Origin of the sequence: Mariniphaga sp. (genome assembly GCF_041687215.1) — a bacterium.
Taxonomy (GTDB): domain Bacteria; phylum Bacteroidota; class Bacteroidia; order Bacteroidales; family Prolixibacteraceae; genus Mariniphaga.
Genome location: NZ_JAWLCI010000001.1, coordinates 228,849 through 283,460, shown reverse-complemented (window position 1 = coordinate 283,460; position 54,612 = coordinate 228,849). Strand labels below are relative to the sequence as shown.

Sequence of the window (54,612 nt, the reverse complement as noted above, 5' to 3'; positions counted from 1 at the left end):
GAAGTGTAATTTTTTATCTTTATTCAAAGATAACGTTTTGATCAGGAACCGGAAAGAAACTCCTGGCTTTGAATTTCCCGAAAATTCTGTATAAAAAACAATAACTTTTCATTTTAATTGAGGCAACTTATTATATTTACGTTTTTTAACAGTAAAATAGACTATTAAAATGAATTGGATTAAATACCGGATTATAATTGTCTTGTTTTTATTTTATTCCGCAGTTTTCCAGCAGGTGGGTGCACAATCTGTTAATATGGTTGAAGTGAATGTGGACGAGGAATACCAGACCATTACGGGTTTTGGCGCCTCTCTGGCTTTTTACGAAGGCTGGTTACCCGCCCATCCCAACCGTGCCGAAATTTACGATGTGATTTTTAAAGAGCTGAGCCTCGACATTCTTAGGGTTAGAAATGCTTACGGTTACGATAATAACATGATTGGCTATGTGAAACAGTTTGCTTCGGCGGCACAAAAATCATTGGGGCACCCCATAGATATTATGGTGACTTCGTGGGGTCCTCCCGGGTACCTGAAAAGTAACAACGACAAAAGTAACGGGGGAACGTTGAGATATAGTGTAAACGACGGGAAAGTTGAGTTTGATTATGCCGGGTTCGCCCAATGGTGGAATGCGTCGCTTGACAACTACAATTCCAACGGTATTTTTCCGAAATACATCAGCATTCAAAACGAACCCGACTGGTCAGCCTTTTACGAAAGCTGCCTGATGCGGCCTTCGGAAGTGGTGAATTCCAATGATACTCTGGCTGGCTACAACAAAGCGCTGGATGCGGTTTACGATACTGTAAAACAACGCGAAAACTCTCCTCTGTTTCTGGGGCCCGAGTGTATTGGAATTGGTTACAATGCGGTTGAAAATTACGTCAATCCGCTCGATCTTTCGAAACTGCATGGCATTGCTTACCACCTTTACCATGGTGCCGAAAGTGGAACTGTGGAGCATGATCCGTTTACTTCGACAAACTATAAAAAAGTTGGGAACTTTCATCCTGAAGTTCCTCATTTTCAAACCGAATATTCACGAGAGGGCTGGTTTACGGTTGCCGGAATGATGTTTCAGTCGCTTACACAGGGCAATGTTACAGCATGGCTTTACTGGGATTTGGCATGGGAAAACGGGGGGCTGGTAAACCTGCATTTTCCGTGGGACCGCAACCGGTGGACTAACTCCAAAGGCTACAATCGCACCAAAGATTTTTATGTGTTTAAACACTATTCCGCTTTTATCCATCCGGGCTGGAAAAGGATTGGTACATCTGGCAACAGCGAAATGCTAAAAACCGCGGCTTTTATAAGTTTAAGTGGAGATTCGGCTGCATTTGTGGCGATTAACCGTTCGGCAACTGATACGCTAAAAGTCAGGTTTCAGCTTCCGGGTTTTACCATGGAAACAGCTTCTGCATATTCAACCACCGAGGATCATGATTTTGTTTCTTCCGATTATCTGAATGATACAATACTTGTGCTCCCACCCCGCTCCATTAACACGGTTGATTTACGTTTGTCATCGGTTAATTCCGCAGCAGAAATTCTTGTTTCCCGGCAGTCTTTTTCAGCAGTTACTGTTTTTCCCAACCCGTTTTCTCATTCGGCACAAATCAGGTTTGTTTCCGAAAAAAATGCAGATTACTATCTGGAGGTTTTTGATTTAACGGGTAAAAAGCTGAACAAAAAAGAATTGGGATTTTTTCCTTCGGGGAGCCATCAGGTAATCCTTAACCGCGACGGGTTAACCGCAGGTTCCTATTTATTCAGGATAACGAATTCTGCCGGGCAAACCGCGAGGGGAAAATTTATTGTTACCGACTGAATTTGCTCTCCAATCTTTATAAAATTCAGGAAAACCTGACGAATTTCAGGGAAAACATTTTATTACCCGAAAACAATATCAGATATTAATATCCGAAATATTTGTATGAAACTGTTTAATTTCTTAACTTTTTCACCACAAAATTTAGAGTTATGAAACAAAAAGCTTACTTGTTATTTTTTCTGGCATTTATTATTGCTGGACTTTCTTCGTGCAAAAACAATGATGAAAGTGATGCACCCTGCTCAGTAGCGTGGACTACTGAATTATCAGCTGAAATAAATGCTATGTCTGCTGCAGCACAGGCTTACGCCGCTGATCAATCTGTTGCAAATTGTAATGCTTATAAACAAGCTGCACAGGCTTACCTGAATGCATTAAGACCTTACGGTGATTGCACTATGCTTGCCGGTCAACAGCGTATTGCTTGGGAAAATTCCATTAACGATGCACAGGAAAATGTGAATAACATGAATTGTCAGTGATAGTCATTTCCATTTAAGCTTGTAATAACCGAATGTTGCCATTCTTCCAGTTGAGAAAGCATGGATTCTACCTTTGCAGATTCAATCTCAGCCAAATTATTTTGTTCCAGTGAGTCGTTTTCGAGTTGGTAAAGTTCAAGTTTGATATCGCCTGAATTGTTTTGTATTCGGTGCAGTTTCCATGGCCAGTCGAGCCAGGCAGCATGACCGGGAAAAGAATCTTCCGGATATTGGGCAGAAATATCTCCTGCTTCCAAAACCAGTCGCGATGAATCGGATACCATTTTCCCCTGTTTTTGGGCTTCAAACAATTCCGCCATCCATTGGGCCGAAGGTGTTCTTCTTCCCGGTGCCGGATATTGCCAAAATCCCATGGGTTGAGGCCGGTTTTTCATTTTTTCTTCCATGGCAGGCAGCAAACTAATTCCGTCTAAAACCGGCAGATTTTCAGGGATTACACCTGCAACTTCGAGCAGGGTTGGGAATATGTCGAAGGTATTTGCGGGCAGGCTGGTTGATTTGGGTTTGTCAATTTTTTCTGGCCATTCAATAATTGCCGGTACGCGCAGTCCCCCTTCATAAATCTGTCCCTTATGTCCGCGGCCTCCGGTTGTTCCCACATTGGGCAGGCCGCCATTATCGCTGCAATACCACAGCAGCGTGTTTTTATCCATTCCCAGGTTTTTCAATTCCTGCCTTAGTTTTCCAATGGCACGGTCCATGCCGGTAATTTCGCCGTAAAAATGTTGCCATGCCGGGTCGAGGCCGGGATAAAGTGCACTGTCGGCGGCACTGGCAATGTGAGGTAAGTGCGGCGAGCCAAACCATACCACCGAAAAAACGGGTTTATCAGAATTAACATGCTTCCGAATAAATTCAATGGCGGCATCAACAGTAACTTCGGAACTTTCGCCATTTAACTGAACAGCAGCTCCCTCGCGGCTCAGGATGGGGTCGTTTTCAAAAAAATTGGGTGCCGAAAACCATTCGTCAAATCCGCTGGTTCCCGGGTTCACCGGGCTTCCAACCTGAACTGAACCCAAATGCCACTTTCCGAAATGACCGGTAACATACCCAGCCGATTGCAATACTTCGGCAATGGTAATTTCCTGTGGCCGAAGTGTGTTTCCCCAACTAAAACAGCCGAACCGGTTGGGATGACGACCGGTCATCACACTTCCACGGGTGGGGGAGCACACCGGCGCTGCGGCATAAAACCGGTCGAATCGCAGTCCGCTGGCTGCCAGGTTATCGAAGTTGGGTGTTTTTACAACCGGATGTCCGTTGTGAGCCATGTCGCCCCAGCCCTGGTCATCTGCCATTACCAGTATGATATGAGGTCGGGAGTCCGGTACTTTTTTTTCGCTACAACTGTTAAAAGTTGCTGCAAGAATGAGGGGAATGGCAAATAAAACTGATTTTTTGAACTGTTTCATCGGATTGTGGTTTGTGTAAAAATAAGGAATTGTAGCCGGGCAAAAAAGATTATCCCGGAAAATTGGTGGATAACCTTTTAAATCCTTTTTATCTTTGTCTTGTCAACTAAAAGTGATTGTAATTAACCATATTGATATGAAAAAGTTTACGTTTGTTTTGGTTTCTGCCCTGGTGGTTTTGGGATTTTCCTGTTCACCGGGAACAAAAAAAGACAGTTCAGATCTACCGCGGGTAGCTATTTGCGGCTTGGCCATCGAGTCGAGTACCTTTTCTCCGGCAGTAACACATACAGAAGCTTTTCGTATTCGCCGTGGAGACGAGATTTTTTCCTACTATCCTTTTTTAGATGAAAACTCGGAAAACCGGAAACGGGCTGAATGGTTTCCTGCTTTGCGCGGTCATGCCATTCCCGGCGGAATTGTTACACGCGCAGCTTACGATTCACTGGTAAATGAAACCCTTGCCTTGCTGAAAGAAAACCTGCCTTACGACGGTATCTTTTTCGACATCCATGGGGCCATGAGTGTGGTTGGACTGGATGATCCTGAAGGCGATTTTATTGCCAAAATTCGCGAAGTTGTGGGGAAGGAGCCGGTAATTTCCACCTCCATGGATTTGCACGGCAATGTAACTGAACGGTTGGCCCATCATACCGACCTGATTACCTGCTACCGCCTGGCGCCGCACGAAGATGCGCTGGAGTCGAAACAACGTGCGCTGGAAAATTTGCTTGACAGGCTTGAAAGCGGCAAGGGAAAACCAAAATACAAAGCCTGGATTCCGTTACCCATTTTGCTGCCTGGTGAAAAAACAAGCACCCGTATTGAACCGGGAAAAAGCCTGTATGCCAAAGTTCCCGGAGTTGCCGACCAGGATGGGGTGATTGATGCCGGAATATGGATTGGCTATGCCTGGGCCGATGAACCAAGGAATCGTGGAGTAGTTATGGTTACCGGCGACGACAGGGAAAAAGTGACAAAAGGCGCTGAATACCTGGCACAAAGTTTTTGGGATGTGCGGAATGAATTTGAGTTTGTGGCCCCGGTGGCTCCCCTGGATGAATCTCTCGATATGGCCATTGCCAGCGAAAAACGCCCGTTTATCATTAGCGATATGGGTGATAATCCTACTGCCGGCGGTGCAGGTGACGTTACCTGGACACTGCAGCAAATTCTGAGTCGTCCGGAGTTTAAAACTGAAAACGGCCCTTCACTCATTTATGCTTCGTTACCAGGCCCCGATTTGGTGGAAAAAGCAGTGGCTGCCGGTGTGGGTAATAAGGCGGAAGGTTTTGCGGGAGCTATTGTTGACGACCGTTATTCCCCTCCTATTCAGCTTTCAGGAAAAGTTTTGGCCATCGATACCGAAGACCCGACTGCCGAAATTGCAGTGGTGGTGCAGGTGGGAAGCGTGAAAGTGATTGTGACCAAAAAACGTAAACCTTATCATTACGAAAAAGATTTTACCCGGCTGGGGCTGAATCCGAGGGAAACGGATATTGTTGTGGTAAAAATCGGATACCTGGTGCCCGAACTTTACGACATGCGCGCCGACTGGATTATGGCGCAGACACCCGGTGGCGTAGATCAGGATTTGGATCGGCTTGGCCACAAACGGGTTGTACGTCCCATCTTTCCGCTGGATAAAAACATGCCCGACCCGGATTTGTCTGCCCAGCTGATTCCGGCATCTGACGAAATCTAAACAGAATTATCACAACATTCTGAGATTTTAAAGGTTTCGATAAACCAAAAATGAGTTTATTGGAGGTTGTACATTGAAAAACCCTGATTTAAACATTGGGAACAATCCCTTTTATTTTTCTGATTTTATGTTTACCTTCCACATCAGAAAATCAGACCTATGGTATTTTACTCTGAATTTCAGCAAATTTATCTCTGGCTTCCTCTGGTGGGAATGATTGTTGGATTACTGGCCACTATGATTGGAAGTGGTGGCGGATTTTTTTTCCCGTTGATTTTGATGTTATTTTTTAGAACACCTGCCCACATTGCTGTGGCAACTTCGCTGGCTGCAACGCTGCCATTGTGTATGGTTGGGTCGGTGGGACATTACCGGCAAGGAAATATTCATTTGAGGCTTGTGTTGGTTTTTGGCGCTGCAGGTGTATTGGGCGCTGTTGCCGGTGCCTGGATTACACAACAAATGGATACGCAGCAGTTAAAAATGGCTTTTGGGATTTATTCCCTGGTTTTGGCTGCGGTTATTATTTTGAATAGCCGAAAAAATAAAAAGCAAAATAAGAATAGAGAAAAAGAGGGAAAGAGGTTGAAAAAAAGCCTCTTTGCGCAGGGTTCAGCCTACGGTTTCGCAGGCGGAATCATTAGCGGAACATTTGGTACCAGCGGATCGGCGCCGGTACTGGCCGGGCTGGTTGCCTTAAATGCGCCAATTAAACTGGTTGTCGGTACTTCGCTTACTGTGGTGCTCATCAATACGGTTTCTGCACTGGCGGGTCATGCTTTGATTGGAGAGATTGATCTGACCTTGGTTTTATTGCTTACGACGGGTACTTTAATTGGTGCCGCTGCCGGGCCGCGGTTATTGGGAAAAATAAAGATTGAGCGGTCGGAAGGCCACATCCGGCAATGGTTTGCTCTAATTATTTTTGGTTTTGGTTTGATACTGATTTTTGCCTGATATGATAGTTACGATTTATATTATTATCCTTTCATATTTTTTACTGGGTGCTGTTGCTTTTTATTTCATTAACCGAAAAAAAGATCGCAGCACAGCCCGAAAAAGCTGGATAAAGTACATCACCTACTTTATTATTATTCATGCTTTGTTTTTTGGAATTATTTTCAATCCACTAATTTTCAGAATTATAGCTTTAGTAATCATTTTAGTCGGAATGTTTGAACTGATAAAACTTTTTTGGAATTCAGGATACCGGAAACAAAGCTTTTTTGTGGTTGCTTTTGTTTTATTTGTGATTTTGTCAGCCGGTTTTTTTCGGTTCACCGGGTTGAGCAAAGACCTGGTATTATTTACTTTTCTGGTACTTTCCATTTTCGATGCATTCAGTCAAATTAGCGGGCAGTTGGCGGGCAAACGAAAACTTTTTCCGGCTATCAGCCCCGGAAAAACAGTGGAAGGTTTGGTTGGCGGAGTTTTGATTGCACTTGCCAGCTCATTGTTATTGAAAAGTCTGGTTGAATTTTCAATATCGAAAACTTTGCTGATTGCGGCAGGAATTGTTCTGTTTGCATTTGCAGGCGATTTGGCTGCATCGGTTTACAAACGAAAATATAATGTAAAAGATTTTTCACAGCTACTTCCGGGGCACGGAGGGTTCCTCGACCGATTCGACAGCCTGATTACGGGTGGTGCTTTCGTTGGCGTAATTGAACTTTTAGGATTTTTAAATTGAAAGTTATGGGAAATCAAATCGGATTAACAGTAATTTATATGGTTGCCATTGCGTTACTATTGGTTTTTAACGAATTGGTTTACCGCCGTTTGGGTTTAAAAGGTGAAATTACCCGCAAGTTTGCGCACTTCACCGCCACATTGTCCACCATCACTTTTCCTTACCTTTTTGATAATCATTGGTATGTACTGTTTATGGCAGTTGCATTTTTCATTCTGTTGTTTGTCAGCCGCCACCGCACCTACCTGAAATCGATTCACGACATCCAGCGCATTTCCATAGGCAGTTACCTGCTGCCGGTTTCCATTTACCTTACCTTTCTGGTTTCGCACAAGCTCGATAACAAGTTTCTGTTTATTTTGCCCATTCTGGTACTGGCCATTTGCGATCCGGTGGCCGGAATTCTGGGTATCAATTTGCAGCAATACAACCATAAAATAAAACTGTTTGGGCATGAGCTGCAAAAAACCTGGCTGGGATCGCTTTCGTTTTTTGTTTCCTGTTTTATCATCAGCCTAATTGCGTTATACTTTAATCAGGAACAAATTAATCTGCAGGTTTTTCTGATTGCATTTACGGTGGCTTTTGTAAGTACGATTGCTGAAATGTTAAGCTGGAAGGGGAGTGATAACATGTTCATTCCCATGAGTGTTTTGCTGGTACTGGTTATTTTGTTATAAATGTTGAATCGAAAATCATTAATTATATGAAACTCTTTTTCAAAGCCGAAAATATTTTGAATGTCCCCAATATCATCAGTTTTTACCGGTTAATTATGTTTCCGGTGGTGCTGATTTTGGCGCTACTTGGTGTTGAAAGGTGGTTTGTGATTTTGTTTTGTATTAATCTGATTACCGATATTATTGATGGATTTATCGCCCGAAAATTTAACTTGGTAACAAATTTTGGTGCAGCGCTCGATAACCTCGCTGATATTGGCACTTACGTTCTGGCATTGCTTGGCGTATTTTTGTTTAAATGGCAGGATTTTAAACCACACGCCTGGCTGTTGTATTTGTTTCTTGCCATTTTTATCATCAGCTACCTGGTAGCTTTTATTCGTTTCGGAAAAATTCCCGGTCTGCACCTGTATGGGCCGGTAATTGCCGGCTACCTGCAAGGCGCTTTCTTTTTTGTACTGTTTGTTTGGGGTTTCAATTTGTGGTTTTACTACGTTGCTGTGGGCTGGGGAGCAATGGCCTACATCGATAAAATTCTGGTTTTACTTAAGACAGACGACATCAGGCCGGGACTAAAGGGCATTTACTGGGTGATGAAAGAGAAGAAATAGGTTGTTTGTTTGTGCATTTTTTATAAAATAGATACCTTTCAGAAATAAATCAAAACAACATTTTTAACCAAATAAAAAATACATATTATGACTTATCTTCCAAAAGAATCGCGTTACGATGAAATGACTTACAACCGCTGCGGAAAATGGGGGTTAAAACTACCGGCAGTTTCGCTGGGTTTGTGGCACAATTTCGGTGGAATTGACCATTTTGAGAATGCCCGTGCCATGCTGCGTCGGGCGTTCGATTTGGGCATTACCCATTTCGATTTGGCCAACAATTACGGTCCGCCTCCGGGGTCGGCAGAAGAAAACTTCGGGAAAATTCTGAAACAGGATTTCAAAGCCTATCGCGACGAACTAATCATCTCGTCGAAAGCAGGTTATTTAATGTGGCCCGGACCCTATGGCGAGTGGGGTAGCCGCAAGTATGTGCTGGCCAGCCTCGACCAAAGTCTGAAACGCATGGGGCTCGAATATGTGGATATTTTCTATTCACACCGTCCCGATCCCGACACACCGCTGGAAGAAACCATGATGGCGCTTGATCAGGCGGTGCGCTCGGGGAGAGCTTTGTACGCTGGCATTTCCAATTACCCCGCAGACATGACAAAGGAAGCATCGCAGATTTTAAAAGAACTGGGCACACCCTGTCTCATCCATCAACCCAGGTATTCGATGTTTGAACGTTGGGTGGAAGACGGTCTGCTGGATGTGCTGGAAGACGAAGGAATCGGGTGTATTCCGTTTTCGCCGTTGGCACAGGGACTGCTTACCAACAAGTATTTAAAAGGCATTCCGGAAGGTTCGCGTGCCACCCGCGAGGTTTTCCTGAAAAAAGAGGATGTGGATTCGGCACACGATAAAATTGTGGCCCTAAATGAAATCGCGCAAAACCGGGGGCAGTCGCTGGCACAAATGGCGTTGGCGTGGGTACTGAAAGACAATCGGATTACTTCAGTTTTAATTGGAGCCAGTTCGGTTCAGCAGATTGACGACAACGTGGAAATGCTGAGAAAGAGAGCATTCAGTGCAGAAGAATTACAGAAAATTGAAGCGGTTTTGAAATAGTTGGATAAAAAAATTCCAGATATTCAGGCGATTATACCTGAACGTCCGGAACTTTTTTGCTTCCAGTTTTTTTTAAAGCCGAATTAATTTGAATTCTGCAGTTTAATTTTTACCTGGTTTTCTTTGGCATCAACTTTTAACGTTTCAGTAGTTTTGTTGTACGAAATGTAGTTGGTTACCAGTTTGTATTCACCCGGTTTCATATTTTCAAACGTAAAGTTTCCATCAAAATCGGTGTAGGTTTTCGCAGTGGTACCTTCAATCTGTACCTCAACTCCCACTAAAAGTTCTCCTGAGTTTGAATCGAGAACAGTTCCTGAAAGTGCTACAGTTGCCTTGCTTTCAGTATCGGTACTTGTTTTTTCTCCCTTATCGTTAGCTGAAACAGTAACTGCCAGTAAAAGTGCGAAAACGCCAATCAGTAATTTTTTCATTTTTAATAATTTAAATGATTTTACTTTACAAAAGTACCTTGGTAGAATTACACCCCGGTTAAGGAATTATTACAGTTTTATTACATTTACCATGCATCAGTATTTGCGCTCATTAATCAGGTTCCCGGCGCCATCATAACTTTTCCAGGTGCCTGTTTTTTCTCCGTTTTTATACTGAAGTTCATACAACAAATTTCCATTGTCGTTCCATATTTTCCATTTGCCGTGCTTTTTCCCGTTTTTGTAACGGGCAACTGATACCAGTACATTATTGCTGTTGTACATTTCCCACTTTCCGTGCATCTGGTTTTTTTTGTAGGAACGGATTTCGTTCAGCCTGCCGTTTTCAAAGTAAATTTTTACCTTCCCTTGCTTTTCCCCATTTTTTACTTTCATCTCCATTTTTAGCTGGCCATTATCGAAAAAAGTGGTGTAGGAGCCCGAATAAAGTTTATCGTTTTCGTAAAAAAGGCCGTCTGATTCTTTAATGTTCTGGGCATTTATCCCGGAAATGAGTAAGGTTATAAGTCCTATAAGTAATGTGATTCTTTTCATTTTGTTCCTCTTAAAAAGCGGCGAAATTAGAAAAAATACGCTCGGCAATTCCTGGTAAAAATTCTTTTAATTGAAATTTAATATATTATGATAGATTAATCGTTTTATTTTATCCATCCGGTTGGCTGTTTGCTTTGCAGTGCTTTGTTTCCGCCTTTTTTGGTTTTGTTAATTATTTCTTTTTGAAGCATTTGAATTTGAAAGGGGAAAGTAATTTTTTATTAATTACCGTGTAATCATTTTGTAACAACCCCAAAGTAGTTTTGCCGCAAATTAAAATCAAAAAAAATGATTTGTTATGAAAAAATTTAGATTTTTGTTCAGTTTAACGCTTATTTTGGGATTGTTCTTCACTGCTTGTGATGAAGATGATCCGATTGTTGCTTTTGATAAACCAGTTGTTTCCGCCCCCTCAAACGTGGCTACCATACCATTCGGATCAACTGATCAATCGGTTGATTTTACCGTTTCAATAGATTCGGATCTTACCGCCAATTATACCGCTTCCGGCACCAATGTTTCGGTTTTGAACGCGTCAGGTAGTGTTAGCGGAAATTCAATTACCATTAATTATAGTGCTGGTTCCAGTGCCGGTGCTGCTTCTATCACATTAACAGTGACCGATTCTGAAGGGCAAACCGATGATGCAACGGCTGTTATCAGTATCGACCAGCCGGAATTTGAAGTTAAAGTTACAAGCAATATTACCCAGAACACAACCTGGACTTCTGATAAAGTTTATATTTTGGGAGGAAGGATAACCGTTGTTAACGGAGTTACATTAACCATTGAACCAGGTACCATCATTAAAGGTGAAGCCGGTACCGGAGCAAACGCCACTGCTTTGCTGGTTGCCCGCGGCGGAACACTAATGGCTGAAGGAACTGCCGACGCACCAATTATTTTCACTTCAGTAGCCGACGAAATTTCTATTGAAGATGTTGCTGCCGGTAACTTTGGAAGCCCAAACCTCGACCCGGATATCAACGGACTTTGGGGTGGCGTTATCGTGCTTGGAAAAGCACCCATTTCAGCATCGAACGAATCGGGCGATGTAAGCGAAATTCAGATTGAAGGAATTCCAACTTCTGACCAGAACGGACTTTACGGTGGAAACGAACCCGGTGATAATTCAGGGGTATTGAAATATATTTCCATTCGCCATGGTGGAACAAATATTGGTTCGGGCAACGAAATCAACGGCCTTTCGCTTGGCGGAGTTGGCTCGGGTACCGTAATTGAAAACATTGAAGTAGTAGCCAATCAGGATGACGGAATTGAATGGTTTGGAGGCACCGTAAATGTAAAAAACGTGTTGGTTTGGAATGTGGGCGATGATGGAATTGACACAGACCAGTCGTGGAATGGCACGCTTGACAATTTTATAGTAGTTGCGCCTACAGGCCATGCTTTTGAGCTCGACGGACCGGAAGGTTCAATGGAAGCAGGTCATGTGATTCAGAACGGAACTATTGTTGCAACAGTGGGCGACCGGATTAGCCAGGACCTGATAAATGTGGACAACAATTCAATTGTTGATTTGAAAAACCTGTTTTTTACCGGAATTTCAGAAGGTCAGAAAATTAACCGGGTTACTGCTGCCGGTGTAACGTTTGAAGGAATTGAGATTGATGTTACTGCCGAAGAATTGCCTAACCATGTAAACGGAGATGTTCCTGCAGGTGTTACTGCCGGAACAGGCACCAAGAAAGCAGATGCTTCTGTTTTTGGATGGACATGGGCAGGAAAATCAGGTGCTTTAACAGGACTCTAATAGTTTATTTAAAAAAATATTGTCTGTAAAATTAAACAGGCTTGCAAATAAGAAATTTTGCAAGTCTGTTTCTTTGTTTAATTCAGGAAACATTTCAAAAAAGGTATGAAGAGCTTATTTGTTATTCTTTTAATGCTTGCTTCCATTTTTACCCAGGCGCAGCAAGGCAAAATCAGGGGTACTATTTTCGATGATAAAACAGGCGAAACACTGGTTGGTGTAACGGTTATGATAACGGGAACTGTAACCGGAACGGCAACCGACCTCGATGGACAATTTACACTCGATCTGGCTCCCGGAACCTACGAACTGCAAATTTCCTACATTTCGTATCAAACGCTTAACGTAAAAGACGTTCAGGTTAAAGCTGGCGACGTAACCCTGTTGGAAAACCTGAGATTGCAGGAAAGCACCCTCGAAATTGGTGAGGTAGTTGTAACCGCCGAAGTAATTCGAACTACCGAAGCAGCTTTGAACACTATTAAAAAACAGAGCGCGGTGATTATGGATGGAATTTCTGCTTCAAGAATAAAACTGATAGGCGATAACACAGCGGTGGAAGCGGCCAAAAGGGTAACCGGCGTTACGGTTGAAGACGGCAAATATGTTTATGTTCGCGGCCTGGGCGACCGGTATTCCAAAACCACATTAAACCACATGGACATTCCGGGGCTGGACCCCGACCGGAATAGCCTGCAAATGGACATTTTTCCTACAAACCTGATTGACAATATGCTGGTAAGTAAAAACTTCACTGCCGACATGCCTGCCGACTTTACCGGGGGAATGATGAACGTGGAGACCAAAGATTTTCCGGAAGAAAGAATTATTAGCGTTTCTGCCAGTACCTCTTATAATCCGGATATGCACATTAATTCGAATTACCTCACTTACCCGGGCGGTTCAACCGATTTTCTGGGTTTCGATGACGGAACCCGTGCATTGCCTGCACGTGCCACGCAACCCAACATCCCAACTCCCATAAGCGGCGCCCCCCAGCAGGAAATCAATGAATTTATTAAAAGTTTTAACCCGCATCTTGCTGCCGACCGCCAAACCAGCCCGGTGGATTACAGTGTCAGCTTTTCATTGGGAAACCAGGTCGATCTTTTCAAAAAAAGCAGCAGAAGCCCGAAACTGGGTTATATCTTTTCGCTCTCCTACAAATCGGATTACAAATATTACAACGACGTGGTTTACGGTGAATACCAACGGTATATTGATCCTGACAAATATGAAATGCGCTATGCAACTATTCAGAACGGAGAACTTGGCGAACACAACGTTTTGGTTGGTTTACTCGGCGGCGTGGCTGTAAAAACCAACCTGTCGAAAATCAGGTTAACAGCCATGCGGTTGCAGAATGGTGAAAACCGTGCCGGTAAATTCTCGATTGACAACGATGGCGAAGCAGTTGGTCAATCGGGTTACTTTGCCCTTTCTGATAACCTGGAATACAACCAGCGTTCGCTTACCAATGTTTTGCTCAACGGAACCCATGTATTGAAAAACAGTGGCTGGGAAATTGACTGGCGTTTTTCACCCACTTTTTCCACTTCAGAAGATCCTGATATGAGAAAAACAGCTTTTACAAATATAAACGACAGGTATAGTTTTATGGCGGGAGCCGGCGGAAACCCGGCACGAATATGGCGATCGCTCACCGAGTTGAATGCCATGGGCAAGTTAGATATTACCAAAAAATACCAATTCAAAAATAATGATGCAAAGCTGAAATTTGGGTTTAGCCATGGATTTAAAGAACGCGATTACGAGATTCTCTTTTTCGACATACAGTTTTTTGGAGGCCAGTCGTGGCCCGGTCCCGATCCGTCAATCGTGCTCAATGATGAAAATATTTACCCCAACCGGCCAAACAGTATATATTACCAGTCGGGGAACCCGGAGACCAATCCCAATGCCTACCAGTCGAATGTTAACAATACCGGTTTTTATATTTCCAATGAATTTACCCCTTTTGCAAAACTGAAAACCATCATTGGAGTCAGGGCTGAAAACTTTGTGCAGCGGCACACCGGGCGCGACCAGCGTTATGCCAGTGGCGACACGGAAAATGGAATAAACTTAGATAATGAAAAAGTGCTGGAATCTTTTGATTTGTTCCCTTCGGTGAACCTGATTTACGCGCTTACTGAGGATCAAAATCTTCGTGCGTCTTACTCAAAAACCATTGCCCGTCCTTCTTTTAAAGAGCTGTCGTTTGCACAGATTCTCGACCCCATTTCAAACCGTATTTTTAACGGAACACTGTTTACCTATCCCGGCTGGGACGGAAACTTAACGGAAACACGCATCAACAATATTGATTTGCGCTGGGAACTGTTTATGGAAAGGGGACAGATTTTTTCAGTAAGCACTTTCTTTAAAAGTTTCGATAATCCCATCGAATTGGTGCGAATTCCTGAACAGCAGACAAGTACTGAGTACCAACCAAGAAATGTTGGCGATGGCAGATTGTTTGGTGCTGAAATTGAATTCAGAAAAGATTTGGATTTTATTTCACCTTTCTGGCGCCATTTTAACCTGAATGGAAATTTTACCCTGGTTGAATCACAGATTGATATGACAGAGCTGGAATTCAATTCCCGAAAAACGTATGAAAAAACGGGCCAGAGCATTGAGAAAAATCGCCAGATGGCCGGACAGTCGCCATACGTAATCAATGCAGGATTTTCTTACAGTAATTATGATGCAGGCCTCGATGCCGGATTTTTTTACAATGTGAAAGGTTCTACCTTAACCATAGTTGGAGCGGGTCTTTTCCCCGATATTTACATTGAACCGTTTAACAGCCTGAATTTCAGTTTAAATAAAAAACTGGGTGAAAGCGGAAATACGAGCATCGACTTTAAAGTATCGAACCTTTTAAATGCCAAAACGGAAAGTTATTACCACTCGTACAATGCCGAAAAACAAATTTACAGCAGCATGAGCCCCGGCAGAACGTTTGGATTGGGTGTGAGTTACAAGTTTTAAGAAGCCTACTTTTTTGCCAGCGAAAACAGAAATTCAGTTCCGCCACCGGATTTGTTTCTAACCGAAATTTCGCCTTTGTGCAATTGAATGGCATTTTTAACAATGGCTAATCCAAGGCCGGTTCCGCCTGCTTCGCGGGTACGCCCGTGGTCAACCCTGTAAAAACGCTCGAAAATTCGAGGCAGGTGTTCTTCGGGAATTCCCGAACCGGTATCGGAATAAGAGAAATAGTAGTATTTGTTGTCTTCGTGGTAAACTTTAATATGGATGGAAATTCCTTCTCCACCATAATTAATTGAATTTTCAACAAAATTCTGAAACACCGAAAAAAGAAGCGAATCGTTGCCTTCAATCACCATCCCTGATTTTACTTCGCTACTAAAAGAAATGTTGTTTTCATTCATCCGGTTGGCAAAGTTTTCATAAACCTCATCTATAACCGATTCAAGGTCAACAGGTTTAAATCGGAACAGTTCCCCGGCATCTTCGATGTTGTTAAGCAACGAAATATCATTAATCAAATGAGTAAGTCGTTCCGACTGGAGAAAAGTTTTTTGCAGGAAGTATTTTTGTTTTTCTTCTGCTACCGGCCAGTTGTTTAACATGGTTTCCAGATAACCTTTTATGGAGGAAAGCGGTGTTTTCAACTCGTGTGCAATATTGGAGGTGAGCTGTTGTTTCATCAGCCGGCGTTTTTCAAGGCGTGTAATATCTGTAATTACAACTTCAAAACTGTAGTCGATAAAAATTATGCTTTGAATTTTATAATATTTTTCGCCTGCTGAAATAATGTATTCCAGTTGTGGCAGATTATCGGGCTGAAAAGGAAGGTGGCCGGCCTGGTTTTTTTTCAAAAACTTGTTGAGTTTTTTAAATTCTTTCATCCCAAAAATATCCCCGGTTTCAATAATACTTTTTTGGGAAATAATATTAATGTATTGAATAAAGTTCCGGTTAGTAAGGGTTTTCTTTTTTTCGGGGGTAAAAAAAGCGATGCCTTCGTTCAGGGCATTGAGATGATTCAGGAGTTTTTCCCTCTCGTTTGAAAGTTCGTCTTTGGCTTTTTTCAGCTTGTGGTAAATTCGAATAATCTGCCTGCTTATAATTCCCAGTTCGTTTTCCGGGAAATTCGTATCGGGCCCCACAAGTTCGTTTTTTCCGGCTTTTAAGGAAAAATCCTTCAGTTTGGTAATGGCATCGGCCAGTTTACCGGTGATAAAGTACAGGATGATACCAATGATGGCAAAAACAGTTACAATGAAAGAAATAAATGCCCTTTCTGCTTTTAAAAAGTTTTGAATTTGAACGTTGTAAACAACTGCAGTGCGAACAAAGTAATTGGAATATTTTTTAGCATAATAGTAATATTCTTCCTGTGTGGTTTCTGAATGACGGATATTTGAACCTCTCTGCTCCTGAACTGCCTTTTGAACTTCGGGCCGTTGCAGGTGGTTTTCCATTGTCATGTAATCGGCTGAACTATCGTACAGTACTTCACCGTCAGGGGCAATAACTGTAATTCGAATATTCGACTGAGGAATAATTCGTTGGATTTCACCAATACGGCTTAGTGCGTTTTTTTCTATCAGATTATTTTGCTCAATAAACCGGTAAGTAATTTCGGTAATATTATCGAGTGTGTTTTCCAGTTGTGCCGTACGGTATTTTTTCTCGCGCTGGTACTGAAAGGTGAGAATAGCAGCGGTAAAAAGAATAAATACGATGATAAAGTAGAAAAATATTTCGCCCCTGAAAGATTTTCGTATCACTGATTGAATTTGCTAAAGTTTATATTTGTACAATTACGCTCTCTCATTTGTTTGGGTTTTGGTTTTTGCTTCGGATGTTAATTTATTGTAGGAAATTAGTAAGCCTGAGGCATGGTTTAGCATGTTTTTGGTTTCCGAAAGGATATTCAAAAACAATATGGAGTTCCGGGTATTTACCTGGTTTGATTTTATTCTTTTAATCTGTGCCACTTCCATTCTGTTTAACATTTCGTAAATTTTATTTTGAATTCCGGCCATATTATTCTTCTCGTTCACCTGGTTATTATTAATAATTTCGGCACTTAAAACCAATAAGTTATCTATTTCCTTCTTCAGCAGGCCCAGCTCTTCTCCCTGCACTTTTATAAATGGTTTGTGGCTGTTGCTTAAATGTTCAAACATTGGATCAAGAAAAAGTGAAAGTGAATTAACCATTCTTACCTGATAATCTTTAATATCAATTAAATAATGACCTGAATGCAAGCTGCTTTCAAAATTGGTGGCAATGCTGAAAATGTTTTCTTTAGATTTTTCAACTTTTTTCCTGAGGTTGTCTTTTTCTGCCAATATATTTTTAAATCCGGGCAAATCTTCAGCAATAAAATTTTCAATTCCAAAAGTGTAAACAGAACTGGTTTTGTTCAGGAAATGAATAAGTTGGATTCTGCATTTTTTCAGAATTTTTTCTACTCCGTCATTTTCTGAAACAATTTCTTCAGGATCAAACACCTGGTTTTTTTCATTAAAGCGACTTCGTGTTTGGTAGATAGCCAAGCCGGAAAATCCGAAAAAAGCAAATAATGTAATCATTCCACCGGTGGTTAAAAACCAGGCAGCAATATCTGAAAAAGTAAACACAGAAGGATGAAAAATTGAAAAGATGAAACCTGCATATTCCATTTTATATTTGGTTTTTGGTTTTTCAAATTCCAGTGTATAAAACTATTTCAGTTGTTATTTTTAAAGCAGTAACCGTAACCCGATTTGCCTTTAATATTAGTGCCGTATTTTCCAATTTTTTTTCTGAGCCTGGCGATGTTTACATCCACATTGCGTTCAGTCACAATAACGTCATCGTCCCAAATTCGTTTTAATATTTCATCACGACTGATGTATTGGTCCGTGTTTTTCATCAGCAGCAGCAAAATTTCATACTCTTTTCGGGTGAGGTTAACGTGTTGGCCTCCCACAAAAATTTCTTTCTGTTTTTGATTTACTGTCAGTTCTTTATAAGTAATAACTGTATTTTCGTCGGTCTTTTTCGACCCTCTTTTCAAAATGGCCTTAATGCGTGCAACAACTTCTTTAATGGAAAAAGGTTTGGAAATGTAATCGTCGGCCCCCACGTTAAACCCGGTCAAAACATCATTTTCCTCCCCTTTTGCGGTAAGAAAAATAATGGGTACCTGCAAATTACGTTCTTTGCGAATAATGTTTGCCGTTTTAAATCCGGAGATACCACCCATCATCACATCAAGTAATATTAAATCAAATTCTTCCATTGTTTTTTTCAGGGCTTCTTCGCCCGAGTGGGCCACATCAATGGAAAATCCTTCGCTTTCCAGATTAAACTGCAATATTTCGCACAAATCTTTTTCGTCATCAACAATCAGTATTTTTTGCTTCTCTTCCATTTTTTCCCTTTTGTTCCTGTTCCGGTAAAGTTAATGTAAAATTGTCTGCACCTGAATATTAAAAAGCTGTTAATCCATTTTAAAAATATTTTAAAATAAAGATTTGCAACAACAATATAAGGTTACTGCAGCCTTGTTTCCCTTTTTAAAGGTATAGTTAAAACAAAGTTGTTACAAATCAATTACTAAAATATTAAATGTGATTAATATATATTTGCGCCTGGTTCAGGAAAATTTTTGTTTATGCAATTTAAAAAACTGGTTTTCTTCCTATTCTTTTTTCCCCATTTTTTATTTGCTCAGGTGGGCGAATTTGTTCCGTCGGGAAAACCGTTTGCTACCATATATGCCAATTTTCATCGTGGCATTACCGGCAGTGCAACTGATGAGGCAGCATTTGAGCTGGTGCGCGGATATTTGGGGTATGAATACCAGCTCAGTCCGGAGTTTTACGCCAAAATAAACGTGGATGTGGGCAGCCCTGATGATCTTTCACCCCTCTCAAAAATCAGGCGATATGCTTATTTTAAAAATGCGTATTTACAGTACTCGCATCAAAAATTTCAAATCGAATTTGGACTTATTAGTCTTAAACAGTTCAAATTACAGGAAGATGTCTGGGAAAGACGTTACCTGATGAAAACCATTGCCGATGAACACCGGCTGGGTTCTTCTGCCGATTTGGGCGTAAATTTTCATTACAAATTCCACAGGCTCATCGATGCCGATTTTACCATGATGAATGGCGAAGGATACAGCAGCCTGCAAATGGACGATATTTTTAAATACAGTTTGGGTACCACATTCAGAGTTCCCCAAAATTTCACATCCCGAATAGTTTACGATATTATGCACAACGAAATACCGGAAACCACCTGGCTGGTATTCACCTCGTACAATTTTCGTTCGAAATGGAACCTGGCAGGGGAAGTGGTTTACCGGCTAAATAACGCATGGAAAACCGACAACAACATCCTTGCCTTATCGTTTTACGGAAAGTTTAATCTGAATGAAAAATATCAGTTGTTTGCCCGGTACGATAAAATTGAATCGAATATTTTGGAGGGTGAAACTTTGCCGTGGCATTTGGCAAACGATGGTACTGCACTTATTGCGGGAATTCAGTTCAGGCCCATAAAAAATATAGCCGTGGCATTGAATTACCACGACTGGTACCCGTGGGCTGCCAACATGGAAGGTGGCGGATTTGTTTTTGTTGATTTGGAAGTGAAAATGTAAAAACAAGCAACGATGAAAAACAAAATTTTTACAGGTTTCCTTCTGTTACTGGTTTTTTTTGGATGCCGTAAAAGTGATTACCTCATTGAAGGAAATACTGAATTTTTTCACGATGACGGGAGCGGCACCGGCACCGTTACCTGGACTAAAACAAACGAATACATTTTGGAAGGTTTTGTTTTTGTGAACGACGGCCAGGTTTTAACCATCGAGCCAGGAACTGTTATCCGGTTTCGCAGTGGCCAGGCCGAAAATGCCAGCGCCCTTATTGTGGCCCGTGGCGGAAAAATTATAGCTGAAGGCACAAAAGAAGAACCCATTATTTTTACCTCGGAACAAGATGATTTACAAGGATCGTTAACAAAAGAAGAACGCGGGCTATGGGGTGGACTCATCATTTTGGGAAATGCACCCCTGAACGTGAGCGGAGGAGAAGCGCGTGTTGAAGGTATTCCCTGGTTTGAGCAACGCGGAACTTATGGCGGTGGAGATGAGGATGATGATTCAGGCTCTTTGCGATACGTTTCCATCAGGCATGGAGGTACCAATATTGGTGAAGGAAATGAAATAAACGGCCTTACCTTGGGTGGAGTGGGGAACAAAACCGAAATTGATTTTGTGGAAATCATTTCCAATGAGGATGACGGTGTGGAAATTTTTGGAGGAACGGTTAACCTCAAGCACATTGTGGTTTCGGGTTGTGGTGATGATGCTTTCGATTATGACCTGGGTTGGAGTGGAAACGGACAGTTCTGGCTTGGCATTGAAAACGATTTTGTGGGCGACAATTTAATCGAAGCCGGTGGCGGGGTTAATCCGGTCATTGGGTTCCCCCATTCGCTGCCAAACATATACAATGCAACATTAATTAGCAACGGAAATACTGGCAATGGAGCACTGGCTGTTTTCGAGCGGTTTGCCGGCGGCGTAATTGCCAACTCCATTTCAATGAATGACCCGAACGGAATTTTACTTGAAGTAACCGACAGCCGGAACGACAGTTACAACCAGTGGAAAAGCGGAAAACTGGAAATTCGCAATAATTTGTTTTATGATGTTGCCGGGGAGAGTGGAGAACCGATATTTAAACTTACCGGAATTTTTTCTGCTGAAATGGAAAATGAATGGGCCGCTTACTTTAATGCAGGGCAGAACGAAACCGGAAATCCGGGAATTGACCTGGGATCAGCGAACTTTGTGCCCAACCCGAAAATAACCGGCAATTTAAGCGATTACCCCAATTCATGGTTTCAGCGGGTTGATTTTAAGGGTGCTTTTGGCGAAGACAACTGGATTGAGGGGTGGACTCAACTGGCAGAATAGTAACCCATATTTCGCAAAAGAACCAGCGAGCGACCCTCCTGTTGAATAAGTATTTAAACAAAAACAAATACCTTAATAGAATAAAAAAAATCTTTGCCGTTGGAGGAAATCGGAGGGAATTAATTGAAATTGTTCAGTTAAAATTTAGATGGATACTTGAAGTTGTAAAACGAAATCGAAATAATCTCTAAATACTTTTGATTATATATTTTTAACATTCTGGAGCATCCGGATGAATTTTATGAAAATGAAAAACTGGCAATTGTAAGCAAAATTTGCTACCTAGTACACATAAAACCTACATCAATCATAAGTTATATTTATCAAAAATTAACTTTTTTTTATGGAAAATAAAATAAGGTCTAACTGCTTAACAGTCAGACCTTATTTGTACCCGGGGCGGGAATCGAACCCGCACTCTGTTGCCAGAACTGGATTTTGAATCCAGCGCGTCTACCAATTCCGCCACCCGGGCTTTTCCCTTGCGGAAAAGGGTTCGCAAAACTAATTATTTCAACGGAATTGACAAAATCTAATTTCTTATATTTGTCTGAATAAATTGGACTCAATAAAATTAACTTAAAATGAGTGAAGAAAACCGGGACACCAAACTACGTGAGCATCTGGCCAACGAACGTACATTTCTGGCATGGATCCGGACTTCGATTGCCCTTATGGGCCTTGGGTTTGTGATTGTTAAATTTGGTCTCTTTTTAAAGGAAGTGGCCACCTTGCTGGATGACTTAGACATTACCTTTTCAGAAGGTTTTTCGGCAACAGTAGGAACCGGTATGGTTGCCCTGGGTGTTATTCTTGCCTTTTTCGCCTATTTCCAATACAAAAAAGTAGAAACCCAAATCAACCGGCAAACCTACAAATCTTCGTCACTCATTTCTGTTGTGCTAACTCTTTTTATTGTGATTAGCGGATTTTTGCTGGTTGTACATTTGCTCACCGGAATTATCATCTGATTTGTTGCTGTTCATTCTGAAAATCACCTTGTTTTTGCTACTTTAGTCAACTGGTAGAACAGGAAAATTTAGTATGAACAGGCAGGAAGAAAATATACTTTTTGAAAAAATCAGAGCGGGTGACGAAAAAGCATTTGAGACGCTTTTCCGGCAATATTACCCGCAATTATGTATGTATGCCACTCAAATACTAAAAAATGCTTCAGCCGCCGAGGAAATAGTTCAGGAGCTGTTTGTGCGCCTTTGGGAAAAACGGAAAGAAACAGAAATTGAATCCTCACTAAAAAACTATCTGTTCAGGGCAGTAAAAAATCATTGTCTGAATTTTATAAAACACAACCAAATCAAAATCGAACATTCTCAAAAAATTTTGGCCGAAAAAGAGCCATATTCAGCAGAATATGATTTTGAATCGCAAACTGAACTTTTCAGAAAAATAGAAGAAAGCATTTCTGAGTTGCCGGAAAAACGACAGGAAATATTCAGATTAAGCCGGCAGGAAGGTTTAAAATATCGTGAAATAGCAGAAAAAATGAATATTTCCATTAAAACAGTTGAAACGCAAATGGGCCTGGCCATTAAAACATTACGGGAAAAACTGAAAGATTTCCTGATTATTTTTTAAAATTTTTCTACATCCGTTTCAGGGTAAAATTTAAACCGGTTGTCATTAAAACAGATGAAAACAAAACATTCCATAGAAAAACCCGGTTGGGAACTGGTGGCCAAATATCTGGCCAATGAAGCCAACACTGTTGAAAAACAAACAGTGGAAAAATGGGCTGCCCAATCGGAAAAAAACAATCGTGAGTTGCTGGAGACAAAAATTTTGCTCGAAAAAACTGATGACTACTTCCTGCTTAAAAAATTTGATTCCAGCGCAGCATGGGAAAAAACCCAACAGCAAATCAGCCCAAAAACCATTTCCATTGCTCCACGTGAAAATCAGCGGAAAATTTATATTTCAACCTTCTACAAATATGCTGCAATTGTTGTTTTGGCGTTACTGGTTGGAACTGCCGGGTATTATTTTGGTTTAAGAAATGAGTTGCAAAATGTTTACAGCGAAATTATTTCTGCAGAAAAACAGGTGCTAAACGAATACATACTTCCCGACGGTTCAGTTGTGGCGCTGAACAGTAACTCAAAACTGCAGTTCCCGAAAAAATTTAAAAATAATTTTCGTGAGGTAACCATAACCGGCGAAGCATTTTTTGATGTTCAGCCTGACCCGGAAAAACCGTTCATAATAAACGCCGGAAATACGCAAGTAAAAGTACTTGGAACTTCATTCAATGTGAATGCTTACCCTGAAAACGAAACGGTGGAAGTGATTGTGGAAACCGGTACCGTTCAGGTGATTACCACCGAAAAGCTAAATACTCTGGAAACTGCTGAAATTATATTGAATCCCGGAGAAAAAGGAACCTTTGTAAATTCGCTCGGAAAGCTGGAAAAGGAGTTAAATTCCGATCCTAACTACCTGGCCTGGAAAACACATAACCTGGTATTCGAAAATACACCGCTCATGGAAGTGGTTCAATATTTGAATAAAACATATCATACTGACATTCAATTAAATGGAGAAAACCTGAACGAGTTGGCTTTAACCGCTCAATTCGAAAGAAAACCTGTAGATTTTATTCTGAATGTGGTACAACTCACATTTGGACTTAAACTGGAACAGAACAATGATATTTACATTTTATCTGAAAACGAAACATTAAACAAGTAAAACTCAAAGTCATGAAAACAATTGGAACAAAAATCGGAATGGTACTGGTCTTTGCATTGTCTGCTTTGCTGATGAATCTGCAGACCGGATCTGCGCAACAGCCCAATCAGCAGGTGCTTGACCAAAACATCAGCATTTACGCTGAAGACGAACCTTTATCAGACGTAATTGAAAAAATCTGCAACTATCTGAATCTCGATTATTCGTACAACGCAACCATTGTTGCAGGGAAAAAAGTTAACCTGAACATTTCCAATAGGCCCATAAAATATGTGCTTGATAAGTTGATGAAGGATTTCTATTTGTTGTTTGAAATTGAAGACAACATCCTGGTTGTAAGGGACTACGTGCCACTAGATGAAAGCATGGGTTACGAAAATACGCAACAATTTCAAAGTGCGAACCGTGGTTTTCTGTTTGACGATCCGCGTGAAAAATCTATTACCATCGAATTTAAATCGGCCAGTAATCTGATTATCATTCCGGTAACTATTAACGAATCGGATACGCTGAATTTCATTCTGGATACCGGAGTACGTTTTCCGATTATTACCGAGTTACCCTTTGTTAATAAATTGAATTTGAATTATTTGATGCCGGTTCAGATACAAGGTTTGGGTGAAGGTCACGAGTTAACCGCCTATCGTTCGGCCAACAACAGTATCAAACTCGATGGTCTGACGGCCTGGAATCAGGAGGTGCAGATGATTATTGACGAAAACTTCCAGATTTCGCATATGCTCGGATTGCCTGTTCACGGCCTGATTGGGTTCAACCTGTTTAAGGATTATATTGTAAAAATCGACTATTCAAGTGAAAAATTAACCCTGTATCGCCCGGAACATTACAAATACCGCGATCGCAAAAAAGACATTATTCTGCCTTTGCATTTTGATGGAAATAAGCCATTTGTGCGCACCAGTATTGTTACAGAGGAACTTCAGGAAGTGCCTGTAAAATTACTGGTTGACACTGGCGCAAGCGATGCACTTTGGTTATCGGAAAAATCGGATGAACGAATTGGTATTCCGCAAAACCACATCGAAACTTTTTTGGGAAGGGGATTGAACGGTGATTTGTACGGTACCAAAGGCCGGATTGACGGAATTTGGGTTGGGCCGTTGGTTCTTCCCAAACCCATTGTAGCTTTCCCAAATTCAGACCTGATAGACCAGTTGATTTCCTCCAACGACAGAAACGGAACTATTGGAGCTGAAATTCTCAGACGGTTTCTGGTTACTATTGACTACCGCAACAGCCGAATGACACTGAGGCCTACTTACCGTGTTAAAGAAGATTTCAATTACAATATGAGTGGAATGGAGGTAATAAATCCGATGCCGGGTTTGCCCATTTTTACTATTACCGATATTCGTGAAAATTCACCAGCTTATTTTGCAGGATTGCAGGTAAACGACCAGATTCTTTCGCTGAATAACAGCAACCACCAATCGCTTGAATTAAATGATATTAACCTGTTACTGCAAAGCAGGGAAAACAAAAAGATTAAAATTACCGTATTACGCGAAGGAGAGGAATATAAAACCTCGTTTGAGTTGAAAAAAATATTTTAATGCCCTGTAAATTCTTAGGTATATTCTTGACCATCCTGTTGTTGAATCTCCGATCAGTCGGTCAACAACAGGATGGTTCTGTTTTTGAACGCCGTATTTCTATTCAAGCTGAAAATCAGTCCCTTACAACCATTTTGGACCAGATTAGCTGGCAGGCAAGAGTCTATTTTTCGTACGATGCTTCTTTGGTAGAAGCAGGAAAAACACACACCATTCAGGTTATTGAAAAATCGCTGTATTCTGTATTGAATCAGCTTTTTAATCCGGATGAATTTCAATTTACCGAGCTTGAAAATCAAATCATCATTACAAAACAAGAAGATTCAGGGATGCGGGAAATCACTATTCCCGACAGCATTCCGGTAAAATATTTTTTCCTTTCTGGAAAAATCCTCGACCGTAAAAAAGAATTTCCCATTAGCTATGCATCGGTTTCTGTTTTTAACAAACCCATTGGCACCATTACCAATACCGACGGAGAGTTCCTACTAAAATTACATCCGCAATATATTAACGATACCCTGGTAATTTCTAACATGGGTTATGCCCAGGTTTTTCTGCCGGCAAACCAGCTTTTAGATGAAGATTTGATTCTGCTGGATCCCGTTTCCATTCGCATTCGCGAGGTAAAAGTAACGGCAACTTCACCTGAAAAACTACTGGAAAACATAAGGACTAACCTGGAAAACAATTATACATCCTTCAACAAAATAATGACTGGGTTCTATCGGGAAACCGTGAAGCAGGATGGCGATTACATCAATGTTTCTGAGGCAGTGATTGAAATTCTTAAAGCACCCTATGTAAATACCTTCAGAAACGATCTGGTTCGTCTTCTGAAAGGAAGACAAAGTCCTGATGTGCAGCCATTTAAATGGATGAATTTTAAACTGCAAGGTGGTCCGTTTACCATTACTCAACTGGATTTGGTAAAAACAATGGAATCGTTTATTGACGAAGCTTACCAACATCTTTATGAATATAAAATAAACCGGGTAGTCTGGTTAAACGAAAACCCGGTTTATGTACTTGAATTTAAACCATTACCAGGCGCAGAATTTCATGGATTCGTTGGAGAACTTTTTGTTCATCGTGAAACATTTGCCATTGTTCATGCATGTTATGGTTTCGACCGAAACGGACTGAAAAAAGCAACTCCCGTTTTAGTCAAACGCACTCCGCCGGGAGTCAGAGCGCGCCCTTCGTTTGTTGAATATACAGTAAATTACCAGCGCTACCAGGGAAAATGGCAACTGGCAACGGCACAAGCCTCCATCAAATTTAAAATCAGAAGCCGTCGCGACAAAATAAATTCCGAGTTTCACAGCGTTTCAGAACTCCTTGTAACCGACATTCAATCCACCGAATTAAAACGTTTCGGACGCGATGAATCATTTGGACAGCGCGATATTTTTGTTGAAATGATTGGAAGCTACGATCCGGAATTCTGGGAAAATTACAACATTATAAAACCAGATGAGGACCTGCGTAATGCAGTGCAGAAACTTTCTGCCGAAAAATAAAAATGTGTGTTTTAAAATAATATTGAAAAAAAAGGAGAGCCGCCACAAAGAGACAGGCACTCCCGTAAACAGGATTACAGGTATCTTACGTTTCCTAACCTCGATGCCCCAGGCTAATAGTCTCCATCCTGGTACTTAGGTCAGTGGTCGAACTCTCCAAAGGATAAAATTACACATTTTTAGGTTTTCTTGGTCAATCCTTCCTTAATTTTTGACGGATGCTGACTGGTGTGAAACACATCAACAACAATAATGTATTCTTCAGTAATTTCATAAATAATTTTGTAACTCCATTTTGATACCGAACGATAATTTTCAGGTTCATCAGCCAAATAAGGCTCAACAGAAAACTTTTCAGGGAAATCATTCAGGCTCTGAACAAGCTTCACCAATTCCTTCTTTACCTTTCTGGCATCTGATATGGAATCTTTGGAAATGTAAGTATAAATCTGATCCAGATTTTCTTTGGCCTGCCTGTCCCACCGAATGGGAAGTTTCTTTTTCCTTACCAATTTTCAATCTCCTTTTCCACTTCTTCCTGCGTTATGAAATCACCTGATTTTACTCTCTGTGAAGCAGCTTTTGCCCTTTCTGCAAGGCTTTCTTTAGTAATGGGTGACCCGTCAACTTCATATCCAACAACATCAGACTTTTTATATTCTTTACTCATAGCATAAACCATTTTTAAAAAAGTTTCGTCTGCATGATTAATAAAATCATGAAGTTCTTCTCTTAATTTTTGTACTCCCATAACTTTCATACTTTGTACAAAAATAATGAATAAAAGTCACATTGGTTTTCTATTCTGAGGTACAACGGATAAAAGTTTGTAATTTTGGCCATTTGAAACCGGAAACAACGTATGTCATGGAACAATTCAGTACAAGGCAAAATAAAATTTCAAGGCTCGTTCAACGCGAAATGGCCGACATTTTATTGCAGTTAAACAAATCGAAATACCACGGAAAACTCATTACGGTTAGTATTGTGAGAGTTACAAAAGATATGAGTATCGCACGTATTTACCTCAGTATTTATCCTTCGGAGTTTGGCAATGAAATTTTGAGCGATATTCAGTTGAGCAGCAAGTCGGTGAGGGGAGAACTGGGCCGGCGGATAGGCAAAAGCGTGCGGATTATTCCTGAACTGGAGTTCTACATCGACGATAGCCTTGATTATATCGAGCATATCGATGGTTTACTTCATGAATAATCGTTTCAAATAAAACTATTTTTTATTCGTTTTTAGAGAAAAAGATTGAATTTACCATTATTCATAGCACTGCGGTATTTGTTTTCGAAAAAGAAACAAAACATCATCAACATTATTTCGGGCATTTCGGTGGCCGGAATTATAGTTGGAACAATGGCTATGGTAATTGTAATGTCTGTTTTTAACGGGTTTAACAGCCTGATAGAAACCTTTTTCAGCAATTTCGATCCCGATCTGAAAATATCAGCAACCCACGGAAAAATGTTCGTCCCTTCCGATAGCCATTTTGAAGAAATTAAAAACCTGCCGGGCGTGGTACACTATGCAGAAGTAATTGAAGAAGTGGCACTTCTGAAATACGATAGCCAGCAATATCCGGCCATTGTAAAAGGGGTACCGGCAAATTACTCCAACTATACGAATATTGATACATTAATTGTGGACGGAATTTTTATGCTGGAGGATCAGGGAATGGATTATGCCGTTGTTGGTCAGGGAGTTGCATACAACCTTGGGTTGGGGCTTTCATTCGTGGATCCCATCCGGATTTTTGTGCCCAAAAAGGGAAGACAGGCATCGGTTAACCTGGCGCGTTCACTCAACTACGACTACATTTTCCCTGCCGGTGTTTTTTCGGTACTGGAAGAAATTGACTCCAAATACATGATTGTTCCGTACCATTTTGCGGCAGAGCTTTTCGAAAGCGAAAACCGGGTTTCGGCTGTGGAACTGGGAATTGATCCCAATGTAAAATCAAAAAAACTTCAGAAAGAAATACAGGAAATATTAGGTGATTCGTTTCACGTGAAAAACAAATATCAGCAGCACGATTTGGTTTTTCGCACCATGAAATCAGAAAAATGGGCTTCCTATTTTATTCTGGTGTTTATTTTAATTGTGGCTTCTTTTAACATGTTAGGTAGTCTTTCGATGTTAATTATCGATAAAAAAGAAGATATGTTTATATTGCGCAGTATGGGTGCCGATTCCAGACTCATCCGTAAAATATTTCTGTTTGAAGGATGGCTTATTTCATTTTTTGGTGCTGTAACAGGTTCGTTACTTGGAATTTTTGTGTGCTGGCTGCAAATTAAATTCGAAATTGTTACACTGCCCGGCGCTGGTTCATTTATCATTTCAGCGTATCCAGTACAAGTTATTTTTTCCGATATTCTTCTTATACTTGGGATTGTTCTTAGCATCGGATTTATTGCTTCGTGGTATCCTGTACGATTTATTTCACACCGTTTTCTTATGAGTGAAAATCTTTAATTTTAAGAAATTAATATTCAATTTTTAGCAAATCACTGCTAATTCTATTATTGCATCTTTCCTGATTTTCGTTATTCTTTCCCTATTTATTTTGTTTTAAATTGCGTTCAGATTTTATTGATATATATTCACCTAATAAAGCATTTACAAACGTGAAAGCACTGGTAAAAAGCAAAGCAGAAAAAGGGATTTGGATGGAAGATGTTCCCATGCCAAAAGTTGGACCAAACGATGTTCTGATTAAAATAAAAAAAGCAGCCATTTGCGGTACCGATTTACACATTTACAAATGGGACGAATGGGCACAGCAAACCATCAAACCTCCGGTAACCATTGGGCACGAATACATGGGTACTGTTGTGGAAGTTGGCTCAGAAGTGGACCGGGTTCAGGTAGGAGAACGGGTTACTGTTGAAGGCCACATTTCGTGCGGATTTTGCCGGAATTGCAGGCGTGGCAGGCAACACATCTGCGACAACACCATTGGCATTGGCGTTCATCGTGACGGTGGATTTGCCGAATACATTTCTGTTCCGGCTAAAAATGTATTGCATGTGGATGTCAGCATTCCCGACGAAATTATGTCCATCATGGACCCGTTGGGAAATGCCACGCACACAGCACTATCATTTCCCCTTTTAGGCGAAGACGTTTTAATTACAGGAATCGGCGGACCCATTGGCGCTATGGCCGCTGCCATCTGTAGGTTTGCCGGAGCCCGGAACGTAATTGGCACCGATCTCAGTCCTTTCCGTCGTGCGCTGGCCCGTAAAATGGGAGCTACGCGAGTTATCGATCCGACCAAAGAAAGCATTAAAGAGGCCATGCACAGGCACAATATGGTGGCCGGTTTCGATATTGGTTTGGAATGTTCGGGTTCGCCTGCCGCTTTTAACGACATGGTAAACCACATGTACAACGGTGGAAAAATCAGCCTGCTGGGTATTCTTCCGCAAAAAACACAAATCAATTGGAATAATATTATTTTCAAAGGATTGACCTTAAAAGGAATTTATGGCCGTGAAATGTACGAAACCTGGTACCACATGGAAATGATGCTCACTTCAGGTCTCGATATTACGCCCGTAATCACCCACCGCTTCCCTGCTGATGATTTTCAAAAAGCATTTGATATTATGGAAGAAGGAAACTGCGGTAAAATAATTCTGGACTGGCAGTAAAAATTTCATGTTCCACGTGGAAAAGCATTTAAATCAGAACGTATTCACACAATTAGTTCAGTTTAATTGCAAATCCTTATTTTTGAAGAAAATTTTCTGATTTGAAACAAGGTTTGGTTATAAAAACTACAGGAAGCTGGTACGCTGTTGAAGATGAAAACGGCGAATATTTCGAATGTAAAGTCAAGGGTAACTTTCGAATTAAAGATATTAAAAGTACCAATCCTGTTGCAGTTGGAGACCGCGTGAATTTCACAGTTCAGAATGATTTAAAATCCAAAACAACCAATAAAACAGGGTGGATAACTTCAATTCAAGACCGAAAAAATTATATCGTTAGACGATCGCCCAATCTTTCCAAACAATCGCACATTATTGCAGCCAATATAGATCAGGCCGTTTTGGTTGCAACAGTTGCATGGCCAGTTACCACCACCACTTTCATCGACCGCTATTTGGCATCTGCTGAGGCTTACCGAATTCCGGTGCTAATTGTTTTCAACAAAACTGACCTTTATACAAAAGAGGAAACAAGCAGGATGAACCAACTAATTGCTGTTTATTCAAAAATCGGATATTCCTGCCTGGTTACATCAGCAACAAAAATCCTGGGAATTAATGAGTTGAAGGCAAAACTGGCGGGAAAAACAAATGTTATTAACGGGCACAGCGGGGTGGGGAAGTCTACGCTCATTAACCTCATTCAGCCAGGATTAAATCTGAAAATTTCAAAAATTTCGGAGATGCACAAAACCGGTAAACACACCACCGCATTTTCTGCCATGTACAAACTTTCTTCTGGAGGTTATATTATTGATACTCCGGGAATTAAAGGTTTCGGAATGCTGGATATGGAAGCCTGGGAAATTTCGCATTATTTCCCTGAAATTTTTAATATTTCTAAAAACTGTCAGTACAATAACTGTTCACATACACACGAACCCGGATGTGCTGTTAAAGAAGCTGTTGAAGCTGGAGATGTTGCACAAAGCCGTTACATCAGCTATTTGGGACTGCTCGAGGGCGAAGACAAATACAGGAAACCACACTAATTATTTTGATGAAAATAGTTGTAAACTATTTCTGCTTTGGAGGGTCCTATTGAATTAATAATCAGATTTTTATCAGCATCTTTAATGTTTTTTACTGATTTAAAATCAATCAATAATTTTTTGGCCGTTTTTTCTCCTATTCCTTTTATTTGATTCAATTCAGAAGTTGAAATATTTTTTGACCGTTTATTTCTATGGAAATTGATGCCAAACCGATGCGCCTCGTCCCGCAATTGTTGAATGATTTTCAGCGTTTCGGAATTTTTATTGATATACAAGGGAACTGAATCGTCCGGAAAATAGATTTCCTCAAGCCGTTTGGCAATTCCAATTATTGCAATTTTTCCTCGTAGATTCAGTTTTTCCAATGCAGAAACGGCAGATGAAAGTTGCCCCTTTCCCCCATCAATTACAATAAGTTCTGGTAATTCCTTGTTTTCTTCTGTTAATCTTTTGTACCGGCGATAAACGACCTCTTCCATTGATGCAAAATCGTTTGGGCCTTCAACTGTTTTAATGTTGTAATGACGATATTCCTTTTTGAGGGGTTTGGCATTTTTAAAAACCACACAGGCCGCGACCGGATTTGAACCTTGCAGGTTGCTATTATCGAAACATTCAATTTTTACCGGTAATTCAGACAATTGTAAATCTTTTTGAATGGTTTTTAAGATGCGTTCATCACGTATTTTTGGATTTTTTAAAACCGTTTGTTTTTCTTTTTCCAATCGGAAGTATTTTGCATTTCGGTGTGATAAATCGAGTAATTTTTTCTTATCACCTCTCAAAGGAATTTTAAATGTTACGTCCTTTAATTGAGTTTTTATTTTGAAAGGAACCAGAATTTCTTTTGCATTGCTATATATTTTTTGCCGGATATCCACAATTCCGGCAAGCAATAATTCTTCTGCTGATTCATCCAGACTCTTCTTTATTTCGAGTGTAAAAGTTTGAATAATAGCACCTTTAATTACTTTAAGATAATTTATATAAGCAAATTTTGGATCCTGTTCTATAGTAAAGACATCAACATCAGTAATAGTTGGGGAAACAATTGTTGATTTGCTTTGGTAGCGTTTTAACGAATCGTATTTTTCTTTTAGCCTTTGCGCTTCCTCAAAATTCATTTGGCTTGCCATATCTGCCATACGAAGTTCCAGATGTTTAATTACACCAGAAATATTACCCTTCAAAATTCCAGTTATATCTTCGATTCCCTGGTTGTATTTTTCAGCAGAAACCAGCCCTTCACATGGTCCTTCGCAGTTTCCAATATGGTACTCTAAACAAACTTTATATTTTCCTGATTTAATATTCTCATCAGTTAGCTGGTAGTTGCAGGTGCGCAATTTATATTCAGTTTTATACAATTCGAGCAGTGTCCGCACAGTGTAAATGGAAGTATATGGCCCAAAATATTTAGAACCGTCCCTGATTAAATTTCTTGTTTTAAAAACTCTGGGAAAAGGCTCGTTTTTAATACAAATCCAGGGGTAACTTTTATCATCTTTTAACCGAATATTATATCGCGGCTGGTATTTTTTTATCAGGTTATTCTCCAACAGCAGTGCATCTTGTTCCGATTCAACTACCATGTGTTTAATGTCGGCAATATTTCTGACGAGCAGAGCTGTTTTTCTGCTGTCATGTTGCTTCGTAAAATAGCTGGAAACACGTTTTTTCAGGTTTTTAGCCTTTCCTATATAAATAATATTGCCAGTATTATCGTAAAACTGATAAATACCCGGTTTCCAGGGAAGCACGGAAATCAGGTTTTTCAAATAATCAATATCACCATTTTTTGATTGGTATTTCACAAAACCTAATATTTAACCAAAATGTGAGGATTTAAATTTTGGATTACTTTTTTTTGCGGAGTCTGAATAAATTCGAGATCGCAAATAAAGCTAAAATAGACGTTTTTCACACCAACTCGTTTTACCATATTGTAAACTGCATTAGCTGTTCCGCCTGTTGCCAGCAAATCATCATGAATTAAAACTACATCATCTTCCTTCAGTGCATCTTTGTGCATCTCAATGGTGTCCATTCCGTATTCCAACTGGTACGTTTCTGAGATTTTTTCTGCAGGAAGTTTTCCCTTTTTTCTTACCGGAACAAATCCCGCATTTAATTGGTGGGCCAACGCACCACCCATAATAAATCCCCGCGATTCAATTCCCAAAACTTTTGAAATGTTTTTTTCTTTAAATTCAGAAATAATTTTATTTATCACAAATCTAAAAGCATCCTTTTCTTTTAAAAGGGTTGTAATGTCTTTAAAACTTATTCCCTTGGTTGGAAAATCAGGAATCTCCCTGATTTTACTTTTTAAATCCATCATTAATTTGGTTTTTGTTCCACGTGAAACATTATATTATCTGCCCAGCAAAATTAACAAAACATTTATATCAGAAGGAGAAACTCCAGAAATCCTTTTTGCCTGTCCTATGGTTTTTGGATTGATTTTTTCCAGCTTTTGACGAGCTTCGGTTGACAATGAATTCAATTGACCATAATTAAATTTATTCTCGATGTTAATGTGTTCCAATTTATCGAGTTTTTCAGCCAAAACTTTTTCACGATTGATGTATCCTTCGTACTTGATAAAAATTTCAGCTCCCTGCATAATTTCTGTTTTTCTTTCTTCCGGAACCCTTTGGAGAAACGAATTAAACGGGGTGATGACTTCAATTAAATCAAATATCGAAATCTGAGGGCGTAAAATCAGGTCAAATAATTTCACTCCTTGCTTTAATTCTGATGTTCCTTTGCTCGTAAGTAGCTGATTTACAAAGTGTGGCTTAATACTAAATTTTTTGGAATATTGAATTATATCAGAAATAAGTTTGTTTTTTTCGTCCAGCAATTTTTTACGTTCTGGAGAAGCAAGGCCTAAATTATACGATTTTTCGGTCAGGCGAATATCAGCATTATCCTGCCTGAGTAATATTCGAAATTCAGCACGACTTGTAAACATCCGGTAAGGTTCATCAACTCCTTTCGTAACCAAATCGTCAATTAAAACACCAATGTACGCTTCATCCCTTTTCAATATAAAATCCTTTTCGGGAGAATGACTTCGTAAATGAGCATTTATACCAGCCATGATTCCCTGAGCACCGGCTTCTTCATATCCGGTGGTCCCGTTAATTTGTCCCGCAAAAAAAAGATTCTTTATCAATTTTGTTTCAAGGGTATGATAAAGTTGCGTTGGCTCAAAATAATCGTATTCAATTGCATAACCAGGACGAAAGATTTTTGCATTCTCTAACCCAGGGATTTTTTGCATGGCTCTGTACTGGACCTGCCAGGGTAGAGAAGATGAAAAACCATTTAAATAGTATTCCACTGTAGTTTCACCTTCAGGTTCCAAAAAAAGCTGATGCTGTTGTTTTTCGGAGAAAGTTACCAATTTGGACTCGATGCTGGGACAATAGCGTGGACCAGTACTCTGAATGGTCCCGTCGAACATAGGTGAAAAATCAAATCCTAACTCCAATTCACTGTGTACTTCCGGGTTAGTATGTGTAATCCAGCATGAACGTTGCTGTAGATTCGATTTTATTCCTGGTAAATAGGAAAACTTAAAATGTGTATCATCGCCTTTTTGCTCGGTTAATTTGGAAAAATCAATAGTGCGGCCATCAATACGAACCGGAGTACCTGTTTTGAGACGACCTGTTTTGAACCCGGCATCGAATAATTGTTCTGTAATATTATATGATGCAGCTTCACCAATTCGTCCTCCCCGCATTTGAGAAGAACCAACATGAATTAATCCATTCAAAAAAGTTCCGTTGGTTAAAATAACTGTAGTACCCAGGAAGTCAACGCCAATTTTTGTTCGCACACCTTTCACTGCATTATCTTCAATAATTAACGAAGTAACTGCATCTTGCCACAAATCAAGGTTTTCAATTGATTCCAGAGTTTCCCGCCACAATTCAGTAAACCTCATCCGGTCGTTTTGAGAACGGGGACTCCACATGGCAGGCCCTTTCGAAAGATTAAGCATTCTGAACTGAATGGTGGTTTTATCTGCAATAATTCCTGAATAACCTCCCAAAGCATCAATTTCGCGTACAATTTGCCCTTTGGCAATCCCTCCCATTGCCGGATTGCAGGACATTTGAGCGTATTTGGTCATGTCCATTGTAATCAACAAGGTTTTTGACCCCAGATTAGCGGCTGCGGCTGCGGCTTCACATCCTGAGTGGCCACCCCCCACAACTATTACATCATATTTTTGTATCATTTCTTCTCCTTTCTAAAACCTGCTTTTCCCAGATAAAAATCTTCCTTCTCCCTCATCAATCTCTTTTCAGCATTGGTTTTATCCTTAAACCCGCAAAGATGCAGAATTCCATGAAAAATTACCCGGTATAATTCTTCATCAAAATTAACACCTAACTGACTGGCATTTTCAATAATCCTGTCAACACTTATAAATAAATCGCCCGAAATAACAGAATTTTCAACATAGTCAAACGTAACTATATCAGTATAATAATTGTGATTGAGGTATTGTTCATTAATTTTTAACAAATAATCATCCGAACAAAAAACAACAGTAATTTCTCCGGCATGCTTGTTTTCATTTTGAATTAAAAAATCAACAGTATTTTTCAGAACTTTTTTTTGAAGTTTAATGGGCTTGGTTTCTTCAAAAAAAAATGATATTTCACTCACGTTACATCAATTTTTATCTCTACACATTTCCCCTGATTACGAAACTCAATTTCACTACAAAGGGATTTCATGATGTGAATTCCACGACCGTATTCCTTTTTAATATTGCTTTTTGAGGTTGGATCTTCAATTAGTTCAAAATCAAATCCGTCGCCTTCATCATGTACTTCAATAATAATGTTACCATTCATACAATTAATCTGAATATCTACTTGTTTGTCTTTATCGTTTTTGTTTCCATGTTCAATGGAATTGATTACAGCTTCAGAAATGCATAGGTAAACCTTATTAAAACAAGCTTTGGGAAGTTTCTCATTTTCAAAAATTTGAAGAAGAAATTTTTCAACCCTCTCCAATTCTTTTTTATCCGATTTTATAGCCAGTATTTTAGGGTCTTTATCCATTTTATTCTGTTTGCATATTATTCAAATATTGCTTGTATTTGTTGTTATAGAAATTATTTAGCTTATGCGAATTGCGGTTCAAATATTCCAAAGTTGAATTGTCTCGGATTTGATATTCAAAAAATTGTGCAGGATTGCTGTGAAAATCTTCTGCTGTGCGGCTTTGTCTTTCATCTTCAAATTCACGTTCCATTTCAGCCTTTTCTGCCTCGAGCAAGCGGGTAGTAATTTGGTTCTGCCGCGAAATCATTTGAGCATTTACATTTTTATTCATAAGCTGTTTTCTGTTTTGCTCAAGTAAATTGTCAATTTCCTGCATGGTTTTTCTTGCATCACTTCCAACGCTTCCGTTATTCATAATTTCCCGCAGCATTTGTTGCATCATTTCGTGTTGCATCAGCGACTGCCCCATCTGCTGGTTCATATTCTGCGAATTCCCGTTTTTCATTTGTTCAATCATCTGTTGCAACTGCTGTTTAATGCTTTCCGATTCCTGTTTAAGCATGTTCATTCCTGACTGCCCTTGCCCGGGATTTTCACATTGCTGATCGCCGGGCTGGGCATTGGCCATTTGTTCTTCCAGATTTTCCAAAGCTTCATTTAACATCAGCGCCAGGTTATTTGAGGCTGTCATTACAAACTGCTGGCTAGCTCTTGCATTGGGATATAATCCTTCGGCCATTTCATCCATAGCTTTGTCCAAATTCAATTCAAGGGTAATTAATTCGTTGTTTACCATGCTGTTAATTTGAGGAGTACGTTTTGCCAGTGCATAAAGCGAATCTTTTACAATACGGCTCTGATCCTTTATTCTTCGTTGTTTCAAATTCAATTCATTTACTGCCGGATCGATGGAATTAATTTCTGTCAGGCCTTCTAAAACATTCTCCTGTTCAAACGATAAATAAACCAGGTTGCTCAAAATTTGTCTGAGGTTTTGAATATTTTCCATGTTTTGCTGCATGGTGTTTGAATTGAGCATTTGCTGCATGGCAAATGCTGTATTTTTCATTTTTTCCGAATTTTCCTTCAAACCTGAACCAGATTTTTTCCGGTTCTTTTTTTGAAGTTCATTCTGGCTATTTTCCATACTTTTTTCAATATCCTCAATTTCTTCGCTAAAATCGTCAATATTCATAGGTTTTTCCAGCTCTTCATTTAACCGGAGGGCATCATTTATTTCATTTTGAAAATTTTCAAGTTCATTTTTGTGATTTTCGAGTTGTTCCTGAATTTCATCGTAATTCGACTTTTCGCTCACTTCTTCGGCCATTTTTTCTTCTTCTTCTGCCATTTTATTCAGGTCATCTATAACATTCTGAAACTTTTGCTCCACTTTCATTTTCCGCAGCATTTCCAGGTTTTTGTCAAGCTGTTTCTGCAAATCTTCATACGTAAAATTCATTTGCTCTGTAAGTTCATTTAACTTGTTATTGTCGAACTCTTCAGCCAGTTTCTGAAATTCTTCCAGCAATTTTTTCAATTCATCCGTAAAAACTTCATCCAGTAATTCTTCAATTTGTTGCTGTTTTTCCCTAATTTCATCGTTTTGCTGATTAAATGAATTCAGGTAATTATTAAGTTTTTCATTATCCTGTTTAATCCGATCGTACAGTTTCTCCAGTTCACTTTGTTTGGAAAGTATTTGGTTTACCATCTGCGATTTTTCCCAGTCAGAAACATTGGTATCCATGTTTTTTAACCGAAGGTTTTCCAAATCATCCTGAATTTCTTTGGTTAGTTGTTCACTTTCCTGCAACATTTCTTCCAGTTTTTCAAACTGTTCCTTTTCGTTTGCAGCAATTTCTTCCCTGTTTGGCAAATTAAAAATGAAATTATCAGAAGTTGTTGTTTTGTAATTATTCAATACATCATTATCGGTAACCGAAAAATAATAAGAAACCAAGCCCGACTGCATGGCAATTTCAGCAAAATCGAAACCGAAATAAAATTCCTGATCAGTCATATTTTTTACAAACGGAATTGCGATGGCCGAATCATTGTTGTTAATATTGTAATGAAAATTTAGGGCTGAAAAGCCATAATCGTCGCCAATGGTTCCTTTAAAAAAGAAGCGCGTCATTTGCATCGAATCCTGCACCTGAACAATTTTAATTTCAGGGTAAAGATCGGGCAAAACATCAACAGAATAACTAAAAGCAAGTTCCGATTCTGTTAAGTCGTTCTTTATATATATATGGTAGCCTGATGCTTTAAAAAACTGATTTTCCAATTGAAAACCCGAGGATGTTTTTTCTGCTCCAAGAGTTACTGAATCTGAAAGAGCCATGTAAAGTGTGTCAATATCAATTCCCTGAAAATTCCATTTTACCAATGTTCCATGTGGAACCTGCAAGTCTCCTGTGTTTTCGTGTACTAATTCAGGAAGACCTGTGTAGGATGGTGGTTTAACTGTTACATCGAAATGATTAATTCCTGGTTTTGGCAGTAATTGCAGAAAGTACGTATCAGAATTGTACTTTAAATCGGTAAAATAAAAATTCACCGGATTAATTACCGAGCTCATTTCAAATTCAAAAACACCAGCCGATGTACTTTTCATCAGGTAATTATTTCCTTCAATATTTATATAGGCAATCTGCGGAAGTTCGTCGCCGCTAACTTCCATTTTAATTTTATATGAGTCTCCTTTTTTCGCTTTTAATTCAGTATTTAAAAGTTGAAATTCGAATGGAGCGGGTTTTATAAATTGTGTATTGTAATGAATTATTCGTTGAGGTGCTGTGGTAAAAACCGATTTATTTACTAAAAAAACTGTAGCTGTAAACAAAAGACTAACTAAAAAATAGCTGAGAACCAGTCGAAGATTTTTAAACTGAACAGCCTGGCTAAAGTTGAAAACACTTAATTCATTTATTTTCTGATCAATACTTGCCAATACAATTTCATTGGAATAAACAGGATCATTAATTTCTGATAACTCAATAATATTCAATAACTTATCCTTAATATCCTTAAAATGTTTCTGAATAATTTGAGAGCTGGTTTTAATATCAATGGGTTTTATAATATGAAGGAGTTTTAAAAGGGGAAGCAGAATAAACTGCATTGTGAGTAAACCTCCGAACACCAGGAAACCAAAAAAGAGTATTTTTCTTATATCTGAGGGTAAATAAACAAAGTACTCAATTAACGAAAAGATTGTAAACAAAGCAAGTAAAAGAAAAAACGTAAGAATAACACCCTTTAGTAATTTAAAAGAATAGTATTTAATACGAAATGAATTTAGCTTATGAACAAGTATGTTAAAATTTTCTGTCATTATTTTCTAATTTCTTTTCATCCAGCTTTTTAATGAAACTAATAATTGTTAGTAATTGTTTCAAAAACGGAGGAAAAAACAAAAATAATCTTTTAAAACAATATTTGCATCCCTCTTAATTTTCTACAATAATATTATTTTTGAGACTTGAAAAAAATTTAAGCAAAAAGTTCTTTCATTCTTTACACAAATAATTAACCTGTTTACAAAATGAGCTACACAAACCAGCATGTTTTAAACAGGTGTTAAGAAATTAAATTATTAATTGAAAATAAGAAGGATAGAATAAAAGAGCATGTTAATATTTTGGAAGATTGAAAGTGAAAGTTATCTTTATAAAAAATTGAAACTAATAATTAACAGCAATCAACAGGCTATTATTAATTACATTTTTATTAATTAATAGCTTATATAATAATAATACAGAAGAAATTGAAAATACTTTTAGTTGAAGACAACCTGTTAAATCAAAAAGTAGTTAGTTTTCATTTAAGAAAATTTGACTACGAAGTAGTTTGTGTTGCCATTTGGCGAGATGCAATGGAGGAGGTAAAGAAAAATCCTCCCGATTTAATTTTGATGGATATAATGCTGCCTGAAAAAAACGGATTTGAAATTACCGCAGATATTCGTAAGTATGAAGAAAGCATGGGCGTAAAACATGGAGTTCCCATTGTTGCGCTTACTGCCAATACTTTAGATAACGACAAAGACAAATGTTTACAGGCAGGCATGAACGATTATTTACCAAAACCCTTTTCGCCCGAAGAATTGTATGCTGTAATTGAACAATTTGCCACTTCGAGTAAATGAGCGAAGACCTTGACATAAGAGGAGATTTTTATCCTGACACCGAGCGGGAGCTTGACAGAAAATTACGGCCATTGTCGTTTAACGATTTTAAAGGGCAAAGGCAAATTGTAGAAAATCTTAAAATATTTGTTCAGGCAGCTTCCATGAGGAACGAAGCGCTTGATCATGTTTTATTGCATGGACCTCCCGGATTAGGTAAAACAACTTTGTCGCACATTATTGCAAACGAGCTGGGTGTTGGAATAAAAATTACATCGGGTCCGGTGCTTGATAAACCAGGCGATTTGGCTGGTCTTTTAACCAACCTGGAGGAACGTGATGTACTTTTTATAGACGAAATTCACCGTTTATCGCCCATTGTGGAAGAGTATCTTTATTCGGCAATGGAAGATTTCCGGATTGATATAATGATTGACAAAGGGCCCAGCGCCCGTTCCATTCAGCTCGAGTTGCACCCGTTTACACTTATTGGAGCAACCACCCGCTCAGGTTTGCTCACTTCGCCGCTGCGGGCAAGGTTTGGCATTAATTCGCACCTGGAGTACTACGACAATACTGTTTTAACGGGCATTGTTAAACGTTCGGCACGTATTCTCGATGTGGAAATCAGTGATGAAGCAGCAATTGAAATTGCCGGCAGAAGCCGCGGAACTCCGCGTATTGTCAATTCGTTATTGCGACGTGTACGCGATTTTGCCCAGGTTAAAGGCGATGGAAATATTGACATTGATATTACAAAAACGTCACTTAAAGCTATGAACATTGACCAGCACGGGCTGGATGAAATGGACAACCGAATTTTGCTATGCATCATTGATAAATTTAAAGGTGGTCCTGTGGGTATTTCAACCATTTCCACCGCAGTTGGAGAGGATAGCGGAACCATTGAAGAAGTTTATGAACCGTTCCTGATTAAGGAAGGATTTATAAAACGGACACCCCGCGGAAGAGAAGCTACTGAAAGGGCTTATAAACATTTGGGACGGATTAAATACGGAGATTCTCCCACTTTATTCTGATTCAACCAATTCAATTTCGAATAACCTTGGCCACCATTTTCCTGTAACAAAAAACCGTTCACTTTCGGCATCGTAAGCAATTCCGTTTAAATAATCGATGGTATCGCTCGGGTTGGTGTACATATTTAAAATTCCTTCGAGGTTAATTTCTGAAAGTACTTTTCCGGTTTCAGGTTCAATTTGAACAATAAGATTTGTGGTATAAACATTGGCAAAAATAGTTTCGTTAATGTATTCCAATTCATTCAAATAATTAATAATTCCCTGATTATTAGCTACCTGAACTTTTTTTACTTCCGAAAAATCTGACGGATCGAGCCAGGTTAACTCATGTGTTCCGTTACTCATTATTAAATGTTTTCCATCATTTGTAAGGCCCCATCCTTCTTTCGATTTGTAAGTGAAACTGTCAATTACAGCAAAATCGTTGAGGTTGTAAACAAAACCTTTTTGTGCCCGGTAAGTAAGCTGGTAAATTTTATCGTTTAAAATAGTAATTCCTTCACCAAAATATTTTTCATCAAGTAAATGTTGTAAAACGGTATTTCCGGTATTCAAATTTACTTTAAATAATCCTGAAGAGCCGTTTTCTCCTGTTCCTTCATAAATGTACCCATTGTGAAATTCAAGTCCCTGGGTATAAAATTTTCGGTTATGCGGGTAATCTTTTTTAGTGGTGTAACTGTATTTTTTTGGGATTATATCTGAAACCACATTAAATGAAATCGAACGTGAATTGCTTACATCATCTGTTTTGGTTGCGGTAACATTCAACGTGTTTCTGCCTAACTCGTTTAGTTTTACATTTGAAACAGTAAAATCAAGGTCGCTGCTTTCCTTTAAAAGTTCACCTTGGTAAATAAGCTTAATGTTATCTATTTCTCCGTTTCTGAGTTTGGTTTGAACCCGGACCGATACATTGTTTCCGTAGATATAATTTTTAGCCTGAGGCAAAATTGTGATGGTACTTACCGGTTTTCGCGAACGTTTGGGTTTATTTGAACACGAAAAAAAAGTAATGAATAAACTAAAAATCAGTACAAAAGGGAATATCGAACGTTTCATGTTGAATTTTTAATTACGCATTTTCGCTTGTTAAAAATATTGTTTTTTTGCCAAAATTAATAAATAAACGAAGTGTGCCAATTGAAGGTTAAGAAAGCAAATGAAACGAGCATGAGAAAGATTTTCACACATTAGCGAATTATTAAAATCATGCGAGTTCCATCTTATAACTTAAAAAACAAATAATTTTAATAAGATGAATACTATCTTTGTTTTAAAATTAAACACTTTTGAATCCTTTTAAAAAATTAGCAGGAGATACAGCCATTTACGGGGTTAGCAGTATTGTTGGCCGGTTTATGAATTGGTGGCTCATGCCGCTGTATGTTAATTTATTTGCCCCCGAAGATTATGGGATTGTGACAAACCTTTATGCATACGTTGCTTTTTTTATGGTGTTTTTAACCTACGGCATGGAAACAGGATTTTTTCGTTTTGCCTCCAAAAATTCCGACTCCGAAAAAGTATATTCTACCTCGCTTATTTCACTGTTTTTTTCCTCTTTGCTGTTTTTAATTTTGATTATTCTTTTTAAGAATCCTTTAGCAAGTCTGATAAAATACCCTGAACACCCTGAGTATATTTTGTGGTTTGGGTTTATTCTTGCTATCGACGCCTTTACAGCCATTCCGTTTGCCCGGCTGAGGCTGAATAACCGCCCGGTAAAATTTGCAGTGGTCAGGCTGATTAACATCGGTTTTAATATTGCTTTTAACCTGTTTTTTTTGTTGCTCTGCCCAAAACTGATTGAAAACAATCCGGATTCAATTGTACGGTTTGTTTACTCTTCCGAAATTGGTGTGGGCTATGTTTTTATTTCAAATTTGCTGTCATCTGTTGTAACACTTTTGTTGCTGCTGCCCGAAATTTTTAAATTCTCATTATATTTTAACAAGGCTCTTCTTCAAAAAATGCTGAACTATTCTTTCCCAATTCTTATTGTGGGAATGACCGGCATTTTAATTCAGCAAATCGATAAAATTTTAATTCCTTTTCTTATTCCGGAAGAACAATTACCCATGAAACAACTGGGTATTTATGGAGCTGCGGTTAAAATTGCAGTTTTAATGAACATGTTTATTCAGGCTTTCCGGTATGCTTTTGAACCCTTCTTTTTTTCGCAGGCCGAAAGCAAAAACGATAAAAATATTTATGCCGAAATTATGAAGTATTTTGTGATTTTCGGGTTGTTAATTTTTCTGGGAATGATGCTCTACCTTGATGTTATAAAACTGATAATTCCCATCGAATATGAAGAAGGTTTTTCCGTAGTTCCTTTTGTAATGCTGGCCAACCTGTTTTTCGGAATTTATTTTACACTATCGCTCTGGTACAAACTTACAGATATGACACGTTACGGAGCATATATTTCAATTTTGGGAGCAGTAATTACAATCATACTCAATTTTATACTAATTCCGCTGTTTGGATACAAAGGATCAGCCGCCGCATTGTTATTTGCCTTTTTCGTAATGATGGTAATTTCCTACTTTCTGGGTCAGAAATACTATCCTGTTCCTTACAATTTGAAACGAATTGCGACCTATTTTTTGGTGGCTGCAGCTATTTATGTTTTATCGCTGATTACACGGTTACAACCAGTTGTCATTAAATTTCCGGTAAACACATTATTTTTATTTGTTTTTATTTTCACCATTTATAAGCTGGAAAAAAGTCAGTTAAAGCGATTATTTAACCGAAATATGACAAAATAAATGAATTAAATATCAAAAAGTATTAATTTTGCCTGAATGAAAAATTTAAAAGAAAAAATTATAGCTATTGCAAGCGATCATGCCGGTTTTGAAAAAAAACAGGTTATTATAAAATATTTTAATGAAAAAGGCATTCCTTATAAAGATTTAGGATGTTATACAAATGAATCCTGTGATTATCCCGACTTTGGCCATCTCATTGCAGAAGCAATTGAACGTGGCGAATATGAACAGGGTATTACTTTTTGTGGTAGCGGACAGGGTATTAGTATTACGGCCAACAAGCACCAAAATGTGCGGTCGGGGGTTTGCTGGAATGCTGAAATAGGTGCATTGGCCAAACAACACAATAATGCTAACATTTGTGCCATTCCTTCACGATTTGTTACCGACCAGGAAGCAGTTGCTATTGTAGAAGCCTATTTAAATGCCGAATTTGAAGGAGGCCGCCATGCACGCAGAATTGCCAAAATACCTTTAAAATAATAAGAATCAAACTTTTACTAAATTGAAATTGAATTAAAAATAATTAATATGCTGTCTAATACTTGTAAATATGCTTTGAGGGCTCTCATTTATCTGGCGAAATTTTCCAAAGAAGAAAAAATGATTGGAATCAAAAAAATTTCCGAAGATTTGAAACTATCCTCACCGTTTTTAGGAAAAATTTTGCAAAACCTGGTGAAACAAAAATTGTTGGTTTCAACCAAAGGACCCAATGGTGGATTTGCCCTTGCAAAACATCCTTCCGGAATTACGTTGTGGGATATTGTTACCAGAGTTGATGGTGAAGAATTTTTTACCAACTGCCTCATCAGGCTTGAACCATGCCGTACTCATGACTCTTCAAAACCACTTTGTCCGGTGCATGCGCAGTACGATAGTTTGCGGAATGAAATTGGTAAATTTTACCAGGGAACCACCCTTGAAATTGTTGGTAAAGACATTGAAAAGTACGAAGACCTGGTTAAACTTTAGGCTGATTTTTTAGGAAGCTTAAGCGTATTTTTCCCACTTTCTGCCCGAAATAAATAAGTAGAAGAAAAAAGTTGCCGCTGCAATGCCGGCGCTATTGGCAATAAAATCGTAAAAGTTACTGCTGCGCGAAGTTGATACCATGTGCTGAACGGCCTCCAAAACTGCTGCAAGAAATAAGGAAACTGCCGGGGCATACAAATAATGATTTAGTTTTAGTTTTTTGAAAGGAACAAACAGCAACAGGCAAAAAACAAAAAACAACCCGAAATGTACGAGTTTATCGAAATGCGGTATGCTCAAAAAGGGCTTTTTAGGGAGGCCACTCGCAGGAATAAACAATCCGTAACAAATTATTGCTAACCAGATTAAGGGTTTTAAAAATATTTTAAATATCATCCATTGAAATTTTAACGGAGCAAAGTAACAAAATCTATGGCAGGAATTTACATTCATATCCCATTTTGCCGGCAAAAATGTTACTATTGCGATTTTTATAAAACGGTAAATACCAATCAAACAGATAATTTCATTACTGCTTTAAAAAATGAGGCAGTCCTTCGCAAAGATTATATTTTAAGCGAAAAAGTAAATACCATTTATTTCGGAGGGGGGACTCCTTCAGTGTTAACAGGCGATCAACTTTCATATATTATGAAATTTTTGAATGACTGTTTTCCGGTTTCGCCGAATGCTGAAATTACTTTTGAAGCCAATCCGGATGATTTAAGCAAAGATTATCTGGAGTTGCTTAAAAATTTGGGGATAAACCGGTTAAGTATTGGTATTCAATCATTTCAGAATGAACATTTAAAAAAAATGAATCGACGGCACAATGCAGAGCAAGCTATTCATTCTATTGAAAATGCAGCCTCTGCAGGATTTTCAAACCTCAGTGCCGATCTCATTTACGGTTTACCCGGTTTATACCTTCAGGAATGGAAAAGCAGCTTGCAACAGATTTTCAGGCTTCCGGTGGTTCACCTTTCGGCTTACCATTTAACTTACCACCAGGGCACGCCTTTTTATACCTGGCTAAAAAAAGGAACCTTAAAAGAACTTTCTGAAAATGAAAGTATTGAACAATTTAACTTTTTAATTGATGAAGCTGAAAAAGCAGGATTCGAACAGTATGAAATTTCAAATTTTGCCCGAAACGGATTGTATTCAAAACATAATTCAGCCTACTGGTCGGGTGAAAAATACCTTGGTTTAGGACCTTCAGCACATTCCTTTAATGGAAATTCACGCCGTTGGAACATTGCCCATGTTGAGGGTTATATTCGCGGAATTGAAAGCAATACTTCGTGGTTTGAAGAAGAACAACTTTCGGAAAAAGATAAGTTTAACGAGTACATTTTAACCCGGATTCGTACCAGGTGGGGAATTTCTGTTCAGGAAATTGAGAAACGTTTTGGGTTAAAATATGCCGGTCAGGTTGAAAAAGAAGCAGCTAAATATCTGTTTTCAGGAAAAATGAAAGAAAACAATGGCATTTATACCCTCACCAGAAAAGGTCTTTTTGTTTCAGACGACCTGATGACAGATTTTATGATTATCTGATTGTTAACCAAATCATTGAATCGAACCACTAATTTTATAAATATTGTTAATGCCAAGGAGGTCTGTTTTAAAAATTCTATCTTAGCGGGTCTTTAAAAAAAGCTGATTAATGTTTGTTAAAATAGTAAATGAATCGAACAATCCGCTGCCGGAATATAGTACAGAACTTTCGGCAGGAATGGATTTACGCGCATATTTAACGGAGCCTGTGGTTTTGAAACCGCTCGAACGTAAACTGATTCCAACGGGGTTATATATTGAATTGCCAAAAGGTTACGAGGCTCAAATAAGACCACGTAGCGGGCTGGCCATAAAAAAAGGAATTACCGTGTTAAACACACCTGGAACTATTGATGCCGATTACAGAGGCGAAATAAGGGTGATTCTTGTAAATCTTTCCAACGACGATTTTGTTATTGAAAATGGCGAGCGAATTTGCCAAATGATAATTGCATCACACGAAACTGTGGAATGGAATTTGGTTGAAGTGTTGGGCGAAACACAAAGAGGAGCTGGCGGTTTTGGCCACACAGGGAAAAATTAATAAATAGTTTGGAAAAATTTCATACCTGATATTTCGTTTAATTTCCAGGAAAATAGATGAAGTTCCAAAGTATTTTCTTTTGAAAATTTGATAGAAAAAATGAATAATACAATGATAAAATGGATGCTGATGTTCCTGCTGCCAGGAATTATATTTGCCTGTTCAGGAACAAAAGGTATTACGCAGAATAGTATTGAAAATTCAGAAATTGAGGAAGTTGAAATAAACGATAAAGAGCTTCCAATTGAAGAAAAGAAACAAATGGAATTTGATTATCTGTTTGTTGAAGCGATAAAAGAAAAAAGCCTGGGAAATCCGCAAAAAGCCATTCAACTTTTATCGGGGTGCCTCGAAATAAATCCAAATTCCTCGGCAGCCATGTACGAACTGGCAACCATTCATGCTGAAAATAATGATTTTACAAGCGCTTCCCTTCTTCTGGAAAAAGCCATTCAACTCAATCCCGGAAACAAATGGTACAGTTTGCTGCTGGCTCAAATTTATCAGCAAACCCAGCGATTTAATGATGCCGCAGCAATTTATGACAAACTTTTGCAACAAGAGCCCGAAAACCTCGAATTTTTGTATATGAGAGCTGCATTGCTTTCCAATGCCAACAAAATTCCGGAGGCCATTAATGCCTACAGCAAACTGGAAGAAAAAGTGGGTGTGAATGAGCAGATTGCGGTTTCGAAACAACAATTGTATGTTGAAAATGGCGAGGTGGAAAAAGCTTTTGGGGAAATTGAAAAACTGATTGAAAGTAACCCCAATGATCCGAAATATTACGGCTTAATGGCCGATCTTTTTCAAAGCCAGGGCGATTCAGTTAACGCGTTAAAATATTACCGGAAAATTCAGGAAATAGATCCTGAAAACGGTTTTGTACACTTTTCTCTGGCCAATTATTACCTGCAAAACGGCGAAATGGAAAATTCGTTTGAAGAAACAAAAATGGGTTTTCGGAGCCAGGATGTTGATTTGCAGACCAAACTTCAACTTTATATGATGTTAACAGCCAATCCGGCTCAGTCTGGTATTCAGCCAGAGCAGGAAAATGAGTTGATTGATATTTTGCTGGAGTCTCACCCCAACGAGCATATTGTTTACACCGTAAGGGCCGAAAGCCTTTTAAAAAGCGGGAAACTGGAAGAAGCACGCAGCGAATTGTTAAAGGCTCTTGAAATTGAAAAGAATGATTACATTTTATGGGAACGTGTACTTTTTATAGATAATGATTTGCAAGACTGGCAAGCTCTTTACGAACACAGTACCGATGCAATGGATTTGTTCCCGAACCAGCCGCAGATTTATTTTCTGAATGCCGTGGCTTGTATTCAACTTGAAAAATACGACGAAACGATTACTGTTTCAGACGAAGGCCTCATGTACGTTTTAGACAACAAACGTATGGAAGGTCAGTTTTTAATGTTGAAAGGCGAAGCACTTTATAAATCGGGAAATATGGAGGACGCCTTTGAGTTGTTTGATAAATCGGTTGAACTGGATCCCGATAACCACATCGCCCTGAATAATTACGCGTACTATTTGTCACTTACAGGTGAAAACCTGAGTAAAGCAGAGCAAATGAGCGGTAAAGTAATTGAGCGGTTTCCCGAAAATTCAACATATCTTGATACGTATGCCTGGGTGCTGTTTAAAAAAGGAGAATACAAACTGGCAAAGTTTTATATGGAATCGGCCATTAAAAACGGAGGCGAGGATAATGCAACCCTTTTAGAGCATTACGGCGATATTCTTTTTAAACTTGAACAAACTGAAGAGGCCATAAAATACTGGCAAAAAGCTAAAGATTTGGGTGAGGTTTCAGAACTTCTGGATAAAAAAATACAGGAACGCAATTATTACGCTGAGTAAATGAAGAAGTTATTCACGGATAAAAACAGAAGGGTTTTTTTTGTGCTTTTTTTGCTGGTAGTGGGGTTCTCATCGTGCCGCACTTCCCGCGATTTAACCACAGAGCGAATCAGGCCCTTGTCGGCCGAAAAATTGCTTGAGCAGGTGGAGCAAAATGCATTTGATTATTCCGATTTAACCATTCGCCGAATTAATGTACAGTTTTCAAACAGCCATTCCAAAACCAGTTTCAGGGCAAACCTGAAAGCCCGGAAAGACGATAAAATTCTGGCGTTAATCAGTAAAATAAATATTCCCGTTGGCCGAATTCTTCTTACTCCGGGCAATTTAACTTACGTTAATTACATCGACAAAAATTATTTTGAAGGCGATTATTCATTTTTAAGCAGTTTGCTCAATTTTGACCTTTCTTTTGAAACCATTCAGGCCATTATTTCAAATCAAGCTGTTTTTTCTTATTCGAAAAACAACAACTCAAAGTACAATACTTTTATTCAGGAAGGAAAATATGTTTTGCAAACGGCCAACAACGCACAAAATGTAAAAACCGGAGGATTAAAAAGTTTTATTTCCGGGCGCGGACTGCAGGCTTCCAATTTTGACGAAACCTTTGAAAACAATATTGTTCGTACCATGTATTTCAATCCCCGGAGTTTTGTTCTTGAAAAACTGATTTTTGATGATCCGCAGAATGAGTGGAATCTGGAAGTGAATTTCAGTGATTTTGAACGCGTTGAAAAAAAGGATTACCCGGGTTCCATCGACTTGAAGATGGTATCGCCCGACGAAACTACAGAACTGAAAATTAAACTGAACGGTTTTTCAACTGAAAACATAGATTCGATTGATATAAATATTCCCGACAGTTATCAACGAATCAGGGCACGTTAACAGGTACAAAATAATAATCCGGAAATCCATCAGGATATGAGGACACTGGCACTTGCGGGCATACTTTTAATCTTTCAGGTTTCTGCACTGGCGCAGTCCCTTTCCGATTTGCAGCAACAAAAAGAAAATGCTGCAAAAGAAATTGAAATGACTTCACGGCTGTTAAATCAGGTACAGCAAAAAGAAAAGGCATCGCTTAATGGCCTGCAACTATTAAATAACAACATCAACCAGCGCAATACAATTATTTCGAATCTGACCTCCGAAATCAAATTATATCAGGAATTTATTCAGAACAATAACCTGGTTGTTGAAATGCTTACAGAAGATCTTGAAAAAATGAAAGCCGAGTATGCACAGCTAATCAGGCTGGCTTATTTGAGCAGAAATGCAGGCAACCAACTGTTATTTCTACTTTCTGCTGACAATTTCAACCAGGCATACAGACGGCTGCTTTACATGAGAAGATATACTCAATTCAGGAATAACCAGGCTGCTATTATGAAAACTTTACAGCAGTTGCTGAATGAAAAGGCCGAAAACCTTGAAAACCTGAAAGCAACCCGCCAACAATTACTTGCCGAAACACAAAATGAAAGGCAAAAACTTGCCAGAGAAAAAAATCAGCAAAGCCGTGAAATTCAGAAGTTAAAAAACCAGCAACAGGACTTACGACAAAAACTGCAGCAACAGCGTAGTATTGAGCAACAACTTGAGCGGGAAATCCAACGAATGATTGAGGAGGAAGCCCGTAAAAACCGCGAGGCCGGAGAACCTGCTTATGCGCTTACTCCCGAACAATTGCTGGTGGGCGAAAATTTTGAACAGAACAAACAGCGGTTGCCATGGCCGGTTGAACGTGGTGTGATTACCGAACGGTTTGGCATACACCGCCATCCGGTTTTGGAAAATGTACAGATTAGAAACAATGGAATCAATATTTCCACCGAACCTGGCTCAAAAGTACGTGCGGTTTTTAATGGCGAAGTATCGCGGGTTTTTGGTATTTCCGGTGGAAATTCAGCCGTAATTATCAGGCACGGAAACTTTCTTACCGTTTATTCCAATTTGCTTGAAGTAACAGTAAAAAAAGGCGAAAAAGTTACTGTACGGCAAAACATTGGCACGGTTTACACCGATTTCGAAGACGGAAACAAATCAGTTTTAAAATTTCAAATTTGGAAAGAGAATCAGAAACTCAATCCCGAAGAGTGGATAGGAAGGTAGAATAAAAAAGTATAAACTTAGTTACCAAATAGGGTAACTTTTCTTATATTTGTAATCCATGAGAATTATAAAAGAAAAAACACTCAGGGAATATTGCAGGTTGAGTAAATACAGGTCCGCCACCGGACCATTAAGTGCCTGGATTTATGAAGTACAATATTCAAACTGGAATAATGTGAATGAATTAAAAGCAAAGTACAGAAACGCTAGTATCATTAATTCAAAAAGAGTGGTCTTCAATATAAAAGGCAATGATTTCCGGTTAGTTGTTGATGTTGAATACAAATTGAAAATAGTTTTTATTGTGTGGTTTGGCACCCACATAGAATACGATAAAATAGATGTAAATACAGTAAGTTATGAAGATTAAAGTATTGAAAACAGAAAAGGAGTATAACGAGGCATGCAAACGGGTTTATTCTATTATAAACAGTAAATCTGAACTTATTGAACCGGAAAGTTCTGAAGGGCAGGAACTTGAGCTTCTTTCATTATTAATCGAAAAATATGAACAGGAACATTACAAAATGGATGTTCCTACTCCCATCGAGGCTATTCGTTTCAGGATGGAACAAATGAACCTGAAGCAAATTGATATTGCTCCATTGTTGGGAGGTGAAACGAGAGTTTCTGAAGTATTAAACGGGAAAAGGGCATTAACCCTGAAAATGATTACTTTATTGAACAAATATCTTGGAATCCCTTTGGAATCCTTGATTGTTGGAAATAAAGACATTCAACTTGAGGAGAAAAAAAGGCAAAAACTTTTGAGAGTTTCATCCATTAAAGATTATCTGACAAGCAGGGCAGCAATAGTTTAAAGGCATTTACTTCGAAACAACATAATATGCAGCCGTAGTAAAAAAGTTGCGAACCCACGGAATAGCGGAAATTAAACCGGCCTGCTTCCGGGGCTTTAAACCGAATTTGGTTTCGTAATTTGGGTTGATAAAAAAGAAGGTACGCTTTTCAATGGTGTAATTTTCTCTTTTCAGAGTTCGTTCAAAACGGTCAATTGAAATTCCGGTTTCTTTTATCTCAATTAAACCTTCCACCCGTGCTTTATTCTTTTCGAAAGTTTTCAATATCAGTTTATAAACAGGTGTGGGCAGCAAATGAAAATAAGGCAGTTTTGACAAAACTTTGCTGGTGCAAATTTGCTGGTGGCCGCCAAACGGATTTTGCCATGGTGGAAATCCCAGGAAAAACTTTCCATCCGGTTTCAGGAATTTTTTCACGTAACCCATAAACTTTTCCTGGTTGGGAATGTGTTCAATCACATCGCGCATCATCACCAAATCAAAAGTTTTGCCTTTTAAATCAGCTTTGTAAATGTCTTCGCAAATCAGTTCCAGATTTTCTTTTTTCGGATGGTCAGCAAAAAATTCCCTGGCCAGTTCAATTCTTCCGCACGAAATGTCAACTCCGGTAACTTTGCAGTCCAAATCAAGAAATGGTTTCAGATTTCCGGCTTCGGCACAACCAATTTCAAGAACTTCAGTTTCCGGCCCTATTTTTAATAAATTTTCCAGGTAAGGAATAACATGCTTTTGAGTGGTACGTGCCTGTTCGCTAAAGTACCTTTTTTTATCCTGGTGGCGTTCCTGCATGGAGTTTAAATATTGGCAACACGTCGCAGTCCGGGTGTATCCAGAAATTTGATTTTTCGGCCCTGCAGCTCTATCAGTTTATCTTGTTTAAATTCAGAAAGCAATCTGATGACCGACTCGGTAGCTGTTCCCACCATGTTGGCAAGTTCTTCGCGTGTGAGCGAAATTTGCAAGGTATTCTGGTTGTCCAGTTCAAAGTTTTCCTTCAGCAGCAATAAAACTTCTGCAAGCCGTTCACGCACGGTTTTCTGGGCAATGTCGGTAATATAATCATTGGCTTCGCGCAGTTCGCGGCAAACAATTTGCAGCATGTGATGAGAAAACTGCCAGTTGTTTTTAATCAGGAAAAGAAGTGTTTGGTAAGGAATGTGGCACAAAACCGCTTCATCAATCACTTTGGCGGTGGTACAGGCCAGCTCCTGGCTCAACAGCGAACGGTAGGCAATTATTTCTCCACGCTTGGCAAACCTGATGATTTGTTCTTTTCCGTCAATTCCAGTTTTAAAAATCTTTACAATTCCGCGGGTAACACAGAAAAAGCCTGTAAGCCTGCTGCCCTCGCGGTAAATTACTGTGCCTTTTTTATAAAGCGAACAGGTTTTTTCATAATTCAAACGGTTAAACTCCTCCTCGTCCAGTTTTTTAAATAACTGAAATCCACTCAAATCGGTTTCTTCTTCGGTTGGCCTTTTTATAATACTTCTCATTTTCGCTGATTGTTAAAGTTATTCGCCTGTTTTCTGCCCGCAGGCAGTGCCTTTCAGTTTGTTAAAGACCCTAAAGATACAATTTCACTTAATATTTGAAAAACTATTTATATAGATAGTTGTATGTTGTATATTTGTTGTCCAAAATAGTTGAATTACAAATAAAAAGAATATCAAAATGAAACATGTTGTAGATTTGGCCTGGACCGATAAAGTTGCTTTTGAAACCGATATGGACGGGCACAAGGTTGTAATTGATGCCACAAAAGAGTCGGGTGGAAGCGATTTGGGTCCCCGGCCAAAAAAATTAATGCTGACCGCCCTGGCAGGATGTACCGGAGTGGATGTAATAATGATTTTGAAAAAGATGAAAGTAGAACCAGAGGCATTTAATGTAATTGTGGAGGCCGATGTAACCGACGAGCACCCGAAACATTATAATAAAATGAAGGTGATTTACCAGTTTAAA

Annotated in this window: 52 protein-coding genes and 1 tRNA gene (1 of these 53 cut by a window edge); 34 read left to right on the top strand and 19 right to left on the bottom strand. The window is 39.1% G+C overall.

All coding sequences use genetic code 11. The annotated features are described in order from the left end of the window. Window positions 1-169: 169 nt before the first annotated feature. A complete protein-coding gene (locus tag ACESMA_RS01235) occupies window positions 170-1,834 on the top strand; it encodes a T9SS type A sorting domain-containing protein (protein WP_372946924.1) in 1,665 nt (554 codons plus the stop codon). A 152-nt stretch (window positions 1,835-1,986) separates the two neighbouring features. Beyond that, a complete protein-coding gene (locus tag ACESMA_RS01230; RefSeq protein WP_372946923.1) occupies window positions 1,987-2,319 on the top strand; it encodes a hypothetical protein in 333 nt (110 codons plus the stop codon). Here ACESMA_RS01230 and ACESMA_RS01225 read toward each other — a convergent pair. Continuing rightward, window positions 2,313-3,755: a sulfatase-like hydrolase/transferase gene (locus ACESMA_RS01225; RefSeq protein ID WP_372946922.1), complete on the bottom strand. Its 1,443-nt coding sequence runs from the start codon at window positions 3,753-3,755 to the stop codon at window positions 2,313-2,315. The two genes, ACESMA_RS01230 and ACESMA_RS01225, sit on opposite strands and share 7 nt — an antisense overlap. Window positions 3,756-3,891: 136 nt before the next feature. On the opposite strand from ACESMA_RS01225, the gene ACESMA_RS01220 reads away from it, so the two are divergent. The 6 genes from ACESMA_RS01220 to mgrA all read left to right on the top strand — a co-directional run bounded on the left by ACESMA_RS01220 (window position 3,892) and on the right by mgrA (window position 9,512). After that, a complete protein-coding gene (locus ACESMA_RS01220) occupies window positions 3,892-5,460 on the top strand; it encodes a M81 family metallopeptidase (RefSeq protein WP_372946921.1) in 1,569 nt (522 codons plus the stop codon). Between the two features lie 159 nt (window positions 5,461-5,619). Beyond that, the gene (locus ACESMA_RS01215; RefSeq protein ID WP_372946920.1) at window positions 5,620-6,417 is read left to right on the top strand and encodes a sulfite exporter TauE/SafE family protein; all 798 of its coding nucleotides are present in this window, start codon (window positions 5,620-5,622) and stop codon (window positions 6,415-6,417) included. A gap of 1 nt (window position 6,418) precedes the next feature. Further along, window positions 6,419-7,150: a phosphatidate cytidylyltransferase gene (locus ACESMA_RS01210; RefSeq protein WP_372946919.1), complete on the top strand. Its 732-nt coding sequence runs from the start codon at window positions 6,419-6,421 to the stop codon at window positions 7,148-7,150. Between the two features lie 5 nt (window positions 7,151-7,155). Further along, complete coding sequence (locus tag ACESMA_RS01205) at window positions 7,156-7,830, top strand: diacylglycerol/polyprenol kinase family protein (RefSeq protein ID WP_372946918.1); 675 nt, start codon at window positions 7,156-7,158, stop codon at window positions 7,828-7,830. A gap of 26 nt (window positions 7,831-7,856) precedes the next feature. Further along, complete coding sequence (locus ACESMA_RS01200; protein WP_372946917.1) at window positions 7,857-8,441, top strand: CDP-alcohol phosphatidyltransferase family protein; 585 nt, start codon at window positions 7,857-7,859, stop codon at window positions 8,439-8,441. A gap of 87 nt (window positions 8,442-8,528) precedes the next feature. Next, entirely contained in the window at window positions 8,529-9,512 is a 984-nt protein-coding gene (gene mgrA, locus ACESMA_RS01195) for an L-glyceraldehyde 3-phosphate reductase (RefSeq protein WP_372946916.1), read from the top strand. Window positions 9,513-9,595: 83 nt separating this feature from the next. Here the strand turns inward: mgrA and ACESMA_RS01190 are convergent, their stop codons facing one another. Continuing rightward, window positions 9,596-9,946: a carboxypeptidase-like regulatory domain-containing protein gene (locus tag ACESMA_RS01190; protein WP_372946915.1), complete on the bottom strand. Its 351-nt coding sequence runs from the start codon at window positions 9,944-9,946 to the stop codon at window positions 9,596-9,598. A gap of 96 nt (window positions 9,947-10,042) precedes the next feature. Then, on the bottom strand, window positions 10,043-10,501 hold the full coding sequence (locus tag ACESMA_RS01185) for a toxin-antitoxin system YwqK family antitoxin (protein ID WP_372946914.1): 459 nt from the start codon (window positions 10,499-10,501) through the stop codon (window positions 10,043-10,045). A gap of 298 nt (window positions 10,502-10,799) precedes the next feature. Here ACESMA_RS01185 and ACESMA_RS01180 point away from each other — a divergent pair, with 298 nt between their 5' ends. Both ACESMA_RS01180 and ACESMA_RS01175 read left to right on the top strand, forming a co-directional pair. Continuing rightward, the gene (locus tag ACESMA_RS01180; protein ID WP_372946913.1) at window positions 10,800-12,275 is read left to right on the top strand and encodes a hypothetical protein; all 1,476 of its coding nucleotides are present in this window, start codon (window positions 10,800-10,802) and stop codon (window positions 12,273-12,275) included. A 105-nt stretch (window positions 12,276-12,380) separates the two neighbouring features. Next, a complete protein-coding gene (locus ACESMA_RS01175) occupies window positions 12,381-15,272 on the top strand; it encodes a TonB-dependent receptor (RefSeq protein ID WP_372946912.1) in 2,892 nt (963 codons plus the stop codon). A 5-nt stretch (window positions 15,273-15,277) separates the two neighbouring features. Here the strand turns inward: ACESMA_RS01175 and ACESMA_RS01170 are convergent, their stop codons facing one another. Genes ACESMA_RS01170 through ACESMA_RS01160 form a run of 3 tightly spaced genes read right to left on the bottom strand, consistent with a single transcriptional unit; the run spans window position 15,278 to window position 18,675 of the window. Next, window positions 15,278-17,041, bottom strand: coding sequence for a sensor histidine kinase (locus ACESMA_RS01170; protein ID WP_372946911.1), 1,764 nt, complete (start codon window positions 17,039-17,041; stop codon window positions 15,278-15,280). A gap of 33 nt (window positions 17,042-17,074) precedes the next feature. Further along, window positions 17,075-17,941: a hypothetical protein gene (locus tag ACESMA_RS01165; protein ID WP_372946910.1), complete on the bottom strand. Its 867-nt coding sequence runs from the start codon at window positions 17,939-17,941 to the stop codon at window positions 17,075-17,077. A gap of 47 nt (window positions 17,942-17,988) precedes the next feature. Beyond that, window positions 17,989-18,675: a response regulator transcription factor gene (locus tag ACESMA_RS01160; RefSeq protein ID WP_372946909.1), complete on the bottom strand. Its 687-nt coding sequence runs from the start codon at window positions 18,673-18,675 to the stop codon at window positions 17,989-17,991. 243 nt (window positions 18,676-18,918) lie between these two features. Here ACESMA_RS01160 and ACESMA_RS01155 point away from each other — a divergent pair, with 243 nt between their 5' ends. Next, window positions 18,919-19,914 carry a porin gene (locus ACESMA_RS01155; protein ID WP_372946908.1) on the top strand — a complete coding sequence of 332 codons (996 nt, stop codon included), beginning with the start codon at window positions 18,919-18,921 and terminating at the stop codon, window positions 19,912-19,914. 12 nt (window positions 19,915-19,926) lie between these two features. Continuing rightward, a complete protein-coding gene (locus ACESMA_RS01150) occupies window positions 19,927-21,237 on the top strand; it encodes a hypothetical protein (RefSeq protein ID WP_372946907.1) in 1,311 nt (436 codons plus the stop codon). A 391-nt stretch (window positions 21,238-21,628) separates the two neighbouring features. Here ACESMA_RS01150 and ACESMA_RS01145 read toward each other — a convergent pair. Continuing rightward, a tRNA-Leu gene (locus ACESMA_RS01145) sits at window positions 21,629-21,712 on the bottom strand. Between the two features lie 109 nt (window positions 21,713-21,821). Between ACESMA_RS01145 and ACESMA_RS01140 the strand changes: the two genes are divergently transcribed. The 5 genes from ACESMA_RS01140 (at window position 21,822) to ACESMA_RS01120 (ending at window position 27,040) form a co-directional block, all read left to right on the top strand. Next, complete coding sequence (locus ACESMA_RS01140) at window positions 21,822-22,208, top strand: YidH family protein (protein ID WP_372946906.1); 387 nt, start codon at window positions 21,822-21,824, stop codon at window positions 22,206-22,208. A gap of 73 nt (window positions 22,209-22,281) precedes the next feature. Next, the gene (locus ACESMA_RS01135) at window positions 22,282-22,833 is read left to right on the top strand and encodes an RNA polymerase sigma-70 factor (RefSeq protein ID WP_372946905.1); all 552 of its coding nucleotides are present in this window, start codon (window positions 22,282-22,284) and stop codon (window positions 22,831-22,833) included. A gap of 54 nt (window positions 22,834-22,887) precedes the next feature. After that, entirely contained in the window at window positions 22,888-23,943 is a 1,056-nt protein-coding gene (locus ACESMA_RS01130; RefSeq protein ID WP_372946904.1) for a FecR family protein, read from the top strand. A gap of 11 nt (window positions 23,944-23,954) precedes the next feature. After that, on the top strand, window positions 23,955-25,517 hold the full coding sequence (locus tag ACESMA_RS01125; RefSeq protein WP_372946903.1) for an aspartyl protease family protein: 1,563 nt from the start codon (window positions 23,955-23,957) through the stop codon (window positions 25,515-25,517). A gap of 41 nt (window positions 25,518-25,558) precedes the next feature. Continuing rightward, on the top strand, window positions 25,559-27,040 hold the full coding sequence (locus ACESMA_RS01120) for a carboxypeptidase-like regulatory domain-containing protein (RefSeq protein WP_372946902.1): 1,482 nt from the start codon (window positions 25,559-25,561) through the stop codon (window positions 27,038-27,040). 179 nt (window positions 27,041-27,219) lie between these two features. Here the strand turns inward: ACESMA_RS01120 and ACESMA_RS01115 are convergent, their stop codons facing one another. Together ACESMA_RS01115 and ACESMA_RS01110 are read right to left on the bottom strand one after the other, a co-directional pair. Next, entirely contained in the window at window positions 27,220-27,552 is a 333-nt protein-coding gene (locus ACESMA_RS01115) for a type II toxin-antitoxin system RelE/ParE family toxin (RefSeq protein ID WP_372946901.1), read from the bottom strand. Further along, complete coding sequence (locus ACESMA_RS01110; RefSeq protein WP_372946900.1) at window positions 27,546-27,791, bottom strand: hypothetical protein; 246 nt, start codon at window positions 27,789-27,791, stop codon at window positions 27,546-27,548. Before ACESMA_RS01110 ends, ACESMA_RS01115 begins: the two co-directional genes overlap by 7 nt. Window positions 27,792-27,907: 116 nt before the next feature. On the opposite strand from ACESMA_RS01110, the gene rbfA reads away from it, so the two are divergent. The 4 genes from rbfA (at window position 27,908) to rsgA (ending at window position 31,757) form a co-directional block, all read left to right on the top strand. Beyond that, a complete protein-coding gene (rbfA, locus tag ACESMA_RS01105) occupies window positions 27,908-28,252 on the top strand; it encodes a 30S ribosome-binding factor RbfA (protein ID WP_372946899.1) in 345 nt (114 codons plus the stop codon). Between the two features lie 45 nt (window positions 28,253-28,297). Further along, complete coding sequence (locus ACESMA_RS01100) at window positions 28,298-29,524, top strand: FtsX-like permease family protein (protein WP_372946898.1); 1,227 nt, start codon at window positions 28,298-28,300, stop codon at window positions 29,522-29,524. Window positions 29,525-29,676: 152 nt separating this feature from the next. Continuing rightward, a complete protein-coding gene (gene tdh, locus ACESMA_RS01095; protein ID WP_372946897.1) occupies window positions 29,677-30,705 on the top strand; it encodes an L-threonine 3-dehydrogenase in 1,029 nt (342 codons plus the stop codon). Between the two features lie 101 nt (window positions 30,706-30,806). Then, a complete protein-coding gene (rsgA, locus tag ACESMA_RS01090; protein WP_372946896.1) occupies window positions 30,807-31,757 on the top strand; it encodes a ribosome small subunit-dependent GTPase A in 951 nt (316 codons plus the stop codon). Here rsgA and uvrC read toward each other — a convergent pair. The 6 genes from uvrC to ACESMA_RS01060 are packed head-to-tail and all read right to left on the bottom strand — an operon-like array spanning window position 31,754 to window position 39,923. Next, window positions 31,754-33,574, bottom strand: a complete 1,821-nt coding sequence (gene uvrC / locus ACESMA_RS01085) for an excinuclease ABC subunit UvrC (protein ID WP_372946895.1) — start codon at window positions 33,572-33,574, stop codon at window positions 31,754-31,756. The two genes, rsgA and uvrC, sit on opposite strands and share 4 nt — an antisense overlap. A 5-nt stretch (window positions 33,575-33,579) precedes the next feature. Further along, window positions 33,580-34,101: an adenine phosphoribosyltransferase gene (locus tag ACESMA_RS01080; protein ID WP_372946894.1), complete on the bottom strand. Its 522-nt coding sequence runs from the start codon at window positions 34,099-34,101 to the stop codon at window positions 33,580-33,582. A gap of 33 nt (window positions 34,102-34,134) precedes the next feature. Next, window positions 34,135-36,015, bottom strand: coding sequence for a tRNA uridine-5-carboxymethylaminomethyl(34) synthesis enzyme MnmG (gene mnmG, locus ACESMA_RS01075; RefSeq protein ID WP_372946893.1), 1,881 nt, complete (start codon window positions 36,013-36,015; stop codon window positions 34,135-34,137). Further along, window positions 36,012-36,449 carry an rRNA maturation RNase YbeY gene (gene ybeY, locus ACESMA_RS01070; RefSeq protein ID WP_372946892.1) on the bottom strand — a complete coding sequence of 146 codons (438 nt, stop codon included), beginning with the start codon at window positions 36,447-36,449 and terminating at the stop codon, window positions 36,012-36,014. Before ybeY ends, mnmG begins: the two co-directional genes overlap by 4 nt. After that, complete coding sequence (locus ACESMA_RS01065) at window positions 36,446-36,853, bottom strand: ATP-binding protein (RefSeq protein WP_372946891.1); 408 nt, start codon at window positions 36,851-36,853, stop codon at window positions 36,446-36,448. Before ACESMA_RS01065 ends, ybeY begins: the two co-directional genes overlap by 4 nt. A gap of 1 nt (window position 36,854) precedes the next feature. Further along, window positions 36,855-39,923 (bottom strand): DUF4175 family protein, encoded by a 3,069-nt coding sequence (locus ACESMA_RS01060; protein ID WP_372946890.1) that lies wholly within the window; start codon window positions 39,921-39,923, stop codon window positions 36,855-36,857. Window positions 39,924-40,568: 645 nt separating this feature from the next. Here ACESMA_RS01060 and ACESMA_RS01055 point away from each other — a divergent pair. Together ACESMA_RS01055 and ruvB are read left to right on the top strand one after the other, a co-directional pair. After that, window positions 40,569-40,949: a response regulator gene (locus tag ACESMA_RS01055; protein WP_372946889.1), complete on the top strand. Its 381-nt coding sequence runs from the start codon at window positions 40,569-40,571 to the stop codon at window positions 40,947-40,949. After that, window positions 40,946-41,968, top strand: a complete 1,023-nt coding sequence (gene ruvB, locus ACESMA_RS01050) for a Holliday junction branch migration DNA helicase RuvB (RefSeq protein WP_372946888.1) — start codon at window positions 40,946-40,948, stop codon at window positions 41,966-41,968. The genes ACESMA_RS01055 and ruvB overlap by 4 nt, the downstream gene beginning before the upstream one ends. Here ruvB and ACESMA_RS01045 read toward each other — a convergent pair. Further along, entirely contained in the window at window positions 41,960-43,033 is a 1,074-nt protein-coding gene (locus ACESMA_RS01045) for a glutaminyl-peptide cyclotransferase (protein ID WP_372946887.1), read from the bottom strand. The two genes, ruvB and ACESMA_RS01045, sit on opposite strands and share 9 nt — an antisense overlap. Window positions 43,034-43,263: 230 nt before the next feature. Here ACESMA_RS01045 and ACESMA_RS01040 point away from each other — a divergent pair, with 230 nt between their 5' ends. Genes ACESMA_RS01040 through ACESMA_RS01030 form a run of 3 tightly spaced genes read left to right on the top strand, consistent with a single transcriptional unit; the run spans window position 43,264 to window position 45,726 of the window. Further along, window positions 43,264-44,748 (top strand): lipopolysaccharide biosynthesis protein, encoded by a 1,485-nt coding sequence (locus ACESMA_RS01040; protein ID WP_372946886.1) that lies wholly within the window; start codon window positions 43,264-43,266, stop codon window positions 44,746-44,748. A 36-nt stretch (window positions 44,749-44,784) separates the two neighbouring features. Beyond that, complete coding sequence (locus ACESMA_RS01035) at window positions 44,785-45,234, top strand: RpiB/LacA/LacB family sugar-phosphate isomerase (RefSeq protein ID WP_372946885.1); 450 nt, start codon at window positions 44,785-44,787, stop codon at window positions 45,232-45,234. 48 nt (window positions 45,235-45,282) lie between these two features. Next, window positions 45,283-45,726 (top strand): RrF2 family transcriptional regulator, encoded by a 444-nt coding sequence (locus tag ACESMA_RS01030; RefSeq protein ID WP_372946884.1) that lies wholly within the window; start codon window positions 45,283-45,285, stop codon window positions 45,724-45,726. An 18-nt stretch (window positions 45,727-45,744) separates the two neighbouring features. On the opposite strand, the gene ACESMA_RS01025 is transcribed toward ACESMA_RS01030, so the two are convergent. Then, window positions 45,745-46,026 (bottom strand): VanZ family protein, encoded by a 282-nt coding sequence (locus ACESMA_RS01025; protein WP_372946883.1) that lies wholly within the window; start codon window positions 46,024-46,026, stop codon window positions 45,745-45,747. Between the two features lie 132 nt (window positions 46,027-46,158). Here ACESMA_RS01025 and hemW point away from each other — a divergent pair, with 132 nt between their 5' ends. From hemW to ACESMA_RS00990, 7 genes are all read left to right on the top strand, one after another. Next, window positions 46,159-47,286, top strand: coding sequence for a radical SAM family heme chaperone HemW (gene hemW / locus ACESMA_RS01020; RefSeq protein ID WP_372946882.1), 1,128 nt, complete (start codon window positions 46,159-46,161; stop codon window positions 47,284-47,286). A 109-nt stretch (window positions 47,287-47,395) separates the two neighbouring features. Further along, window positions 47,396-47,830 carry a dUTP diphosphatase gene (gene dut, locus ACESMA_RS01015; RefSeq protein WP_372946881.1) on the top strand — a complete coding sequence of 145 codons (435 nt, stop codon included), beginning with the start codon at window positions 47,396-47,398 and terminating at the stop codon, window positions 47,828-47,830. Between the two features lie 99 nt (window positions 47,831-47,929). Beyond that, a complete protein-coding gene (locus ACESMA_RS01010) occupies window positions 47,930-49,708 on the top strand; it encodes a tetratricopeptide repeat protein (RefSeq protein ID WP_372946880.1) in 1,779 nt (592 codons plus the stop codon). After that, window positions 49,709-50,599, top strand: a complete 891-nt coding sequence (locus tag ACESMA_RS01005) for a DUF4292 domain-containing protein (protein WP_372946879.1) — start codon at window positions 49,709-49,711, stop codon at window positions 50,597-50,599. A gap of 36 nt (window positions 50,600-50,635) precedes the next feature. Further along, the gene (locus ACESMA_RS01000; RefSeq protein ID WP_372946878.1) at window positions 50,636-51,826 is read left to right on the top strand and encodes a murein hydrolase activator EnvC family protein; all 1,191 of its coding nucleotides are present in this window, start codon (window positions 50,636-50,638) and stop codon (window positions 51,824-51,826) included. A gap of 58 nt (window positions 51,827-51,884) precedes the next feature. Then, entirely contained in the window at window positions 51,885-52,196 is a 312-nt protein-coding gene (locus ACESMA_RS00995) for a type II toxin-antitoxin system HigB family toxin (RefSeq protein WP_372946877.1), read from the top strand. Further along, window positions 52,186-52,647, top strand: coding sequence for a type II toxin-antitoxin system HigA family antitoxin (locus tag ACESMA_RS00990; protein ID WP_372946876.1), 462 nt, complete (start codon window positions 52,186-52,188; stop codon window positions 52,645-52,647). Before ACESMA_RS00995 ends, ACESMA_RS00990 begins: the two co-directional genes overlap by 11 nt. Before the next feature lie 6 nt (window positions 52,648-52,653). Here the strand turns inward: ACESMA_RS00990 and ACESMA_RS00985 are convergent, their stop codons facing one another. Together ACESMA_RS00985 and ACESMA_RS00980 are read right to left on the bottom strand one after the other, a co-directional pair. Further along, window positions 52,654-53,436, bottom strand: a complete 783-nt coding sequence (locus ACESMA_RS00985) for a class I SAM-dependent methyltransferase (protein ID WP_372946875.1) — start codon at window positions 53,434-53,436, stop codon at window positions 52,654-52,656. A gap of 5 nt (window positions 53,437-53,441) precedes the next feature. Continuing rightward, complete coding sequence (locus tag ACESMA_RS00980; protein WP_372946874.1) at window positions 53,442-54,143, bottom strand: Crp/Fnr family transcriptional regulator; 702 nt, start codon at window positions 54,141-54,143, stop codon at window positions 53,442-53,444. 178 nt (window positions 54,144-54,321) lie between these two features. On the opposite strand from ACESMA_RS00980, the gene ACESMA_RS00975 reads away from it, so the two are divergent. After that, window positions 54,322-54,612, top strand: partial view of an OsmC family protein gene (locus ACESMA_RS00975; RefSeq protein WP_372946873.1) — the 5' portion only. The gene runs 126 nt beyond the window's last position; the window shows 291 of its 417 coding nt (coding positions 1-291); it begins with the start codon at window positions 54,322-54,324; its stop codon lies off the right edge, out of view.

Coding starts and splice junctions, on each gene's coding strand:
- ACESMA_RS01060 (WP_372946890.1), bottom strand. CDS start 39,923: ATGCAGTTTATTCTGCTTCCCCTTTTAAAACTCCTTCATATTATAAAA.
- ACESMA_RS01220 (WP_372946921.1), top strand. CDS start 3,892: ATGAAAAAGTTTACGTTTGTTTTGGTTTCTGCCCTGGTGGTTTTGGGA.
- ACESMA_RS00980 (WP_372946874.1), bottom strand. CDS start 54,143: ATGAGAAGTATTATAAAAAGGCCAACCGAAGAAGAAACCGATTTGAGT.
- ACESMA_RS01140 (WP_372946906.1), top strand. CDS start 21,822: ATGAGTGAAGAAAACCGGGACACCAAACTACGTGAGCATCTGGCCAAC.
- ACESMA_RS01080 (WP_372946894.1), bottom strand. CDS start 34,101: ATGATGGATTTAAAAAGTAAAATCAGGGAGATTCCTGATTTTCCAACC.
- rbfA (WP_372946899.1), top strand. CDS start 27,908: ATGGAACAATTCAGTACAAGGCAAAATAAAATTTCAAGGCTCGTTCAA.
- ACESMA_RS01185 (WP_372946914.1), bottom strand. CDS start 10,501: ATGAAAAGAATCACATTACTTATAGGACTTATAACCTTACTCATTTCC.
- ACESMA_RS01030 (WP_372946884.1), top strand. CDS start 45,283: ATGCTGTCTAATACTTGTAAATATGCTTTGAGGGCTCTCATTTATCTG.
- ACESMA_RS01180 (WP_372946913.1), top strand. CDS start 10,800: ATGAAAAAATTTAGATTTTTGTTCAGTTTAACGCTTATTTTGGGATTG.
- ACESMA_RS01000 (WP_372946878.1), top strand. CDS start 50,636: ATGAGGACACTGGCACTTGCGGGCATACTTTTAATCTTTCAGGTTTCT.
- ACESMA_RS01035 (WP_372946885.1), top strand. CDS start 44,785: ATGAAAAATTTAAAAGAAAAAATTATAGCTATTGCAAGCGATCATGCC.
- ACESMA_RS01150 (WP_372946907.1), top strand. CDS start 19,927: ATGAAAAACAAAATTTTTACAGGTTTCCTTCTGTTACTGGTTTTTTTT.
- ACESMA_RS01235 (WP_372946924.1), top strand. CDS start 170: ATGAATTGGATTAAATACCGGATTATAATTGTCTTGTTTTTATTTTAT.
- ACESMA_RS01190 (WP_372946915.1), bottom strand. CDS start 9,946: ATGAAAAAATTACTGATTGGCGTTTTCGCACTTTTACTGGCAGTTACT.
- ACESMA_RS01165 (WP_372946910.1), bottom strand. CDS start 17,941: ATGGAATATGCAGGTTTCATCTTTTCAATTTTTCATCCTTCTGTGTTT.
- hemW (WP_372946882.1), top strand. CDS start 46,159: ATGGCAGGAATTTACATTCATATCCCATTTTGCCGGCAAAAATGTTAC.
- ACESMA_RS01110 (WP_372946900.1), bottom strand. CDS start 27,791: ATGGGAGTACAAAAATTAAGAGAAGAACTTCATGATTTTATTAATCAT.
- mgrA (WP_372946916.1), top strand. CDS start 8,529: ATGACTTATCTTCCAAAAGAATCGCGTTACGATGAAATGACTTACAAC.
- ruvB (WP_372946888.1), top strand. CDS start 40,946: ATGAGCGAAGACCTTGACATAAGAGGAGATTTTTATCCTGACACCGAG.
- ACESMA_RS01230 (WP_372946923.1), top strand. CDS start 1,987: ATGAAACAAAAAGCTTACTTGTTATTTTTTCTGGCATTTATTATTGCT.
- ACESMA_RS01135 (WP_372946905.1), top strand. CDS start 22,282: ATGAACAGGCAGGAAGAAAATATACTTTTTGAAAAAATCAGAGCGGGT.
- ACESMA_RS01200 (WP_372946917.1), top strand. CDS start 7,857: ATGAAACTCTTTTTCAAAGCCGAAAATATTTTGAATGTCCCCAATATC.
- ACESMA_RS01210 (WP_372946919.1), top strand. CDS start 6,419: ATGATAGTTACGATTTATATTATTATCCTTTCATATTTTTTACTGGGT.
- ACESMA_RS01215 (WP_372946920.1), top strand. CDS start 5,620: ATGGTATTTTACTCTGAATTTCAGCAAATTTATCTCTGGCTTCCTCTG.
- ACESMA_RS00990 (WP_372946876.1), top strand. CDS start 52,186: ATGAAGATTAAAGTATTGAAAACAGAAAAGGAGTATAACGAGGCATGC.
- dut (WP_372946881.1), top strand. CDS start 47,396: ATGTTTGTTAAAATAGTAAATGAATCGAACAATCCGCTGCCGGAATAT.
- ACESMA_RS00985 (WP_372946875.1), bottom strand. CDS start 53,436: ATGCAGGAACGCCACCAGGATAAAAAAAGGTACTTTAGCGAACAGGCA.
- ACESMA_RS00995 (WP_372946877.1), top strand. CDS start 51,885: ATGAGAATTATAAAAGAAAAAACACTCAGGGAATATTGCAGGTTGAGT.
- ACESMA_RS01205 (WP_372946918.1), top strand. CDS start 7,156: ATGGGAAATCAAATCGGATTAACAGTAATTTATATGGTTGCCATTGCG.
- mnmG (WP_372946893.1), bottom strand. CDS start 36,015: ATGATACAAAAATATGATGTAATAGTTGTGGGGGGTGGCCACTCAGGA.
- ACESMA_RS01225 (WP_372946922.1), bottom strand. CDS start 3,755: ATGAAACAGTTCAAAAAATCAGTTTTATTTGCCATTCCCCTCATTCTT.
- ACESMA_RS01045 (WP_372946887.1), bottom strand. CDS start 43,033: ATGAAACGTTCGATATTCCCTTTTGTACTGATTTTTAGTTTATTCATT.
- ACESMA_RS01160 (WP_372946909.1), bottom strand. CDS start 18,675: ATGGAAGAGAAGCAAAAAATACTGATTGTTGATGACGAAAAAGATTTG.
- ACESMA_RS01155 (WP_372946908.1), top strand. CDS start 18,919: ATGCAATTTAAAAAACTGGTTTTCTTCCTATTCTTTTTTCCCCATTTT.
- ACESMA_RS01125 (WP_372946903.1), top strand. CDS start 23,955: ATGAAAACAATTGGAACAAAAATCGGAATGGTACTGGTCTTTGCATTG.
- ACESMA_RS01010 (WP_372946880.1), top strand. CDS start 47,930: ATGAATAATACAATGATAAAATGGATGCTGATGTTCCTGCTGCCAGGA.
- ACESMA_RS01130 (WP_372946904.1), top strand. CDS start 22,888: ATGAAAACAAAACATTCCATAGAAAAACCCGGTTGGGAACTGGTGGCC.
- ACESMA_RS01175 (WP_372946912.1), top strand. CDS start 12,381: ATGAAGAGCTTATTTGTTATTCTTTTAATGCTTGCTTCCATTTTTACC.
- ACESMA_RS01065 (WP_372946891.1), bottom strand. CDS start 36,853: ATGGATAAAGACCCTAAAATACTGGCTATAAAATCGGATAAAAAAGAA.
- ACESMA_RS01005 (WP_372946879.1), top strand. CDS start 49,709: ATGAAGAAGTTATTCACGGATAAAAACAGAAGGGTTTTTTTTGTGCTT.